A 41425-nucleotide genomic window follows, 5' to 3' on the forward strand; every position below is an offset into this window, starting at 1 on the left:
TTACTAAGTAATATCATAATGATACAATCGTAATTTAGTGCTCATATAAAAGCACTAAAAAAGAGCCATAGATTTTCTATTGCTCTTTTTTATATATAATTTATAAAGTTTTAATTTTCCTATAATTTATAATAGTTGTACAAAAATTAAAATTTATGGTAAAAAATAAAAAAGTTTCAAGCAGATGTATGGGAAAAAAATATAATATATACAATTAAATAAAAAGTATACACAAATATGAAAAAAATCAAAAAAATATATACAAAAATGTCGAATATTATGTTATAATACATAAGTGAAAAATAGGATAAAACATTTAAGGATGGAGAGGACAAATGAAAAAATTTTTAGCATTACTTTCAGTTTTAGTACTAAGTATGTCAATGTTAGTTGGATGCGGTTCAAAGTCAGCATCTAATGATGAGTTAGTTGTATACTTCGTACCATCAAGAGATCCAGCAGAGATCCAAGAAGCAACTAAGCCATTATCAGAAATGTTAAAGGCTGAATTATCAAAATTAGGATATGATTTTGAGAAGGTAAAAATTGAAGTTGGTACAAGCTTCGAAGCAGTTGGTGAAGCATTATCTTCAGGAACAGCTCAAGTTGGATTTATTCCAGGAGGAACTTATGTATTATATGATGATGGTGTAGATGTTGCATTAACAGCAACTAGATTTGGGTTAAACCATGATTCAGAAAATCCTGCAGATTGGAATACAGCTCCAACAGAAAATACAGATGATAAAGTTAAATACTACAGATCATTAGTAATTGCTGGTCCAAGTGAAAAAGGACAAGAATTAGCTGCAAAAGTTAACAATGGAGAAAAGTTAACTTTAGAAGATATTCAAAGTGCTACATGGGGAGTTTCATCAAACACAACTTCACCAGCAGGATATATTTATCCAAGTCTTTGGTTAAAAGAAAACTTTGGAATATCAATAACAGATCTTAAGAACAAAGTAGCTTTAGATAACTATGCTACATCATTATCTCAATTAGCAAGTGGTCAAATCGATGTAATGGTAACTTATGCTGATGCACGTTTAGACTATGCTGAACAATGGAATTCTAGTTTTGGAAGAACAGCTTCTATATGGGATGAAACAAATGTTATTGGTGTAACAGACGGTGTTTACAATGATACAATATCTGTTACTAAAGATTCATCAATGACTCCAGAATTAAAGGAAGCTATCCAACAAGCTTTCATTAACATAGGTAACACAGAAGAAGGTCAAGAAATTATTTCAATATATAGCCATAAGGGTTATGAGATTGGAAATAACTCTGACTATGATTCAGAGAGAAAAGCACAAGAATTAATTAAGTCTATGCAATAATTTTTAAATAAAATATCTTTTATTTTATTAATTATAAAAATGAGTTCATGTTAGACATGGACTCATTTTGTATATAAAGGCGAAATATACAAAATATTCATAAAAAAGATAAAGTTAGAATGTGAGGGAAACTCGTGATTAAGTTTGACAAGGTAAATAAGGTTTATCCAAATGGATTACATGCACTAAAAAATGTATCACTTGATATAAAGCAAGGTGAGTTCGTAGCAATAATAGGTTTATCAGGAGCTGGTAAGTCTACATTATTAAGAACTATTAATAGAATGCATGATATTAGCGAAGGATCATTAACTGTAAATGGACAAGAAGTAAATGATTTAGCAGGAAAAGATTTAAGAAAGTTTAGACGTAAAGTAGGAATGGTATTCCAATCTTTTAATCTAGTAACTAGAACTACAGTAATAAACAATGTATTAACTTCAAGAGTGCCAGATATGCCATTATGGAAATCTATAATAGGATTATATTCTAAAGAAGATAAAGTTATAGCCTTAGAAGCATTAGATAAGGTGGGCATATTAGATAAAGCTTATGTTAGAGCTGATCAACTTTCAGGAGGACAACAACAAAGAGTTGCTTTAGCAAGAACATTAGCACAAAAGCCAGAAATAATTCTTGCTGATGAGCCAGTTGCAGCACTTGACCCAATAACTGCAAAGCAAGTTATGGATGATTTCAAAAAGATTAATAAAGAATTAAATATGTCAGTATTAATTAATATTCACCATGTAGATTTAGCATTAAAATATGCTGATAGAGTTATTGGAATAAAGGCAGGAGAAATAGTATATGATGGACCATCTACAGAAGTAGATAGTGAAGTATTAAAGCAAATATATGGCCGTGAATTAGCTGCTGATGAAGTAATGGGGGCTTAATTATGTTAGGAAAAATAAAAAATATATTTAAGCCTGAAAAGATAGTTTTAAGTAATGGTAAAGAAATTCAACCTAAAGCTTCAATTGCACCTTTTGTAATAATTGGATTGCTTTTAGCTTTAATAGTTGCAGGAAATGTAACAGGATTTAATTTTGAAACAATAATGAAGAGAGGAAATCAGTTCTTTGTAATATTAAAGGATATGTTTCCACCTGATTTAAGCTATATGAAAACAGTTGTTGCACCACTTATAGAAACTATAAAAATATCTGTTTTAGGTTCTTTAATTGGAAGTTTTATAGCAATTCCTTTTGCTATGTTATGTTCTGTTAATATTAACAAATCTAAAATTGTTTTAAACTTAGTTAGAGTTGTAATGAGTATTACAAGAACATTACCAACGTTAATTATTGCCTTAATATCAACTTATATCTTCGGATTAGGTACTTTTGCAGGTACTGTTGCAATATCAATATTTACTTTTGGTATAGTAACTAAAATGTTATATGAAAAGATTGAAACTGTTGATATGGGACCTTTTGAAGCTATGGAAGCTGTTGGTGCTACAAGAGTAAAAGCCTTTGTTGGTTCAATAATGCCTCAAATAATGCCTTCATATTTATCAATCTGCCTTTATAGTTTAGAAATAAATGTAAGAGCAGCAGCAATACTTGGATACGTAGGAGCTGGTGGTATAGGTCTTATATTAAATGAAAAGATCGGTTGGAGAGAATATGATAGAGTTGGTATGATTCTTGTTATGTTATTCATCACAGTCTTAATTATAGAAAATGGAAGTAAATACATAAGAGAAAGGTTAGGGTAGTATGGAAATATCAGTAAAAAAACAATTAGAAAAACAACCAAATACATGGATAAGTAAAGCCCTAACTGTATTATTTGTAGTACTTGTAATAGTATGGGCTTCAAAGGGAATTAATTTTGGTGGAATTAAATCAAATGGAGTTGATATTGCAAAGAATGTATTATCAGGAATTATACATCCTGATGTAGAAATGCTATTAACTGAAGTGCCAGCATTATTATTAGAAACTATTTGTATAGCATTAATTGGTACTTTAATTGGAGCAATATTAGCAGTACCATTAGCTTTTATATCTTCTACTAACATAATGCCTAAATGGGTAAGTGCTATAGGATTATTTATTATAGCAGCACTTAGAACATTCCCAGCATTCGTTTATGGATTAATGTTTATTCGTGTAACTGGACCTGGTGCTTTTGCAGGGGTTCTTACAGTATCAGTAATATCTATAGGTATGATAGCTAAATTATTTATTGAATCAATAGAAGATTTAGATACTAGAATATTAGAATCTTTAGACGCTGCAGGATGTAATACTTTTGAAAAAATAAGATATGGAATATTACCACAATTATTTACAGATTTCGTTTCTACAGTTATATATAGATTTGAAATAAATATAAAGGATGCATCTGTATTAGGATTAGTTGGTGCAGGGGGAATAGGAGCACCATTAATATTTGCAATGAATGCATTTAATTGGGATGAAGTTGGTGCTATTCTTTGTGGATTAATAGTTCTAGTATTAGTAGTAGAAATAGTTTCAACTAAGATAAGAACTAAGCTTGCTAGAGGGTAAATAATACTTTAATATAATAAAAACTAAAAGAGCTCATCTTATAGATGAACTCTTTTAGTTTTTTTGTTTTTTATTATAGTAAAATACTATAATATCTAGATGTATCTACAACTACTTTTGGATTGTTTTTAAAATAGTTTATAATTAGTTCCGGCATCTCAATTAAAATTTCATTAACAACAGTACAGTTTTCATAACATTCATAACCACCGGCACCACTTGCTCTATAGTTATTCATAACTAAAGTTAAATTCTTATCTTCAGATAATTCTTCACCATTAAACTTAATAGAAGTAACTCTATTTCCAACTTCCTTAGTTAAATCAAAAGTATAGTTTATATTTGAGAAGTAATCATAATTATAATGTTCAACTTTAGGTTTTAAGAATCTTTCAGATATAGTTACATTCCCATTATTATTTTCAAAATAACTAGCAGCTCTTTCTAAAGCTAACTTTAATATTTCTCTATTAACTTCAAGAACAACTAAAGTATTTGGGTATGGATAAGTAGATAAAATATCTCTTACAGTAACATTTTTACCAAAACCTTTTATTACATTTGCAAAAGCAGTACATGATATATCAGCATTAGTACTTTCAAGTTGGATTTGATTTATAAAGTTAGCTAAATTTGATCCATTTAAAGCCATATCTAAATGAGTTGTAGGTTGAAGTTCAGTATCTAAAACACCAACTGGAGTATCTAACCATTCTTGAACCTTATTTTCTAATGGTAAGAATTTATCGTACATTTCTTTATTAGGATTTAATTCTATATTTTCTAATGATGAAGTAATTTCTATTGAACCATTATCATCTATAGTAAGTTTTAATTCTAAGAATTTACTACCATTATGCGGAGTTTGAGCTATATGAGTTCCATGAAGCTCTTTATCAGCAATAGGTAAATGTTGATGTCCAGTAAGAAGTATATCAAAATCAAATTCCTTACATATCTTATAAGCTATATTTTCTTTTGTAGTACTTAATTGTTTATGAGACTCTAAATCATATTCAAATCCACCATGATAAACACCTACAATTACATCACATTGTTCTTTTACAGTGTGGTAATGTTTTTTTATTGAATCAAAAGTATCAATAATATCGATATTTTCTATATTTTCAGGACGTTCCCATCTGTTAATAAAATCAGTAGTAAATCCAATTACTCCTACTTTTAATCCATTTTCCATTGTTTTTATTTTATATGGAAGGATTGGTAATTCATTAGTTTTATCTATAACATTAGTGCAAAGACAAGTAGCATTTAAGTTATCTAAATATTTCTTTAAATATTTTTTTCCATAATTAAAGTCATGATTACCAAGAGTAATAAAGTCATATCCACCAGCATTCATAACAGTTGATATTGGATGTATATCAAACTCTGAATTGCTTAAGTAGTTTGTAAAAGGTGAACCTTGAATAGTATCTCCACCATCAATTATTAATGTGTTTCCGTCTTTATTGAAATGATTAATTATATTAAGTAAACCAATATTTTTTTCATTTCTTTCTACGTAATCTGTTGGATAAACATATCCATGAAGGTCTGATGTAAAATAAATTTTTAGTTCTTTCATTAAATAATACCTCTTCGTTAGTTAAATTTATATAAATAATATTGATTATATCATATTTGCTTTTAAATAAGGTAAAATTTATTACAGAAACAAATATGTAAAAATATTACAATTATTGTTAAAATGTATTATAATATAATTAATATATAGTTAATTCACTAAAAGATTGCAGATTAGGGAACTATAATAAGAAAAATGGTATGAGAGTTAGGGGAGAAAGAGGATGAAGGTTATTAGTGTATGTAATCATAAAGGGGGATGTGCTAAAACTACAACAGTAGTAAATATAGCAGCAGAATTAGTTAATTCAGGTTACAGAGTTTTGATAATAGACAATGATTATCAAGCTAACTTAACAACTAGCATAGGGTTTAAGCCAGATAAAGAGTCACTAGTTAATTGTCTTAGAGGAAAAAAATCTTTAAGAAAAACAATAAAGAAATGTGCAACCTTAGATGGATTAGATATTATCCCAAATAATTCAGAAGTTAGTAATGCTGATTTAGCTTTAATAAAGATGAGAAATTGTAAAAGAATATTAAAGAAATTAATAGAAGAAGAAAACTTAAAAGATGATTATGATTTTATATTAATAGATTGTCCACCAAGTCAATCTATTACTACTATTAATGCATTAGTAGCAAGTGACAGTATAATAATACCAATGGAACCGTCTTTATTTAATATGCAAGGTCTTAAAAATTTATCAAAAACAATAAAATTAATTCAAAAAACTTTCAATAAGAAATTAAAGGTTGAGGGAATATTATTAACAAGAGTAGACTCTAGAACAAAGCTTAGTGAAAATTTTAGAAAAGAGATAAAAGAATCTTATTCATATAGAGTGTTTGAAACAGAAATACATCAAAGTAGTATAATAGTAAAAAGTCAAACAAATGGGCTACCAGTATCTATGTATGATCCAAGATGTAAAAGTGCACAGGAATATAGAAGTGTAACAGATGAAATTTTAAATACATCCTTTACTAAGAAAATTAGTACTGTATCAACTATAAAAAGTAAAAAGAATAGTGAAGTAGCTAAGATTTGCTAAAATAAGTTCTAGTATAGAGAGTAACAGAAATGTTGCTCTCTTACTTTTTATAAATTAAGTTTAATATTTATTTACACTTTGAATAGAATTAGTAATATAAATAAAATTTGGAGGGATTACATGGATTATGATGTTATTGTAATAGGTGCGGGAATATCAGGACTTACAGCAGCAGCGTTACTAGCAAAGAGAAATTTAAATGTATGCGTAATAGAAGCACAATATAAACCAGGTGGATCTTGTGGAATATTTAAGAGAAAAGATATAGTCTTTGAGCAAGGAGCTGCAATGATTTATGGTTTTAATGATAGAGGATTTAGTCCTCATAGATTTGTTTTTAATGCATTAGAAGAACCTATAGATATAATAAAGCACGATGAACTTTATGCCATTAACTTTGGAAAACATAGAATAATTTTTCATGAAGATATAGATAAGTTTATAGAAGAGTTAGCTAAGGTATTTCCTAATGAAAAAGAAAATTTTAAAAAGTTTTACAGAGACTTATCAAAAAGGTATATGAAAATAATAGCGGAAAATCCAGCCTTTATATCTCCAGATGCAATAAAAAAAGAAGATGGATTACAATCCTTATTAAAACATCCAATAGAATATATAAGATTTTTAGGATATATGAATAAAAATACTAAAAGTATATTAAAAAAATATTTTAAAGATAATAATGTATTTAATTTCTTTGACAAATTAACATCTACATATTGTTATACAAATGTTGAAGAAACTCCAGCAATATTATCTTCGGTAATGTTTGTAGATAATCATTTTGGTGGAAGTTATTATCCGGCAGGTTCAACATTAAATTTAGTTGGAAAGTTAGAAAAGGTTATAGAAGAAAATAATGGACAAATGATATATAACACAGAAGTAGAAAAAATAATAGTAGAAGATAATAAGGCAACAAAAGTTAGGTTAGATAACGGAAAAACTATAAGTGCTAATTATATTATTAACTCAGGTACAGTATGGAACTTATATAATAAGTTGTTAAAAGATAGCGCAAGTGAAGAAGCTAAAAATTGGGCAAATTCCTTAGAGCCATCATATCAGTCTATGGTATTATTTGCTCTTGTAAAGGAAGATGTAATTCCTAAAGGAACATTACCAATAGAAATGTTAGTTGGAGATGAAACTAAATTAGATGAAAATGAAATAACTGTTTATATCTTAAGTATAGATGATAAAACTTTATGTAAAAAGGGATACCATACAATCGTGGCAATAGGACCTACTTTTAAGGAGTGGCCAAGAGGATTTAAGAATAATTATAATACTGAAGTATATAGGCAAATGAAAGAAGTAGAGAAGAATAGAATGCTAGAAGTTTTAGAAAAGAGATTTCCAGGATTTAAGGAAAATATATGTCACCTAGAAATTAGTACTCCAACTACCTTAAATAGATATGTTTTAAAGGAAGGGGGAAGTGTAGCTGGTCCAAAGCAAAAGCTAGGGCAACATATGCTAAAAAGATTAAAAACTAAGAGTGAAATAAGCAACCTTTTTAATTGTGGGGAATCAACTGTTATGGGAACTGGAACACCAGCAGTCACTATATCAGGAATAAGTGCTGCAAATCTTATATTAAGAGAACTAGGAATAGAGGAATTTGAATATAAAGAAGAAATGAAAAATTATGTTAATATAGTTAGCAAGCCTTTTAAATATGAACAAATAAAAATAGGTAAAAGTGAAGAGGGAGATAAGTTAGCTAAGCTAGCTTTAAGATGCCAATTTTGTGAAAAACCATCATGTGAAAAAGCATGTAAAAATAATGTTTCTATTAGAGATATAAATAGAAGAATAGCTGTAGGTAATTTTTATGGAGCTAAAAAGATATTAAAAAAATGTGGTATCAACCCATGCTTAAGTTGTGAAGATAAAGAATGTGAAAATAATTGTATAAGAAAGAATTTTGCTGAAGAAGTAAGTATAAGAGAAATTAATATTAATCTTTAGGAGTTATATTATGTATATTCTTCAAATTGAAAATTTGCATAAAAAATATAATGATTTTGAAGTAATAAAGGGTATAAATCTGTCTATAAATAAGGGAGAAATATATGGATTATTAGGGCCAAATGGAGCTGGTAAAAGTACTTTAATAAAAATTATATGTGGCATTGAGAAAATTACATCAGGAAAAGTAATTTTTGAAGAAAAAGAAACAAATATAAATAAGTATAAAAAGAATATTGGTTTATTACCACAAGATATTTCTGTATATCATAATTTTACAGCAAGGGAAAATGTATCATTTTTCTGTTCCTTATATGGATATAAGGGAAAGGAACTTAAGAAAAGAGTTGATAAATCATTAGAATTTGTTGGTCTTTTAGATGTAGAGAATAAAAAAGCTTGTGAATTTTCAGGCGGAATGAAGAGAAGATTAAATATGGCATGTGCAATAGCTCACAGTCCAAGGTTAATAATAATGGACGAGCCAACTGTAGGTATAGATCCACAATCAAGAAATCATATATTAGAATCAGTAAAAAAGTTAAATGAAGAGGGAGCTACTATAATATATACATCTCATTACATGGAAGAAATAGAGGAACTATGCAATAATATCTCAATTATGGACAATGGAAAGATAATAGCAAGAGGAACTAAGGAGTATTTAAAATCAAGTATAGTCACTGATAATATTTGTACTATATATCTTAAAAAAGATATTTATAATATAAAAAAACATATAAGTAAAATTCAAGGTGTTAAAAATGTAGAAATACACCATAAAGAAATTAAATGTTTCTATTCTAAGGAGGCATATATACTTCAAAAAATTATAAACACAATTTCTAATAATAGTGGAATTATAGAAAATATAAAAAGCGAAGATCCAACATTAGAAACTGTGTTTTTAACATTAACAGGAAAACAATTAAGAGATTGATGTAACTGAGGTTAAATATGATATTAATTAAGTTAATAAATAAAGAAGTATTACAGTTTTTTAGAAATAAATCTAATGTAGCTACAATGTTTATATTTCCAATAGTTCTTATAGTTGTTATGGGATTTTCATTAAATGGTCTTATGAATGTTGATCATAATATTTTTGAAAATGAAAAGGTATATTTTAAAGTGAATACTTTAAATAAAGATAGTATATATTTAAAGGTTTTTAATAGTTTTAAGGAAAGCTGTAAAGAAAATATGAAAATAGAATTTCAAGAGGTATTTAATGAAAGTGAAGGAAAAGATAATGTTAATAATTATGAAGGGCTAGCTTTTATAGATATATATGAAGATAAATATGACTTTTATAGGAACGAGAATAAAGAAAGTACAGCTCAAAAGGTATTTAGAAGTGTGTTTAATCAATATTTAGAAAAATATGCAGTAATAAATAGTATAGTAGATGAATCTCCTGATTTTATTAATGAAATTAGGCACAATGAAAGTGCTATCGAAGTAAGAGAAGAGGGAATAAATAGCAATGGAATAAGTTCCTTTACTTATTATACTTTTGCAGAACTTGTATTAATTATACTATATATATCACAAATAACTAATGTATCAGCTTATAACGAAAGAGTTGAAAATACATTAGAAAGATTAAAGTTATCTAAGGCAAGTAATTCTAACATCATATTATCAAAAATTATTTTAGGAGTAATAGTAGGAGCAATTCAAGTAATTATAGTTTATTTTGTTAGTACTATATTTTTAAATATTAATTGGGGTAAAGATTTAAAATTAATGATAATAGTTTTAATTTCTTTAATAATTTTTAGCTCTATTTTAGGAGTTACCATTAGTTTTGTTTTTAAAGATAATAAGGTGGCATCAAGTATAATAAACACATTATTGATAGTTTTGGGATTTTTAGGTGGAGCATATGTTCCCATATCGTTAGTAAAATCAACTGCAATAACTAATATTTTGTGCCAAATGACTCCTACATATTGGGCAAATATAGCATTGTTAAGTTTAAGCTCTGGAATTAGAACCAATTATTCAATAATATCAATAATTATATCTTTAGAATTATCTTTAATATTGTTAGTTATATGTATTATTAGTATTAACTTGAGAGCAGGTGATAAGATTGTTTAGGGTAATGGTTAACACTGCAAAATTATTATTTAAGAAAAAGAGCTTTATTATTATGGGAATAGTATCGCCTGCAATTGTTATAGTTTTTTTTAGTTTTGCATTTGGAAGTAATATGAATTATAAAGTAGGCATAATTGATAAGGATAACAGCTATATTTCAAAAGATATAATAAATGTTATAAGTAATATAGAAGATATAGATATAGTTGATATAAAAAAAGATAATTATGAAATGTTACTTGCATCTCACCAAATACAAATAGCTATCATAATTGAAAAAAATTTTAGTAATAATTTATTAAATTTAGAAGAGGGGAAAATTACTATAAAATCAATTTCTAATAGTGATATTAAGGAAACTTTAGTATCGATGATAAAATCAAAAGTAAATAATTTAAGTTTAATAGCTAAAATAAGTGATAAGAATATTGAGAAATTTAAAGAAAAAAATGAAAGTTATAAGGAAAATTTATTTAAAGTTAACCTAAATGAAGCTAATAAGAGCAGACCTGCTATAGAAAATTCTATAGGTATAGTTATAATGATGATTTTGATAAGTGGTGCTACTATAGCAAATTTCTTAATTGAAGATGAAGAAAATAACACTAAATCAAGAGTTTTGGTAAGTGGAATAAAGCCATATAAATACTATATAGCTTTGTTTATAGTATTTTATTTAGTATCATCTATAACTAGTGTTATATATTATCTTCTTTGTAAATTGTTAAAACTAGACTTTGGAATGAATAATACTAATAACTTTTTATTGGTTATGTTATTACTTAATTTAGTAGCTATAGCTTTAAACTTGTGTATTGTTAGTTTCACTAGAAATAGATATATTGCTAGTACAGTTAATATATTAATAGTTATACCAACTTGTATGTTATCAGGTGTATTTTGGGATTTTGAAATTATGCCAAATTATTTACAAGATTTAGGAAGACTAATGCCGCAGAGATGGGTATATAGATGTATAGAACTTTTGCAAGTATATAATGATTTAAGTTATATATATCCATATATTTTTTGTATGATAGCAATATCTTTATTGTTATTTATACTAAGTTTATTTATGTTTAAAATAAGAAAATCATAGAAATTAAGAATAAAAATATTAAATATAGCTGAAATTAAAGTTATATAAAATTTATATAGTAAAGAGGAAACCTTAATTATGGCTAGATTTACATGGAAACAACTATTAAATAAAAATCGTATTAGAGATTATAAAAGTACTAAAAAAAATCTAGATTGTAGAGATGAATTTGAAAATGACTATGATAGAATTTTATTTAGTGCATCATTTAGAAGGCTTCAGGATAAAGCACAGGTATTTCCTTTAGAGAAATTAGACTTTGTTAGAACAAGATTAACACACTCCTTAGAGGTATCTTCAATTGCTAAATCTCTTGCTATAAGTATTGGCTATAAATTAATTGATATTACTGCAAATTCAGAAGAGCAAGTTAATGTTAAAATGGTTGAAGAAATGAGTAATATATTAGCTTGCGCAGGGCTTATACATGATTTAGGAAATCCTCCTTTTGGTCATTTTGGAGAAGTTGCTATTAGAGAATGGTTTGAAGAGAAGTTATCTAAAAATGATGATGGTAATTATACTTTTTATTATGATAAATATACCTTTAATTTAGATAAACAAGAAGCTTTAGATTTATTGAACTTTGAAGGAAATGCACAAGGATTAAGAATTCTGACAAAACTTCATTTTGTTATAGATAGATTTGGAATGAATTTAACAACAGGAGTATTAAGTTCAGTTATAAAATATCCAATTTCATCAGTAGAATTAGAAAAAAGTAAATTAAATAAAATGGGATATTTTAAATCAGAAAGTGCTGTCTTTAAGGAGATAGCAGATGATACTAATATATGGTGCGCTAGAAACCCATTAGTTTATATTTTAGAAGCTGCTGATGATATAGCATATCTTTTAGGGGATTTAGAGGATTCCTTTAATAAAAAAATAATATCTCATGATTTATTTAAAGCAAAGTATGAAGAGTTTATTAAAGAAGAGGGGTATGAAGAGAAAACTCTAGAAGAAAGTTTATCATTTTATTTATCAAAAAATTATGATATAGCAAAAGAGGAGTATGGATATGAGGATCCTGGAGAATATGCATTAAAATCTTTTATTATAAAACTAAATAGATATTTAAAAGACTCAGTAATAGAGGAATTTCTTTCTTCTTATGACGAGATTATGAATGGAGTCTATCAAGGAGATTTAATAGGAAATTCAAAGGCTAAAAATATTACTATGTTTTTAAGAAATATCTCTAAAGAATATGTTTATACTAATGAAAAAATAGTTACTAATGAAATAGTTGGGTATAATATAATTCATTCCTTATTAGATATTTTTATACCAGCTTCTTTAAATAAAAATGTTAAGCCTTATAAAGGGTACGATGGTAAATTATATTCTCTAATTTCTAAAAATTATAGATTTGTTTGCGAAAATAATATTGATCAAAGTGAATGTAGTGAGGATTATTCAAGATTATTATTAGTAACAGATTTTATATGTGGTATGACAGATTCTTATGCGGCTTATCTTTATCAAGAAATTAAAGGTATGAAGGTGTAAGGGAGCAATTAGTAAAAAATAATTATTGTAAAAAATTCATTAATATTACATTTTATTGTGATATAATTAACATATCATTAAAAATGGGGTAATACTAATGAAAATAAAAATAATTTGTTTAGAAGAAGAAAATAAAATTAAGTTTGATAATAATTTATCTAAATTTGAAATGTTAGATAATAAGAATTTTAAAATAAGGGCTAAATATTATAACGTTGAAAAAAGTATAGTTGAGGTTTACTATTTAATAGAAGAGTCAGAAATTGATAAATGTAATTTAAATAAGAATTCAGATAAGATTTTAGTGCTAGTAAAATCTTTAAATGAAAATAATATGAAATTAATAGCTAAGTTAAGAAGTAGCTATAATATAACAGTTGCAATTGGTGAAGTTAATATAACAAATAAAAATATAAAAGAAGAATTTAATAAATTAAATAATGTAATAATAATAAATAAATTAAAGAAAGAAAATAAAATAGATTTAAAATTATTATCACTAATGCTAAATAATAAGGAAATCATTTGTAACTTAAATTTAAATAAGAGAAATAATATTATTTTAATTGATAGTGGTGAGAGTATAGGTAAAATAGTCTTATCTGTATTAGAACAATTTAAATATATACAAAATAGTAAAGAATATAATTTATATTTATATTCTAAAGAAGAAGTTGGAATTCAAGAGTTAACATATTTAGAGGATCCTATAAGAGAATATATTTACAATGATGCTATATTAAAAGTTAATACAGCAGTTAATGATAATATTAATGATAAAAAATATTTTCTTATAGTTACAACTAAATAATATTAAATTATGTTAGAAACCTAGTTAAAATAAACTAACCCGCATAAATAAAGGGAAAGAGTATATTTTAACTAGGTTTTTCTTGTTAATAAAAAAACTATATTGTTAAATTAATAACTTAAATAACTTAAATAATTATTTAAAAATTTAAATAAGTTGTAGAAAAAAGTCGAAGCTTGTACAATTATTTTTGTCAGAGAGATTAAATATTCAAATGAGTGTTAAAAAATATACAAGGAGAAGATTATATGTTAGAAATTATTAAAAAGACATTAACGGACAATGCTATTTTAGGTGCAATATTTTCATCAGTAGCAATAATCCTTTTAGGATTTTATTTAAGAAAGAAAGAAATTTTAAATTCAAATGCTTCTAAAATGTTAACAAAAGTAGTTCTTACAATTTCATTACCAGCATTAGCTTTTACATCATTTATGAAGGATATAAATGGAGAACAATTAAAGCAAGGTATGAGCATCTTAGTTTGGGGATTTGCAATTTATATTGTATTAATACCAATAACTAAAATAATGTATTCAAAAGTAAAAGGCGATAAACAAGATGTTTATAGAGTTCTTACTATATTTGGTTCAACTACATTCTTTGGTACACCAATAGTTACTGCAGTATACGGAGCAGTAGGTACTATGTACTCAAATATATTTAACATAGCTTACAGAGTATTCTTATATTCTTATGCATTTGTAAAAATGTCAGGAACAAAAATGGACAAAGAAAACTTCAAAAAGAATATGAAAGAAATTTTCTTAAACCCAATTATAATAGCTACATTCTTAGGATTATTTATTTGGTTATTCCAAGAAAAACTTCCTCAAATAGCTGTAGCATCAGCAGATGGAGTTACAAACTATGCATTTTTAAGAATAGATCAAACTTTACCATGGATGTATAAACCACTTACTTATTTAAGTAATTTAGCATCACCACTTGCATGGATTTCAATTGGAGCTACATTAGCAGAAGTACCATTTAAAAAAGCAGTATCACAAAAGGATGCTTGGGGATATAGTTTAATTAAAGTATTCTGTGTACCAGCAATAAACTTTGTTTTATTATTAGCTGTTAGTAAATTAGGAATATTACCAGTTTCTTTTGAAGGTATGGCAACAACAGTAATAATGATGGCAGCTCCAACAGCTACAGTTGCAGCAGCTTATGCAATTAGTTATGACAGAGAATCATTATTTACATCAAACTGTTCTCTATTATCAACTGTTGTAGCAGTAGCAGCAATGCCAATTCTTATAGTTATATTAGAAGTTATAAGAAATATAGGATTATTTGCATAAAATAAATTAGTTAAGTTTCACAGCTTAGAATATACAACATAGAAAATAGGACAAGCCATTCCATAAAAGGAGTGGTTATTGTCCTAAATCATATTATTTATGTTTAGATAAAAGGAGATAAAAATTATGATAAAGTTAGTTTGTTATGGTGTTAGAGAAACAGAAGTTAAATACTTTGAAGAAATAAATAAAAAATTTGGTTATGATATTAAATTAGTAACTTTAGGTCTTAATCATGAAAATGTAAAAGAAGCAATTGGCGCAGAAGCTGTAATGGTTAGAGGTAACTGTAAAGCTGATAGACAAAATTTAGAATTATTAAAAGCTAATGGTTTAAAATATCTTTTAACTAGAACTGTAGGTTTTGACCATGTTGATTTAGAAGCAGTTAAAGATTTAGATTTAAAATGTGCTAGAGTTCCAGGATACTCTCCAAATGCAATATCTGAATTAGCAGTTTCTTTAGCAATGATGTTATTAAGACATACAGCTTATACTGTAAATAGAACAAGAGAGAAGAATTTTGTTGTTGACTCATTTATGTTTAGTAAAGAAGTTAGAAATTGTACAGTTGCTGTTTTAGGTGCTGGTAAGATTGGATTAACTACAGCTAAGTTATTTAAAGGATTAGGAGCTAGAGTAATAGCTTATGATGTATTCCAAAGTGATGCAGCTAAAGAAGTAGTTGAATTTATGGAATTAGATGAAGTATTAGCACAAGCAGATATAATATCAGTACATATGCCATATATTAAAGACGTAAATTACCACATGATAAATGATGAATTTATTTCAAAAATGAAAGATGGAGCTATATTAGTTAATACTGCTAGAGGTGAGGTTCAAGATATTGAAGCTATAATAAGAGGTATCGAAAGCGGAAAGTTAGGCGGTTTTGGAACTGACGTTTTAGAAGGTGAATCTGTAACATTCTTTAAGGATTTAAGAGAAAAAGAATTAGAAAATGATTTACATCAAAAATTAGTAGATCTTTACCCAAGAGTATTAGTAACTCCTCATATTGGTTCTTATACAGATGAAGCATTAACAAATATGATAGAGTTTTCTTATGAAAATTTAAGAGATTTCTTAAATGAAGGTACTTGTAAAAATAGTATAGCTTAATTATTATTATATTGGGGTGTTTTTAACACCCTTTTTTTTATGTATTTAAATAAAATATAAAGAGAAAATGATATTGGTGATATATATATGAAAATGAAGTTCAAAAGGGCCATAACTTTATGGGCTGTAATAATTACATTTATTCCATTAGTTTTATCTTATATTATTTTTATAAATTCAAAGATAGCTGATACAGATGAAAATATTAAAAATACTTTAAGAGAAGTAGGAAATGTTGTAAGCCAAAATAAATTAGTTGAGGAGAAACTTTATAATAGGGATAATGATAAAAGTATTCAAGAATATACAAAAATATTTATAGAGAATTTCAGTGATATTGATATTATTGTTGTTGGAGATATGACTGGAGAAAAATACTCTCATCTAGATGAATTACAGATAGGTAAAATATATGTAAATGAGGATAATAGGGATGTTATAGATAAGGGAATAAGTTATTACTCTATAATGGAAGGTTCTATGGGAACTACATTAAGATGGTTTGAACCTATATTTTATAATAATAAGCAAGTTGGATTTGTTATGGTAGGTAAATATGAAGACGAGATTATTAGAATTACATCTCAAACTAAATTTACCTATAGTTTGTTGTTTATTTTTTCTATTTTACTATCAATAATAGGAGCTACAATATTAGCAAATAAAACTAAAAAATCAATATTAAATATGGAGCCAGTAGAAATTGCTGCTTTATATAGAGAGAAAAATATAATTCTAGATAGTGTAAATGATGGAATTATATCTTTAAATAAAAATAAGGAAATTGTAGAGATAAATAAGAGTTGTTATAAGTTATTTGATGATTTTAAAGTAGATGATATTTTAGAAAAGATTAATTTTTATATAGATAATAGAGAAGAAATTGAAATGAAGGAATTTGTTATAAAGGGTAAAAAAATATTTATCACAATTAAAAATATTAGTTTAGGTGATAATTGCCTTAGAACAATAATTACCTTAGTTGATAAAAATCCTATTAATAAGATAGCAAAAGAAATAACTGGAGTAGATGAAATAATTAAAAACTTAAGGGCAAGTGTTCATGAGTTTAAGAATAGCCTTTATGTAATTTTAGGACTACTTGAAATAAAGGCTTATGATGATGCTAAAAAATATATTTTAAAAATACAAAAGATTCAAGAGAATACTATAAGTAAATTTGCTAGTATTGAAGATAAATATGTGAGGGGATTATTAATTAGTAGAGAATCTGTTGCTAAAGAAAGAAAAATAGATTTTGTATTAACAGAGGAATCTTTTTTAGAAGAGAATCATGGAATTATAGATTCAAATGATATAGTAACCATACTTGGAAATCTTATTGAAAATGCATTTGAAGCATGTTCTTTATGTGGAGATATTAAAAAGATAGTAGAAGTATCATTATATGAAGATGAATCTGCTATAGAAATTCAAGTGCGTGATAATGGAAAAAATATTGATAAAAAAATAAGAGATACATTATTTATTGAAGGTATATCATCAAAGGGAGAAGGAAGAGGAACAGGTCTATATTTAGTTAAGAATAGAGTTGAAATTTATAATGGAAGTATAGATATTGAAGAATTTGGTGATGAAAAAATATTTGTTATAACTATTTTAAAGGGGGTAGAAAAATAATGAACGTATTAATAGTAGAAGATGATCCAATGGTGGCTTTAATTAATAAGAGATATTTAGAGAAAATTACAGGAGTAAAAACTTTTGGGCCTGTAATGTATGAGAAGGAAATAATTTCGAGTTTAAAAAAGAATAATATAGATTTAATATTAATGGATGTATTTTTACCCGAAAAAAGTGGAATAGATATATTAAAATCACTTAGAGAAAAAAATATTTTTATTGATGCAATTATGATAACTGCAGCAAATAGTACTGATGAAATTAAAAAAGCATTTGCATATGGAGTAGTAGATTATTTAGTAAAACCTTTTGAATTTGAAAGATTTAAAGAAGCTATTAATAAATATAGGGTAAAAAATAAGTTGCTACTTAATGATGAAGTGTTAACTCAAAAAGATATAGATACTTTACTTATGAATAGTTCGTTAGAAAGTCAAGTTAAGCTTCCAAAGGGTTTAAATGAGAAAACATTAGATAGGGTAATTAAATTTTTAAATGAGAACTCTAATGAGGTTTGGACATTAAGAGAAATTGCATATGAAATAAAAATCAGTAATGTAACTATTAAAAAATATATGGATTATTTAGAGAGTATAGGGAAAGTTAATTCAGAAATGACTTTTGGAAATGTTGGAAGACCTGAATATAAGTACTTCGTAAAAAAATAATATTGAAAATATGGGTAATAAAGGTTAAATATGGTATAATATAAGTATATTTTGTGAGGGGGCTACATTATGAAGTATGAAAAATATAAATATTTAGGATTTCTAGGATTATTATCATTAATAGGACTTAAAGGGTTTGTAACACATAATTATTTATGGTTTATTTTATTTATAAATTACTTATGGTTTACTTTCTTTTATGACAATAGTATCGTATATAAATTACAATTTAAAAATAAGTAAAATTTTTATTGATATGTAGGTGAAATAAGTGGAGGAATATATTTGTGAATTATGTAAACGTCAAGGGATTATTAAAATTACTGAGCATCATTTAGTACCTAAGGAGGTTGGAGGAGCAAAATTACCTGTGGCACTATTATGTCAAGATTGTCATAAGCAAATTCATGCTTTATATACTAATAAGGAGCTTGCAATGAGGTTAAACACATTACAAGCTTTAGAGAGAGATGAAAGAATTGCAAGATATTTAAGATATATTAGGAAACAACCTCCAACTAAGCATATAACTATAAAGAAATCACGAGCTTTAAGGAAAAAAGGCTAAAGTAAAGATTAAATGTGATAAAATCACATTTGGTTAATTTTAAGGGAAACAATGAATAGTTAAACGAATATAATTTTATTAAAGGCAGAAAAATAATTCTTAAGAATTGTCTTTTTATAAATTATAGGAGAGAACTACTATGAAAGTTATTAAAGAATCAGAATTCATTAATGAAATAAATGAAGGATTAGTACTGGTAGATTTCTATGCAGATTGGTGCGGACCATGTAAAATGCTTTCACCAATATTAGAAGAGATAAATGATGAAGATGAAAATGTAAAAATTATTAAAGTTAATATTGATGATTCAAGATTTTTAGCAAAATATTATCAAATACAATCAATACCTACATTAATATTATTAAGGAATGGCCAATTTTTGAACAAAATGATTGGATTTAGACCTAAGAAAATCATAAAAGAGTTAATAGAAAAGGGAAAATAAATAAATGAAAAAATAAAGTGCATCATAATTATATTTTGATACACTTTATTTTTTATTTACCAACTTCCTGATGAGCCACCACCATTAGATGAACCACCACCGAATCCTCCAAATCCGCCACCGGAGCCAGAACTACCTCCAAATCCGCCACCACCACCTCTTCTGCCATTAAAGAAGTTATTCCAAAACAGTAAATTTAATAGTGTTGACATAATACGGCCTCTATTAAAAAAAAGATCTAAAAAGACTAAGACTAAAAATCCAATTCCGAAAAAACCTAAATCTTTATTCTTAGAGGAGTTTGATTGTGTTTGAGAAGGTAATTCAATATCTAATGATTTATCTAATGTAACTCCATATTCTTCAGCAATATAATCACAAAGTTTACTATAGCTATTTAAAAGGCCTTCTCCATAATTTCCTTGGGAGAAACTTGGCTTAGCTAAAGACTCCATAACTCTATTACTTAAGGCATCAGGAATAGTACCTTCAAGTCCACGTCCTACTTCAACTCTGTAGCGCCTATCATTAATTGCTAATAATATAAGAAGTCCATTATCCTTATCACTTTCACCTATTCCCCAAGCTCTAAAAAGCTTATTGCTATAATCTTCAATGGGAATATTATTGGTAGAATCAATTACCACAATTATAGATTGAGCACCTGTTTTATCTTCTAATTCTTTACCTATTGAAACTATTTTTTCCTTATAGTTATTATTAATGGTATTAGTATAATCATTAATATATTTTAGATTAGTAGGATTAGGATAATTACTGCTAGCATTAGTTATGTAATATACACTGCATAATAGTAATAATAAAAATAAAGTAACAACTTTAAGATTACTTTTAAAATTTTTCATAATCTTTAACTTGAGAAGTTAACTTCAGGTACTTGTTGTGAACCTTCAGTAGCTTTATACAAAGGTCTCTCATCAAAACCAAATAATGATGCAACTATTTTTGTAGGAAAGCTTTTAAGTTTTGTATTATAGGTGGTAACAGCAGTGTTATAATCTTGCCTTGCTATAGCTATTCTATTTTCAGTACCTTCTAGCTGTATAGAAAGGTCTTGAAAGTTTTGATTTGATTTTAAGTTAGGATAATTTTCAACAACTAATAATAATCTTGAAAGAGCACCACTTAACTCGCTATCTGCATTAGCTTGTTCAGTAATATTATTAGCACCAGCCAATTTACTTCTTGCATCGGCAATTTCTGTGAATATATCTTTTTCTTGAGATGCATATCCTTTTACTGTGTTAACTAAATTTGGAATTAAGTCAGAGCGCCTCTGAAGTTGTGTATCAATATTTGATTCAGCAATATTAACATTTTGCTCTAATTTAACTAAATTGTTATAACTTGATATCATAGGAATCGCAATTATTATTAGTATAACAATAACTGCAATTAAAGATTTAACCCATGTTTTCATAGTTTCATCTCCTTTCTATTATTTAGTATGTGTATAAATTTAAAGTAATATAGGTTATATATATTAGTTTGAATTTTTTAATTATAGAAAAATATTTTAAAAGCTATATTTATCAATGATTATAATTTATAGTTAATATATAGTTAGTGACAATTAGGAGTAAGGCGAAGAAAATGGAAAATAGTAGAGATATATTAAATAAATTAAAAGAGTTAACATATGAGAAAAATATATATTTAATAAAAGATACACTTAATTCTATCCATAAGCTTATAAAAGGAAAAATATTTGAAGAGTACTTAGGATTCTTATTTGAGGGAAATGGATATATAGCAACTATAAATGGTGGTTCCCATGATGGTGGGGCAGATATAATACTATCTAGACCAGATAATCCTAACAAGACAGTTTGGATAATACAAGCTAAAAATACAATAAGACCTTTAGGTAATCCTGATATTATTGAAGAATTGCTAAAATTTGAGGAGGAAAGTAGTAAAAAGTATAGCTGTAAATACTTTATGATAGTTTCTTTAAATGGATATGTAGAAAATGCAAATATGTTTAATAAAACAAGTATGTCTTTAGAAGATTTTGAGTTTGTAGAGGAACTTATAAATAACTATAGAGAAAAAAATAATGTTGGAATATTGCTACCTGATTTAAAACCACATAATAGATACACATATAAAGAAGTTAAAGCTATTTTAGAAAATAATAATAGAGTAGCAGTTCCTAATGCAACAGGAACAGGAAAAAGTTTTATTATACTTCAACTTTTATTTGATTATAGATATAAGAAATCTATGGTTTTAGCACCTACTAATGAAATATTAGATAGATTAAAAATAATAGCACCTTGGAGTATTACTAAGTGTAAATTTTATACTTATAGTAAATTTTTCTCTTTGTATTCAAAGGGAAAGTTAGACAATATAGATGTTGATTTAGTTATTTTAGATGAAATGCATAGAGCTGGAGCCTTGAGTTGGGGAAAAGCTGTTAAATATGTATTACATGAAAATAATACTGCTAAAGTTGTAGGACTTTCAGCAACTCCAATTAGATTTTTAGATAATAATAGAGATATGATTAATGAACTGCTTTATGGAAATTCAACTACTCCAATAAGTCTTTCTGAAGCAATAGTTAGAAAAATTTTACCTATGCCTATTTATGTTTCTGCAATGTATGATTTAGACAAAGAAATTGATAAAAAGCTTAAGTTAATGAAGAAATTAAATATATCATTAGAAGATAAGAAAAGGTATATAGAAGAACTTAATATATATAAGAGCAAATGGGAGAAAGAAAGTAGGGTAGAATCTATAATAAAAAAGCATTTGCCTGATAATAAAAAATTAAAGTTTATAGTTTTTTGCGAAAATAATAAACATTTAAGAGAAATGAAAGATGAAGTTGTTAAGTGGTTTAAAAGTGCATTAAATGAGAATTTTAAAGTAAGCTCTTTTGTTATAACCTCAACTAATACAAAAAGTAAGGAAAATTTAGCAGCTTTTGAAAGTGAAAATAATGAAAATGAAGTAAAGTTACTTTTTGCTATAAGCAAACTTAATGAGGGTATACACATTAGTAATATAACTGGAATAGTCATGCTTAGAAATACTAAATCACCAAGTGTATATTATCAACAGCTAGGGCGTTGTCTTACAGCTGATGCAATAGATGAAAAACCAATTGTGTTTGATTTTGTAGACAATATAGATAATTTAGAACTTATTAATTTTAGAAAAAAATTAGAAGAAGCAAAGGTAATAAATAATCTTTATAGAAGACAAATAGGATTATATGATGAAGAGATTCGTCTTTCACTTTATGAAGAACATGAAGATGTAATTTCAGAGCTAAAAAATATAGAAAGAAAAATTACTTATAATTGGGATGAATCTTTTGAAAGTTTATTGAAGTTTAAAGAGGTTAATGGACATTTAAATGTACCTAAAGATGATGAGTATTCAAGGTTATATAGTTGGGTTAGCCTTCAAAGAACTCTTTATAATAAAAATATATTAAATGAAGAGTTTATCAATAAGCTTGATTCTATAGGATTTATTTGGAACATTAATATGTATAAGTATAAAGAAAATTATAGAAAATATGAAAAGCTAATTATTGACTCTCATGAAAAAGAAATAAATTATTACAAAATTTTAAATGAAAAATACTATATTCCTATATATAAACAAGAATCATTAATATCAGAGTATGAAGATGGATGTATTTTACCGGAAAAAGAATTTATTATGAGATGGTGGGACAAGCAAATAAAAGATTTTCAGAACAATAATTTAGATGAGGAAAGAAAAGCAATAATAATTAATGAATTTAGAGAAATATCTAGATTTCAGGAAAATAAATGGATTGTTAGTGTATATAAAATAATTAAATTTTACAATAAATTAAAGGAAATTTATGAAATAGATTGTTATTTAAATAAGATTGCTCCAGATAAGAAAAGATTTATAAGCTTTGTAGCATCAAAATATCATAGTAAAAAAATAATAGAAAACACTATAGAGAAGAATTTACCTGATTCTAGGAAGGGTAGAGAATTTAGACTTAATAATGAAGAAGGTAGAGCTAGAGAACTTATACGATCATTATTATTAGAAAATAAATTTAGTTTTGATGTAAAAGAATATATAGATGATATAAATTATATTTATTTTGAAGATATGATTAATATTTAAAAGATAATTTCATTATTAAGGGAAATTCATAAATCTATTTATATAATGAGTATCTACCATTAACTAAATTAAAGTTTGCAATATCCATTGTGAAAAAAATGTTGCAGATAGAAAGGAAAAAAAGCATTAAATAATACTTTAATTAATAAGTATTATAGTAGTGATAGATTATTAGAGAATAATATCTTAAATATGAGGTAAATGGAGATAGGGGTTATGGATAGCTATAAAGTTTTATTAAATGGTATTAGTATACCAAGTATTGGATTTGGAACTTATAAATTAGAAGATGAAAGTGAAACTATAGATGCTATTAAATATGCATTAAAGTTAGGATATAGATTTATAGATACATCATCCGTATATGGTAATGAGGAGTGGATAGGAAAAGGAATTAAAGAGAGTGGAGTTAAAAGAGAAGATATATTTTTGTCTACAAAGGTTTGGAATGATAGTCATGGATATGATAAAGCTATACGGTCATTTGAAGAATCTATGAGAAATTTAGATATTGATTACTTAGATTTATTATTAGTAAATTGGCCAACAAAACTTAATAGCGAAACTTGGAGAGCCTTTGAAAATCTTTATGAATTGGGTAAGGTTAGGGCTATTGGAGTATGTAATTTTAAAATAGGACATTTAGAAGAGTTAAGAAAAGCTGCTAAAATAATGCCTATGGTTAATCAAATTGAAGTACATCCATGCTTTTCTCAAAAAGAATTAGTTAATTACTGTAATAATTATAAGATACAAGTTATAGGATGGAGTCCAATTATGAAAGGACAATTATTAGAAGTTCCTTTAATGATGGACTTGGCTGAAAAATATAACAAAAGTATTGCCCAAATAGCCTTAAGATGGCATATACAAAAAGGTATTATTCCTATTCCAAAGTCATCACACTATGGAAGAATGAGTGATAATATTGATATATTTAATTTTGAGTTGTCCAAAGAAGATATTATAAAAATTGATAAGTTAGATAGAAATGAGACTGTATCATCTATTCCTAAAGACACAACATACAATAATTTTAGATGGTAAATATAAGAGTTTTGAGTAGAAGGTGAGTATTAAATGGAAATAACTAACTTTGTAACTGAAAATTTTCTTTCATCATTTGCAGGGACATTAGTTACCGTTGAATTAATAGTATTTACAACTAAGGAATTTCCACTTATTAAAAAAATACCTACAAAATTGTATACTTTTATTTTAGCGGTTATACATCTTTTTATTGTACAAATTATAATTGGAAAATCTGATATAACAATAGGATGTGTATACCTATTATTTGTAAATTCATTAATAGTAGAATTAATTTTATGTGGTGGATATGACACTTTAATGAGTAAACTTAAAAGTGTAAGAAAGTCTGCAAATCAATCAAAAGAAGATATTGGTGAAAAAAATAGTAAAAAAACTACAACTAATAGTAAATTTGCTAATAATAATGCTTCTGATAATGTTGTAGGGGTTTCAAAAACAAATACAAATTATATAGATAAATAAATATTTAAGATAAGTAAAAAGGTGATTATTTTTAAGTAATCACCTTTTTTATCAAGAATTCTTTTTTGATAATTTTTTACTTTTTCCAAGATATGAGCCAATTCCTAGACCAATAAATAGTAATATTATAGGGGCTAATGCTATCCAAAACATATTATCAGTTAATAAAAATCCTATAATTCCAATAAGTAGTCCAGTAATTAGACCAATAAGTGTACCGTATGATAAGTATTTTTCAGCTTTCTCATCTGCAAAAGTTTTTTTCTTTTTCTTTTTGTTACTCATTTATTACCTCCTAATAGAAAGAATTAATGGTTATATATAGAAATTATATAACAAAAATTTACATAATGTAAAGTTATATTAATTGTTAGTTTCATAAACGGCTTTAGATATTTGAGTAATTTTTTTTTCAGAATCTTCTAAGTTATAAGTATAAATTATTATTTTTTGTTTATAATATTCAATTTAATAGGATCTCCTTAGTTAGTATAAATACAAAAGTATTTTAGTATATAAACCTTAAAATAAACTTAAGAAATCAGCTAGGGAGAATACTCTATTACTTTATATTTCAAAAAATGAATATAAGAAACTGAAGTTTAAATGAATTCAATATGCAAAAGTAACTATTATGGTAAAATCAAATATATATAACTTATTGGAGGAAAATATGAGTTGCAAAATTTTGGTAGTAGAAGATGATAATCAAATACAAGAATTAATAGTAGAGTTTCTATCTTCACAAGATTATATAGTAGATACAGCAAATGATGGAGTAGAAGGATATGAAAAATTTAAGTCAGGAGAATATGATTTAGTAATTTTAGATGTAATGATGCCAAGACTTGATGGTCATTCATTATGTAAAATGATAAGAAATATAGATAAAGAAGTTTCAATTATATTTTTAACAGCACTAGGTGATGAGGAAAATGAAATAAAGGGATTTGATTTAAATGCAGATGATTATATAAGCAAACCATTTTCATTTAATATATTAATTAAAAGAGTAGAGGCTGTCTTAAGAAGAAAGAATAAAGAAAAATCTGAAGATGAAGTATTAAAATTTGAAGGCTTAAAACTTGATTTACAAACTTTTAAATCTTATATTGATGAGGAAGAAATAGAGTTAACTTTAAAGGAATTTAATATATTAAAGTTAATGATAAGTAGTTATCCAACAGTAGTGTCTAGAGAGAAGTTAATCGAGAAAATATGGGGATATGATTATTTTGGAGATACTAGAGTTATAGATGCACATATGAAAAATATAAGAAAGAAAATAAAGAAGGACTATATAAAAACTATTAAAGGTGTAGGATATGTTCTTGAAAAATAAGTGGAAAAATCTAAGTATAAAGAAAAAATTATTTATATGGAGTAGTTTAATAATAATATTAGCATTCACACTTCTATATATATGTATATATTTCTTTATGCCAAGAGTCTATGAGTTTTATAAAGTAAATAGTGTTAAAGCTGGAATTGAAGAATTAAAGCGTGAGTTAGGGGTTGATGAACATATAAATATAGATGAGTTATTAGATATCTTTTCTTATAATAATAATATAGATATTATTTTAGTAAGTAAGGATAATAATAATTCAATTAACGATATAATATATTCATCATTTAGGGAAGGAGCAAATTCACCTAATAATATACCTTTTTTATATAATAATAAGCAGTATGAAAGATTTCAAATGTTTAAAGATTATGCTTTTACCATAGATGAAAATTTAAATACTACACAATTTGTATATAAACTGATTAATAAAACTGGAAGTTTAAATATAGATGAAGCTGTTTATATAAAAAGTTTAAATAAAGTGTATCATATGATAGTACATTTTCCTATAAGTCCAGAAAATGAAGCAGTAGATAGCATTACTTTATTTTTTCCATTTGCTATTATTGCAATTATAATTATTGCTTTTACTATGTCTAGTTTCTATGCAATCTTAATAAGCAGACCTTTAATTAAGATAAATAAGGTTGCTAAGAATATGGCAAATTTAGATTTTGATAATATTATTGAGATAAATGGTGAGGATGAAATAGGTGAATTATCAAATAGTTTAAATTTAATGAATAAAAATTTAAAAGAGTCATTCGATAAATTAGAAAGAATGAATTCACAGCTTACAGAAGAAATAGAAATGGAAAGAAAATTAGAAAAGGAAAGAAGAGAGTTTATTGCAACAATTTCTCATGAATTAAAATCTCCTATTACTATAATTAATGGTCAGCTAGAAGGTATGATTTATAATATTGGAAAGTATAAAGATAGAGATAAATATTTAAAAGAATCTTATGGTGTTATACAAAAAATGAGTGAATTAGTACAGGAGATATTACATTTAAGCGAAAGGGAAAATGGTGAGTTTAAATATAATTTTGTAAATGTAAATATAAGTAGAATTACTAATATTATAATTAGTGAATTAAAATATTTTATTGATGAAAAGAATTTAACCTTAAAAGTTAATATTAAGGAAGATGTTTTTATAACTGCAGATGAAAAGCTAATAAAAAAAGTAATTACTAATATAGTTAAAAATGCTATTACTCATTCACCTTTCAATGAGAAAATTATTATAAATTTAAGTAGCTATGAATTAACTGTTGAAAATACGGGTATAACAATTCCTAGTGATCAAATTGGTAATATATTTAATGCTTTCTATAGAGTTGATAAATCTAGAAATAGAAAAACTGGAGGAACTGGATTAGGACTTTATATAGTAAAAACTATATTAGATAAACATGAAAATATTAGTTATAAGATTCTTTGTAAAGAAAATTCGGTAGTATTTAAAATGATGTTTAAAAAATAGATAATACAAAGCGTATTATCTATTTTTTTGATATTTAAAATTTAACTGGTATTAAGTTTCCGCCATATAATTTCATTTCTGTAAATTTAATTTTAAAGGCTTTTTGGTATGATTTTATAGATTCTAAATCACGTTTTGTACCTATACAAATTGAAGAACCAGAAAGGTTTCCACGTGCTGTTCTTCCTGCTCTATGTAAGTATTCATCAGGATTTTCAGGAAAATCCATACTTATAATATGAGTTACTTCAGGAATATCTAACCCTCTAGCAGATACATCAGAAGAAACTAGTACATTAAATTTACCATTTCTAAAAGCTTCAATTGATCTTTGTCTTTGTTCCTTTGAAGCATTTCCGTATATAGCTGTAGATTTAACCTTATGATAATCTAATTTTTCATTAATATTTTGAAGCTCTGTACTATTATTAATAAAAACTATAGCTCTTTCAGGAGTTTCAGCTGCTAATAATTTTCTTAAAGTTTCAAATCTATCTCTAAATTCACAAGTAATATACATATGAGAAATATTTGGATTTAAAACAGATTTAGATTGTGATTTTACTATATGAACTTCTTTAACTAATGATTTAGAAATTTCTAAAGCTGTATTATTCATACTTGCAGAGAAGAACATAAGTTGTCTATCTCTCATAGTAGCTTTAATTATATCTTTTATTATTGTAGATTTATTTTTAGCTAATAAACTATCAGCTTCATCCATAACTATAGTTTTTATAGTATGAGCAGTTATTTTTTTCTTTTTTATTAAATCAAGAACTCTTCCAGATGAACCTACTATTATGTGAGGTTTTACTTCTTTAAGCTTTTTGATTTGTTTTTCAATATTAGATTCACCCATTATAGTAAGTGAAGTTACATTCATATTTGAATTTTTTGCAAGTAATTTTATTTGTGCATCTATTTGCATAACTAACTCGTGTGTTGGAGCAAGTATAATAGCCTGCATTTCTTTTTTTTCTGTATTTATTTTTTGAAAAATAGGACATATGTAAGCTAAGGTTTTTCCACTACCAGTATGTGCTTCAGCAATGATATCTAGGTTTTCTAATGCTTTTGGAATAGTTAGGCTTTGTACTTCAGTTGGAGAAGTGATTCCTTGAAGCTTTAAACCTTCTATTATATTTGAATTTAAATTAAGTTCAGTAAATGACATATTCATTATTTTCTCCTCAGTATTTTTTATTATCTATATTAGTATACACTAAAAATAATTTTAGTATAGAAATTTGTATATATAAATTTAAGATTATTATTAAACTAATAAATTTAAATAGTATATTAATTTAAAAAAAAGTAAAAAACAATACTGGAGTAAAGAAGAAAAAGTTAATAAAGTGTTAATATGATGTTTAAAAAATATTAAAAATTTTTTTGTAATGCATAGGGAAAACGTTGTGATTTGTAGAAAATTAATGATTAATAATGAAAAGGGCAAAAAAATAGCAGAAAACTAAAACTTGAATTTTAGTACCAAAGTGCTAAAATGGATTCTATTAGTAAGTAAAGGTCAAAGGAGTAAAAGGAAATGAAAGGCACATTTGAAATTTTTAGAAGAGATTTGAAGAATATCTTTAAAAATTATGGGGCAATTATTGTTGTTTTAGCATTATGTATTTTACCTTCATTATATGCTTGGTTTAATATCAAAGCATCTTGGGATCCATATGCACAATCAGCAACAAGCGGTATAAAAATAGGGGTTGTTAATAATGATAAAGGAGCTACTTTAAATGGGAAAGAGGTCAATTTAGGAAATGACGTTGTAGATGGGCTCAAAGATAATAAACAAATGGGATGGCAATTTGTTAGTGAAGAAGAAGCAACTGAAATGGTTGAAGAGGGAAAGTATTATGCAATGATTACTATTCCTGAAGATTTTTCAAAAAACTTAACATCAATTGTTACTCAAGATATTCAAAAAGCAAATATAATTTATACAGTAAATGAAAAAATAAATGCAATAGCACCTAAGCTTACTGATAAAGGGGCAAGTGCAATACAAGAAAATGTAAGCAAAGCAGTAGTTTCTAATGTAAGTGACACAATATTTAAATTAGGAAAAGAAATAGGAATAGAACTCGAAAATCAAATTCCTAAGATTGGTACAATTTACAATTCATTAGTAGAAATACAAAGTCATTTTGGAAATATAAATGATATAGTTAATTTAGCAGGTGATGGAGCAGGGCAACTTAAAACACTAGTAAATGAAGTTCAACAGGATATTCCTAAAATAAAAGAAACTATTGAAAATGCACAGAATTTAAGTGGCGAAGTTAAAGACTTTTTAAGTTCTTCAAAACAAAGCTTAAATAATATAGCACCTGTAATTAAAAATGATATTAAATTAGTAAATGAAATAGCTAATGATGTTTCTAAATATACAAGTGCAGTAATAGATGCAATAAATGCAGGTTCAGAATATGCTCCAGCAATGGTAGATAGTTTAATTGATAAGTTAAGCAGCATAAATAATAGTGCAGAATCATTAATAAGTATCCTTAAAACAATGAATAAATTTAATCCAGGAAAATTTGATGATATAATAAGTAATTTACAGGAAGTAAATACTAAGGTTAGTGCAGCTATAAATGCTTTAAATACAGTAAAGGATAGTTTAGCTAATGGCCAAAAACCAGATTTAACTTTATTAAATAATGTTTTATCATTTGCAAATGATATTAGCAGTATATCAGGAGATTTATATAACAACTTTGATTCTAATATAGCAGCAAAGATAAATGGTATTTTTGATCAGGCATATACAACAGCTGATAATGCAGCATCTGTATTAAGTGCAGCAGGCGAAAAGTTACCACAAGTTTCTAACTTATTAAATACTGTTTATGAAGGTGCAGATAAGGGCATTGAAGGAATTCAATTTGTTAAAGAAAAACTTCCAGAAGCTGAAAATATGGTTAATGAGTTAGTTAATAAGGTTGGAAGTATTAATAATAGTGAAGATTTACAAGAAATCGTTGATTTATTAAAGACTGATGTTCAAACAAGAAGTGATTTCTTAGCTGACCCAGTAAACATAACAGAGAATAGGTTATTCCCAATGGGTAACTATGGTACAGGAATGACACCATTCTATACAGTATTATCATTATGGGTAGGATTATTATTATTGTCTTCAATGTTAAGAGTAGAAGCTAAAGGTGAATATTCAGCTACATCACAATATTTTGGAAAAATGTTGTTATTTATGAGTATAGCTATAATTCAAGCTATAATAGTTGCTCTAGGAGATTTATATATATTAAAGATATATTGTGTAAATCCATTATTGTTTGTATTAGGTAGTGTATTTACAAGTATCATATTTACATTAATTTTATATTCTCTATGTTCTGTTTTTGGAAATATAGGTAAAGTTTTAGGAATTGTATTGTTAGTAATTCAAATTGGTGGTTCTGGAGGAACATTCCCTATTCAGTTAACACCTAAATTCTTCCAAGTAATTAATCCGTTTTTACCATTTACTTATGCTATTTCCTTTGCAAGGGAAGCAATTGGTGGTGTTGTTCAAAGTGTATTAATTAAGGATATAATAGTACTTTCAATATATGGAGTAATATTTATACTTATTTCATTATTCCTTAAGAAGCCAATAAATAAATTAACACATGGTTTCACAGAAAGTTTTGAAAAGAGTGGAATTGGAGAATAAGTTTAATAGTAATTAGATATTAATTTAAAGGAGTATTTAAAGTTTAAAAGGTATTTAAACTTTAAATACTCCTTATTATTTTATAAATAAGTTTTATTGTTATTTCTTTAGTTGAAGTTAGTATTATTAAATAATCAAATAAGGATGTTTTTAGATTTATTACAGTATATATTTAAGGAAAGTTTTTTTATAAAGTGAAAGTAATTATTAAAATATTTTAATATTCTTTAGGTTAAACTAAATTATAATATTTGTGGTCTTTGGAGGAAATAGATAATGAAGAAAGATGTATTTTTAGCAAATGTTAAAAATGGAAGTGAAATAAAAACATCATTAATGGTTATGAGAGTGATTTTTAGAGATACTACTAAGGTAGTATGTATTTTAGCTGATAAAACTGGAGAAATAAAAGCAACTATACAAAATAAAGCAGGAGATATTGTTGAGGGCAAGGTTATTGAAATAGAGGGTAAAAAGGATGTTAATCTAGAAGTTAAAAAATATGAATTTATAGATGAATATAATTCTATAGATTATCTACCTACAGTTAAAAGAGATATAGAAGACATTATGGCTGAAATAGAATTATATACAGAAGAATATATAATATCTAGAGAGGGAAAGGCACTAAATGATTACTTTTTTAAGAATAAAGATTTTTTAGAGAAGTTTAAAAGGGGAATCGGAGGCGTTTCTATGCATCATAATTACATAGGAGGATTAGCAGAGCATACATTAGGAGTTATGTATTTAACTATTATGCTTTGTGAAAGGTATGAGTGTAGAAATAAGGAGATTGCAATTCTTGCGGCAAAGCTTCATGATATAGGTAAAATATATGAACTATGTTATGATGGACCTTTTAAATATACACTTAGGGGAGAGATGGAAGGCCATATAGTAATTGGTACAGAAATGCTTGATAAAGCATTTAATGATAATCCAGGGTTTTATTCAGAGGATTTTATGATTAGAATGAAAGGGTGCATAGTACAACATCATGGAAAACTTGAATATGGTTCACCAAGAGAAATGAGGATGGAGGAGTCATTTATTCTTAATTCTGCAGATTCTATAGATGCAACTATGAACAAAATCTCTCAAATAAAGGAGAAAACAGAAGCTGGAAATTGGTCAGAATATGATAGAAGAATTGAAACAAGGTTATACTTATAAGTAGATTTTAATCTGGAGATGTAAATTTACAGGTTATACATAAGATGAATGTGTTTTAACTAATATAAGCAAGGGAGGAGAAGTCAATATGAATAAATTTAAGGATAAGTTAATTGAAGAGGATATATTTGTAGAAAGTGAAAGTAGTAACACTTCTATTGTAAATGTTGAAGATATAGTTAAATTTCATAATAGAAATAATTTTAATGATATGAAGAATAGTATAGATATAGAAAGAGATATTTTTACTAAAAATAATGAATAGTATTATTATTGAGCATAGGGTTAATAATAAATAACTTTTATTAAAAAATTTATAGACTTAAAATTTGTAATATATAATAAAAGTTTGTTCAATTTGTAAATTGACTAAAGCAATTAATCTGTATATAATTTTTTATAATAGTGAGGTGAAAAATATGAATATAAAAAATAATAAAAAATTGATTTTCGGCGCATTATCGGCAGTTGTAGCCTCGGTTGCAGCAGGGGTTTTAGTAAAAAATAATATGGATAAAAAGTCTAAAAGTGATAATGAAGAAGATAAAAAGAATAAAAAAGAAAAGAAGAGTAAGAATGTATATTATACAGTACATTTAAATGATATTTATAGTTCATATGATGATAAAACCTTATCAGAAGACGATATGATAAACGAAATAAAAAAAGAGACTTCTTTATAAAATAAAGCGGCATTTACATTAATAGTAAATGCTGTTTTGCTTTATTTAAAGATAAAATTTAATAATAAGTAATAATATAAATGTTTTTTTTATATATATTTTAATGTAAAGGTAACGCAGTAAGGTAATAGAAAATAAATACTTTATTACCATGGTAAACTGTGCTATAATTACGAATGTTATATTTGAAATAGGGAGGATTCGACATGAAACACATAAAAACGATCAACAAAACAAACATCAAAAACAGCTTATGCAAACCAGGATGTAAGGAATGTGCAAACTCATGCCAATCAGCTTGCAAAACTTCTTGCACAGTTGCTAACTTAGAGTGTGAAAACTAATTAAAGACAAGCAGTAACTTTAAGAAAAGTTGCTGCTTAACTTTATATTTAGTAGAAGTTGACTTATCAAATTGACATTAGAAATAAATAAGATATGTTTCAAGATATATGGGAAAATAATTCTAGGAGGAAAGTGAAATGGCTTTAATACACAAATTTAAACAGGGAGATAATTTCTTTGTTCTAGACGTTAATACAGGAGCTGTACATATTGTAGATGAATTAGTTTATGATTTAGTAGATGATAATAAACTAAGAGATAAAGAAGAACTTATAGAAGAGTTTGGAGCTAAATATGGTGAAGAAACTATATCAGAAGCTTATGAAGAGCTATTAGAGCTTATTGATGAAGATATTTTATATTCAAGAGATCAATACGAAGATATAGCACATTCATCAATGGATGATAGAGATTATATTAAGGCGGTATGTTTAAATATAATTCATGGATGTAATTTAAGATGTAAATATTGTTTTGCAGATGAGGGTGAATACAATGGACACAAGGGAGTAATGTCTGTTGAAACAGCTAAAAAAGCAATAGATTATGTAGTTAAGAGAAGTGGGCCAAGAAGAAACATTGAAATTGATTTATTTGGTGGAGAACCAACAATGATCATGGACAAGGTTAAAGAAATAATAGCTTATGCTAGAGAAAATGAAAAGGCTTGGAAAAAGAACATTAGATTTACTATGACTACTAATGCTACTCTTTTAACTGAAGAAATGATGGATTTCATGGATAAAGAGATGGGGAATATAATTCTTTCATTAGATGGTAGAAAAGAAGTTAATGATAATGTAAGAATTAAAGTAGATGGAAGTGGATCTTATGACGATATACTTCCAAATATTAAGAGAATGATTGAAAAGAGAGATAAGTCTAAGCATTACTATGTAAGAGGAACATTCACAGGAGCTAATACGGACTTCTATGAAGATGTTAAGGCTATGGTAAATGAAGGTTTTAGAGAAATTTCAATCGAACCAGTAGTTTTAGAAAAGGGACACTTCTTAGAACTTAAGGAAGAACATCTACCAGAGATATTTGAAAACTACGATAAGCTATATAATGAAATGGCTAGAAGAAAGAAAGAAGGCGATGAATTCAATTTCTATCACTTTAATATTGATTTAAATGGTGGACCTTGTGTTTATAAGAGAATTTCTGGATGTGGTGCAGGATTTGAGTATGTTGCAATAACTCCACAAGGAGAAGTTTACCCATGTCATCAATTTGTAGGTAAGGAAGAATTTAAGCTAGGAAGCATTTATGACGATACTTATGATGCTGAGTTAGGTAAGAAGTTTAAGAAGGCTCACATATATAACAAGCCAAAATGTAGAGAATGTTGGGCAAGATTCTACTGTAGTGGTGGATGTCAAGCAAATAACTTTGCATTTAATGGAGATATGAATATTCCTTATGAAATAGGATGCAAAATGCAAAAGAAGAGAATTGAATGTGCAATAGCACTTAAAGCTGAATAAATATAGATAAATAGCAAGAACAAGAGAGTATCTCTGTTCTCGCTATTTTTTTATAATTTTAAGTAAAATTTATATAAAATAAAACTTTAAATATAAATATTGTAAGTTAAGATTTTAGAAGAAGTTACAAAACGTAAATAAAATGGTTTATTACTATAGATGTAAGTTAAAAATTACAAATGGTGATGTAATTATGATTAATGTCTATAAAATTTTAATGAATAATAAATCTAATAATAGAGATATAAAAAAATCAAATAGTAGTTGTCAAAAGCATAATAAGAACAACAAAAATCTATGTCCATATTGTAATGAAGATAAAGTTATTAAGTATGGTTTTTATAATGGAATTCAAAGATATAAATGTAAGAATGAGGATTGTGGAAGAACATTTAATAATGATATAAATAATCCCTTTAGATATTCTAAAAAATTTAACCATATGTGGAAAAAATATTTTGAAGTTTTTCTTGAGGGGGTATCTTTAAGGGAATGTGCCATTAGGATGAATATTACATTAGTAACGGCATTTTTCTGGAGGCATAGATTTTTACATGATTTGTGTGAAAAAAGTTATATTGAAAAAATAGGTTCATACGTTGAATTAACAAAATTAGTTCTGAATGAGAATTTTAAGGGTGATAGAAAATATCATAAAGAAAAAAGAGATAAGATTATCATAGTGAATGCAATAAATGATTATATAGATATTCTTCCAATCTTTGCTGCTAGAAATTTTATTGGACTTTTTGATATAAGAGATAATATTATTCCTAGGTTAGATAGAAAGGCTTATGTTGTAGGGCATTTAGATGGTAGATTAAAAGTTTTTGCTAATGGCTTTAATGAAATTAATAAGATTAAACTAAAGGATAATAAAAGTTTGAATATAGATATAGCATATTCAAATAAAATCAAGATATGGCTTAGTAAATTTAATGGAGTAGCTAGTAAATATTTAGAACATTACTTGAGGTGGAGAGCTTTTGAGTATAAAAATAATATAGAATATAAAAAAGATAATCTGGTTCTAGAAAGAATAAATTTTAAAGTTAATTGTAAAGCTGAAATAAATACATATATATCTTGGAAGAAAATAAAGGAAAAGGTACTACCTATATAATTGTATAAGAGTGAATAAGCGTTTTATAGATGTTATAATATTATAAGGCGATTATCAGTTTTGATAATGGCTTATTTTTGTTTAATAAAATTTGAAATAATCGAATTTAAGGAAAGTAATTTAAATATATAAATGATGGACTTACCATTTAATATAGTAAGAGGTAATAATAAATAATTAATTATATTTAATAATGTTATATAAAATTGTTGGTAACAACATTTTTATATAACAAGATATTATATAAGGCTATAGATGATTATAACTTTGGATTAGATATAAAAGTATAATATAAAAAACAATCAAGAATAATAAAAAAACAAAAAATGATATAATAAAAAAGAGGTGATACATAAATGAAGAATTTTACTTTTGATAATGGATTAAAATTTATTTATAAAAAGAGTAATAGTGAGTTAAGTTCAATATGTATATCATTAGATGCAGGAGCAGCGCATGATGGTGACAGATTAGGAATAGCACATATAACTGAACACATGGTATATAAAGGAACAGAGACAAGAAGTGAAAAAGAAATAAACACAGAATTAAGTAGTATATTTGGTTTCCAAAATGCGATGACAAATTATCCTTATGTTGTTTTTTATGGCACTTTATTGAGTGAAGATTTAAAGAAAGGATTAGATTTATTTTCAGATATTCTTTTATCTCCAGTATTTACTGAAGAAGGATTTAATGAAGAGCTTGAAATAATAAAGCAAGAACTTAAGGAATGGGATGAAGACTTAGAGCAATTTACAGAAGATAAGCTTTATTATAATTGTATGGAGAATAGAAGAATTAAGTATCCCATTATAGGTACTAAGGAATCATTAAATAGTGTGACAATAGATGATGCAATAGACTTTTTTAATGACTATTATTGCGCTAATAATGCAACTATTACTATTATTTCAAATTTAGAGTTTGAAGAAGTAAAAGATATGGTAGAAGAGTATTTTATAGATTGGAGAAGTGAGAAACTACCTGAAATAGAAAAGTCTATTATTATTCCAAAGGGTGGAGTATTTATAGATAAAAAGGAAGAGATTAATAGTTCTAAAATTCAAATTATCTTCCCTATTGATGATTTAAATCAATGGGAAATAAAAGCATTAAGAATTTTTAATCAATATTTTGGAGAAGGAGTAAATTCTATTCTGTTTGATACATTAAGAACAAAAAATGCTTTGGTTTATGATGTATTAACAAGAGTAGCTAATGAAGAATATATAAAGGTTTATAAAATTACTTATAGTACTGCACATGAAAATGTAGAAAAGTCTATAGAAATAATAAAAGAATTGATAAAAAATATTAATAAATATAAATCTATATTACAGAAGAGTGATATTGAAGCTTTAATAAAGAGTTTTAGATTAAAAAGATTATTTGCAAATGAGCAAAGTGTAAGATTAGCAATGGGAATAGCTACATATGATACTATGTTTGGAGATGGAATGTTATATATTGATGAAACTGAAAATTTAGATAAGATACCTATAGATTATATTATTGATACAGCTAATAAGGTGTTGAAAAATATGACAGTTCAAGTAATAAGTAATAAATAGTTAAGTGATTTTAGGAAAGATTAAATGAATATATTAAGAAGAGGAATATATGAGTAAAAGAGTACCGTTACTAGAGGAAGTTTTAAAGTATAAGAAAGAAAATAACCTTATCTTTTCAATGCCGGGAAATAAAAGTGGAATTGGATTTTTAAGAGATAATATAGGTGAAGAATTTGTAAACAATATGGGATTCTTAGATATTACAGAAGTAGATCCGTTAGATAATCTTCACTGTCCAGAAGGTGTCATAAAAGAAGCACAAGAATTACTAGCAAAAACTTACGATGTTAAAAAAGCGTATTTTGTTGTTAATGGTAGTACCGCTGGAAATTTAGCTTCTATATTTGATGCTTTTAATGAGGGTGATGAAGTTTTAGTAGAGAGAAATTGCCATAAATCAGTTTATAATGGTCTTATTTTAAGAAAATTAAAGGTTAGGTATATTGAACCTGTAATTCATGAGGATAATGGTATATTTTTACCACCAACAGAAAAAGAAATATATAAAGCTATAGATAGCTGCAAAAATGCAAAGGGAATAATATTAACTTATCCTAATTACTTTGGAATTGGTTATGAGATATTTGAAACTTTAATAGAATTAAAGAAAAGAGGATTGAAAATAATTATAGATGGAGCTCATGGAGCACATTATGGAATAAGTGAAAAATTACCTAAATCTATAGTAAAATATGCAGATTATATAGTTTTAAGCGCACATAAGACATTACCAAGTCTAACTCAAGGTTCATATCTTTTAATAAATAATGATAATAATGTTGATTTTTATTTAAAAGCATTTATGACTACATCACCATCATACTTAATAATGTCATCATTAGATTATTCAAGATATTATTTAGATAATTATGGGAAAAAAGATTATGATAAATTAATAGATTTAGCAAATAAATGGAGTATAAAAATAAATAAGCTAAATAAAGTAAGTATTTTAAATGAGAGAGACTTACCTGATAGATATACTTTAGATTCAAGTAGATATATATTGATATTATCAAAGGGTTATAGTGGACATAAGTTATTAGATTATTTAAGAAGTATGAATATACAATGTGAAATGAGCTTTGCAAGTGGAGTAGTTTTAATTTTATCACCATTTAATTTAGAAAAGGATTTTGAAAAAATATATAATTCGCTAAAAAAATTAGATTTATCATCAATAGTAGATACTCAATATCAAAATTATTATAGTGTAATTCCTAAAAAGGTATTAGAGCCATATGAGGTATTTACTATGGAATTTGAATATGTAAATATTTATGAAAGTGTAGGGAGAATTTCAAAGGAGGCATTAATTCCATATCCACCTGGAATTCCATTAGTTTGTGCTGGTGAAGCTATATCAAAAGATGCAATTGATATTATAAGTGGATATATTAGAAATAATAAAACAGTAATGGGATTAGAAGGAGAATTAGTTAAAGTAATAAAAAAATAGAAATATAGTAGTGAGTTTAAATGAATACATATAGTTAAATCTTCAAAAACTATAATGTATCATTTAAAGGAGCTGAAAATATGGATTATAAAGTTGCAGATATAAATAAAGAGGAAATAAAGGCTATAAAGAAAGCTGAAGAGTTAGTCAAATCAGAGACAGGCAAAGAATTTGTAATGATTGCTTGGGAAAAAATTAAATAGTGTAAAGAATAAAAATCACAATATAGTTTTTTATATTGTGATTTTTATTCTTTATATTACTATATTTGCAGATTAAATAGTAAAAACAATGATTTTAATTTAAATTATGCCAAAGTTTTTATTAAAACTTGGTTTATTTTGCCGTAAAATTATGTATAATGTAATATAGAACGCTTATTTTTAAATAGATAATAAGTATAGCATGTATAAACTTAAGCTGATTAAGTTTTGAGTTTAAGTCAAGTTCCATTGAGAAAATTAAAAGTTAAAATCTCACTTATACGTAAATAGAAAGAAAGGTGATTAATATTAATAAGTTAAAGATATTAAGTTTATTGATACTTTCAGGGATGTTAATAACTCCTTCTAGCATAGTACAAGCAGAGGAAATTTATAATGTATCAGAAAGCGACTTAATTAAATTGCTAGAAAAATATAAAAATGAAGAAGTTGTATTGGAAGATGGTTTAGTTTTAACAGTTGGTGAAGCTATAAATTTACCAATAAATGAAGGCTGGACTAGTTATAATGAAAATGTAGTAGAAATAATCGATGGAGAATTAGTAGGAAAAGCTATTGGTAGTACATTTATATCTCAACAAACGGATGATACAGTATATATTTTAGAAGTATGTATAACAGATCAAGGAATATCAACAGCTAGTTATTCAAGAAGTATAATTAAAAATGTTGATAGAGATTATTATAAAGTATTTATAGATCCAGGACATGGTGGGTACGATAATGGTGCAGTACAAAATGGAGTGCTTGAAGATGAGATAAATCTACAAATATCACAAAAAATAGAGGCTAAGTTAAAAGCAAAAGGTGTACAAGTAAAAATGAGTAGATATGATGATACATATCTATCATTAACTCAGAGAAGTAGAATGGCAAACAATTGGGGATCGGACATATTTGTTTCTATACATCAAAATTCTGCAACAAGCTCTAGTGCTAATGGAATAGAAACTTATTATTACTCATCAAGACAAGATAGTAGGGAGTTAGCAACTGAAATACAAAATGACTTAATAAAAGCAACTAATGCTGTTAATAGAGGTGTTAAAACTGCTAATTATTCAGTAATTCAAACTGCAAGAATGTCTTCTAATTTAGTTGAGTGTGGATTTATATCAAATCCAACCGAAGCTAAGAATTTGAGCTCAAGTAGCTATCAAGATAAAGTTGCAGAAGGTATTGTTAATGGAATAATGGAATATTTACAAATGAATGTTATATTAAATAATAGCAATACTAATAGTGGAAGCTCAAGCAGCACTGGAAGCTCAAGTAGTAGCAGTACTACAACTCAAAGCGGAACAGTAAAAGTAAATGGTGGACTAAATGTAAGAAGTGGAGCAGGAACAGGCTATTCAGTAATAGGATC

General features: G+C 26.2%; 39 protein-coding genes. 34 read left to right on the forward strand and 5 right to left on the reverse strand.

Features of this window, described 5'->3' with window-relative positions:
- The first annotated feature begins 335 nt into the window (after window positions 1–335).
- The 4 genes from Q0G30_RS08480 to phnE (Q0G30_RS08495) all read left to right on the forward strand — a co-directional run bounded on the left by Q0G30_RS08480 (window position 336) and on the right by phnE (Q0G30_RS08495) (window position 3871).
- Window positions 336–1346, forward strand: a complete 1011-nt coding sequence (locus tag Q0G30_RS08480; RefSeq protein WP_294388867.1) for a PhnD/SsuA/transferrin family substrate-binding protein — start codon at window positions 336–338, stop codon at window positions 1344–1346.
- Window positions 1347–1480: 134 nt separating this feature from the next.
- Window positions 1481–2245 carry a phosphonate ABC transporter ATP-binding protein gene (gene phnC / locus Q0G30_RS08485; protein WP_294388869.1) on the forward strand — a complete coding sequence of 255 codons (765 nt, stop codon included), beginning with the start codon at window positions 1481–1483 and terminating at the stop codon, window positions 2243–2245.
- Between the two features lie 2 nt (window positions 2246–2247).
- On the forward strand, window positions 2248–3072 hold the full coding sequence (gene phnE, locus Q0G30_RS08490) for a phosphonate ABC transporter, permease protein PhnE (RefSeq protein WP_294388871.1): 825 nt from the start codon (window positions 2248–2250) through the stop codon (window positions 3070–3072).
- A 1-nt stretch (window position 3073) separates the two neighbouring features.
- Entirely contained in the window at window positions 3074–3871 is a 798-nt protein-coding gene (phnE, locus tag Q0G30_RS08495; protein ID WP_294388873.1) for a phosphonate ABC transporter, permease protein PhnE, read from the forward strand.
- Between the two features lie 73 nt (window positions 3872–3944).
- Here phnE (Q0G30_RS08495) and Q0G30_RS08500 read toward each other — a convergent pair whose 3' ends face one another.
- Window positions 3945–5459, reverse strand: coding sequence for a bifunctional UDP-sugar hydrolase/5'-nucleotidase (locus Q0G30_RS08500; protein ID WP_294388875.1), 1515 nt, complete (start codon window positions 5457–5459; stop codon window positions 3945–3947).
- 223 nt (window positions 5460–5682) lie between these two features.
- Between Q0G30_RS08500 and Q0G30_RS08505 the strand changes: the two genes are divergently transcribed.
- From Q0G30_RS08505 to trxA, 14 genes are all read left to right on the forward strand, one after another.
- The gene (locus tag Q0G30_RS08505; RefSeq protein ID WP_294388877.1) at window positions 5683–6513 is read left to right on the forward strand and encodes a ParA family protein; all 831 of its coding nucleotides are present in this window, start codon (window positions 5683–5685) and stop codon (window positions 6511–6513) included.
- A gap of 78 nt (window positions 6514–6591) precedes the next feature.
- Window positions 6592–8487 (forward strand): FAD-dependent oxidoreductase, encoded by a 1896-nt coding sequence (locus Q0G30_RS08510; RefSeq protein ID WP_294388879.1) that lies wholly within the window; start codon window positions 6592–6594, stop codon window positions 8485–8487.
- A 10-nt stretch (window positions 8488–8497) separates the two neighbouring features.
- A complete protein-coding gene (locus tag Q0G30_RS08515) occupies window positions 8498–9427 on the forward strand; it encodes an ABC transporter ATP-binding protein (protein WP_294388880.1) in 930 nt (309 codons plus the stop codon).
- Window positions 9428–9444: 17 nt separating this feature from the next.
- On the forward strand, window positions 9445–10593 hold the full coding sequence (locus Q0G30_RS08520; RefSeq protein ID WP_294388882.1) for an ABC transporter permease: 1149 nt from the start codon (window positions 9445–9447) through the stop codon (window positions 10591–10593).
- The gene (locus Q0G30_RS08525; RefSeq protein ID WP_294388884.1) at window positions 10577–11692 is read left to right on the forward strand and encodes an ABC transporter permease; all 1116 of its coding nucleotides are present in this window, start codon (window positions 10577–10579) and stop codon (window positions 11690–11692) included. Before Q0G30_RS08520 ends, Q0G30_RS08525 begins: the two co-directional genes overlap by 17 nt.
- Window positions 11693–11770: 78 nt before the next feature.
- Window positions 11771–13207, forward strand: a complete 1437-nt coding sequence (locus Q0G30_RS08530) for a deoxyguanosinetriphosphate triphosphohydrolase (RefSeq protein ID WP_294388887.1) — start codon at window positions 11771–11773, stop codon at window positions 13205–13207.
- 97 nt (window positions 13208–13304) lie between these two features.
- Window positions 13305–14018 (forward strand): hypothetical protein, encoded by a 714-nt coding sequence (locus Q0G30_RS08535; RefSeq protein WP_294388889.1) that lies wholly within the window; start codon window positions 13305–13307, stop codon window positions 14016–14018.
- 248 nt (window positions 14019–14266) lie between these two features.
- Window positions 14267–15328, forward strand: coding sequence for an AEC family transporter (locus Q0G30_RS08540; protein WP_294388891.1), 1062 nt, complete (start codon window positions 14267–14269; stop codon window positions 15326–15328).
- Between the two features lie 126 nt (window positions 15329–15454).
- A complete protein-coding gene (locus Q0G30_RS08545; RefSeq protein WP_195469005.1) occupies window positions 15455–16453 on the forward strand; it encodes a 2-hydroxyacid dehydrogenase in 999 nt (332 codons plus the stop codon).
- Window positions 16454–16540: 87 nt separating this feature from the next.
- A complete protein-coding gene (locus tag Q0G30_RS08550; protein ID WP_294388893.1) occupies window positions 16541–18094 on the forward strand; it encodes an ATP-binding protein in 1554 nt (517 codons plus the stop codon).
- Window positions 18094–18765: a response regulator gene (locus Q0G30_RS08555; RefSeq protein ID WP_195469003.1), complete on the forward strand. Its 672-nt coding sequence runs from the start codon at window positions 18094–18096 to the stop codon at window positions 18763–18765. The genes Q0G30_RS08550 and Q0G30_RS08555 overlap by 1 nt, the downstream gene beginning before the upstream one ends.
- A gap of 69 nt (window positions 18766–18834) precedes the next feature.
- Window positions 18835–19008: a hypothetical protein gene (locus Q0G30_RS08560; RefSeq protein ID WP_294388897.1), complete on the forward strand. Its 174-nt coding sequence runs from the start codon at window positions 18835–18837 to the stop codon at window positions 19006–19008.
- Window positions 19009–19036: 28 nt separating this feature from the next.
- Window positions 19037–19333 (forward strand): HNH endonuclease, encoded by a 297-nt coding sequence (locus Q0G30_RS08565; RefSeq protein ID WP_294388901.1) that lies wholly within the window; start codon window positions 19037–19039, stop codon window positions 19331–19333.
- A gap of 139 nt (window positions 19334–19472) precedes the next feature.
- Complete coding sequence (trxA, locus tag Q0G30_RS08570) at window positions 19473–19778, forward strand: thioredoxin (RefSeq protein ID WP_294388903.1); 306 nt, start codon at window positions 19473–19475, stop codon at window positions 19776–19778.
- A gap of 56 nt (window positions 19779–19834) precedes the next feature.
- Here the strand turns inward: trxA and Q0G30_RS08575 are convergent, their stop codons facing one another.
- On the reverse strand, window positions 19835–20644 hold the full coding sequence (locus Q0G30_RS08575; RefSeq protein WP_294388905.1) for a TPM domain-containing protein: 810 nt from the start codon (window positions 20642–20644) through the stop codon (window positions 19835–19837).
- 5 nt (window positions 20645–20649) lie between these two features.
- Entirely contained in the window at window positions 20650–21219 is a 570-nt protein-coding gene (locus Q0G30_RS08580; RefSeq protein WP_294388907.1) for a LemA family protein, read from the reverse strand.
- Between the two features lie 173 nt (window positions 21220–21392).
- On the opposite strand from Q0G30_RS08580, the gene Q0G30_RS08585 reads away from it, so the two are divergent.
- The 3 genes from Q0G30_RS08585 to Q0G30_RS08595 all read left to right on the forward strand — a co-directional run bounded on the left by Q0G30_RS08585 (window position 21393) and on the right by Q0G30_RS08595 (window position 25445).
- Window positions 21393–23930, forward strand: a complete 2538-nt coding sequence (locus Q0G30_RS08585) for a Helicase associated domain protein (protein ID WP_294388909.1) — start codon at window positions 21393–21395, stop codon at window positions 23928–23930.
- A gap of 216 nt (window positions 23931–24146) precedes the next feature.
- Window positions 24147–24977 (forward strand): aldo/keto reductase, encoded by an 831-nt coding sequence (locus tag Q0G30_RS08590; RefSeq protein WP_294388911.1) that lies wholly within the window; start codon window positions 24147–24149, stop codon window positions 24975–24977.
- Between the two features lie 33 nt (window positions 24978–25010).
- On the forward strand, window positions 25011–25445 hold the full coding sequence (locus Q0G30_RS08595; protein WP_294388913.1) for a hypothetical protein: 435 nt from the start codon (window positions 25011–25013) through the stop codon (window positions 25443–25445).
- Between the two features lie 51 nt (window positions 25446–25496).
- On the opposite strand, the gene Q0G30_RS08600 is transcribed toward Q0G30_RS08595, so the two are convergent.
- Window positions 25497–25730 (reverse strand): hypothetical protein, encoded by a 234-nt coding sequence (locus Q0G30_RS08600; RefSeq protein WP_294388915.1) that lies wholly within the window; start codon window positions 25728–25730, stop codon window positions 25497–25499.
- Between the two features lie 388 nt (window positions 25731–26118).
- On the opposite strand from Q0G30_RS08600, the gene Q0G30_RS08605 reads away from it, so the two are divergent.
- Together Q0G30_RS08605 and Q0G30_RS08610 are read left to right on the forward strand one after the other, a co-directional pair.
- Window positions 26119–26787: a response regulator transcription factor gene (locus tag Q0G30_RS08605; protein ID WP_294388918.1), complete on the forward strand. Its 669-nt coding sequence runs from the start codon at window positions 26119–26121 to the stop codon at window positions 26785–26787.
- Window positions 26771–28285 (forward strand): HAMP domain-containing sensor histidine kinase, encoded by a 1515-nt coding sequence (locus Q0G30_RS08610; protein WP_294388920.1) that lies wholly within the window; start codon window positions 26771–26773, stop codon window positions 28283–28285. Before Q0G30_RS08605 ends, Q0G30_RS08610 begins: the two co-directional genes overlap by 17 nt.
- 34 nt (window positions 28286–28319) lie before the next feature.
- Here the strand turns inward: Q0G30_RS08610 and Q0G30_RS08615 are convergent, their stop codons facing one another.
- Complete coding sequence (locus Q0G30_RS08615) at window positions 28320–29468, reverse strand: DEAD/DEAH box helicase (RefSeq protein ID WP_294388922.1); 1149 nt, start codon at window positions 29466–29468, stop codon at window positions 28320–28322.
- A gap of 366 nt (window positions 29469–29834) precedes the next feature.
- Between Q0G30_RS08615 and Q0G30_RS08620 the strand changes: the two genes are divergently transcribed.
- The 11 genes from Q0G30_RS08620 to Q0G30_RS08670 all read left to right on the forward strand — a co-directional run.
- On the forward strand, window positions 29835–31982 hold the full coding sequence (locus tag Q0G30_RS08620; protein ID WP_294388923.1) for a YhgE/Pip domain-containing protein: 2148 nt from the start codon (window positions 29835–29837) through the stop codon (window positions 31980–31982).
- Window positions 31983–32255: 273 nt separating this feature from the next.
- Window positions 32256–33158, forward strand: coding sequence for a 3'-5' exoribonuclease YhaM family protein (locus Q0G30_RS08625; protein ID WP_294388943.1), 903 nt, complete (start codon window positions 32256–32258; stop codon window positions 33156–33158).
- 88 nt (window positions 33159–33246) lie between these two features.
- Window positions 33247–33423 (forward strand): hypothetical protein, encoded by a 177-nt coding sequence (locus tag Q0G30_RS08630; RefSeq protein WP_294388926.1) that lies wholly within the window; start codon window positions 33247–33249, stop codon window positions 33421–33423.
- Between the two features lie 154 nt (window positions 33424–33577).
- Window positions 33578–33841 carry a hypothetical protein gene (locus tag Q0G30_RS08635; RefSeq protein WP_294388928.1) on the forward strand — a complete coding sequence of 88 codons (264 nt, stop codon included), beginning with the start codon at window positions 33578–33580 and terminating at the stop codon, window positions 33839–33841.
- A 206-nt stretch (window positions 33842–34047) separates the two neighbouring features.
- Window positions 34048–34185: a six-cysteine ranthipeptide SCIFF gene (scfA, locus tag Q0G30_RS08640; protein WP_003371542.1), complete on the forward strand. Its 138-nt coding sequence runs from the start codon at window positions 34048–34050 to the stop codon at window positions 34183–34185.
- A gap of 138 nt (window positions 34186–34323) precedes the next feature.
- On the forward strand, window positions 34324–35676 hold the full coding sequence (gene scfB, locus Q0G30_RS08645; protein ID WP_294388929.1) for a thioether cross-link-forming SCIFF peptide maturase: 1353 nt from the start codon (window positions 34324–34326) through the stop codon (window positions 35674–35676).
- A 193-nt stretch (window positions 35677–35869) separates the two neighbouring features.
- Entirely contained in the window at window positions 35870–36799 is a 930-nt protein-coding gene (locus tag Q0G30_RS08650) for a hypothetical protein (RefSeq protein WP_294388931.1), read from the forward strand.
- Between the two features lie 356 nt (window positions 36800–37155).
- The gene (locus Q0G30_RS08655) at window positions 37156–38373 is read left to right on the forward strand and encodes a pitrilysin family protein (protein WP_294388933.1); all 1218 of its coding nucleotides are present in this window, start codon (window positions 37156–37158) and stop codon (window positions 38371–38373) included.
- 49 nt (window positions 38374–38422) lie between these two features.
- Entirely contained in the window at window positions 38423–39832 is a 1410-nt protein-coding gene (locus tag Q0G30_RS08660; protein WP_294388935.1) for an aminotransferase class I/II-fold pyridoxal phosphate-dependent enzyme, read from the forward strand.
- 80 nt (window positions 39833–39912) lie between these two features.
- Window positions 39913–40035, forward strand: a complete 123-nt coding sequence (locus Q0G30_RS08665) for a hypothetical protein (RefSeq protein WP_294388938.1) — start codon at window positions 39913–39915, stop codon at window positions 40033–40035.
- Window positions 40036–40334: 299 nt separating this feature from the next.
- Window positions 40335–41425 (forward strand): N-acetylmuramoyl-L-alanine amidase (locus tag Q0G30_RS08670; protein ID WP_294388941.1); only part of this gene is annotated, 1091 nt, incomplete at its 3' end.

The organism is uncultured Clostridium sp. (genome assembly GCF_934754925.1).
GTDB lineage: Bacteria > Bacillota > Clostridia > Clostridiales > Clostridiaceae > Clostridium.

What these genes read in the sequence shown, in the direction of transcription:
- Q0G30_RS08480 (WP_294388867.1), top strand. Translation starts at nt 336, where the DNA reads ATGAAAAAATTTTTAGCATTACTTTCAGTTTTAGTACTAAGTATGTCA.
- phnE (WP_294388871.1), top strand. Translation starts at nt 2,248, where the DNA reads ATGTTAGGAAAAATAAAAAATATATTTAAGCCTGAAAAGATAGTTTTA.
- phnE (WP_294388873.1), top strand. Translation starts at nt 3,074, where the DNA reads ATGGAAATATCAGTAAAAAAACAATTAGAAAAACAACCAAATACATGG.
- Q0G30_RS08500 (WP_294388875.1), bottom strand. Translation starts at nt 5,459, where the DNA reads ATGAAAGAACTAAAAATTTATTTTACATCAGACCTTCATGGATATGTT.
- Q0G30_RS08505 (WP_294388877.1), top strand. Translation starts at nt 5,683, where the DNA reads ATGAAGGTTATTAGTGTATGTAATCATAAAGGGGGATGTGCTAAAACT.
- Q0G30_RS08515 (WP_294388880.1), top strand. Translation starts at nt 8,498, where the DNA reads ATGTATATTCTTCAAATTGAAAATTTGCATAAAAAATATAATGATTTT.
- Q0G30_RS08520 (WP_294388882.1), top strand. Translation starts at nt 9,445, where the DNA reads ATGATATTAATTAAGTTAATAAATAAAGAAGTATTACAGTTTTTTAGA.
- Q0G30_RS08530 (WP_294388887.1), top strand. Translation starts at nt 11,771, where the DNA reads ATGGCTAGATTTACATGGAAACAACTATTAAATAAAAATCGTATTAGA.
- Q0G30_RS08535 (WP_294388889.1), top strand. Translation starts at nt 13,305, where the DNA reads ATGAAAATAAAAATAATTTGTTTAGAAGAAGAAAATAAAATTAAGTTT.
- Q0G30_RS08540 (WP_294388891.1), top strand. Translation starts at nt 14,267, where the DNA reads ATGTTAGAAATTATTAAAAAGACATTAACGGACAATGCTATTTTAGGT.
- Q0G30_RS08545 (WP_195469005.1), top strand. Translation starts at nt 15,455, where the DNA reads ATGATAAAGTTAGTTTGTTATGGTGTTAGAGAAACAGAAGTTAAATAC.
- Q0G30_RS08550 (WP_294388893.1), top strand. Translation starts at nt 16,541, where the DNA reads ATGAAAATGAAGTTCAAAAGGGCCATAACTTTATGGGCTGTAATAATT.
- Q0G30_RS08555 (WP_195469003.1), top strand. Translation starts at nt 18,094, where the DNA reads ATGAACGTATTAATAGTAGAAGATGATCCAATGGTGGCTTTAATTAAT.
- Q0G30_RS08560 (WP_294388897.1), top strand. Translation starts at nt 18,835, where the DNA reads ATGAAGTATGAAAAATATAAATATTTAGGATTTCTAGGATTATTATCA.
- trxA (WP_294388903.1), top strand. Translation starts at nt 19,473, where the DNA reads ATGAAAGTTATTAAAGAATCAGAATTCATTAATGAAATAAATGAAGGA.
- Q0G30_RS08575 (WP_294388905.1), bottom strand. Translation starts at nt 20,644, where the DNA reads ATGAAAAATTTTAAAAGTAATCTTAAAGTTGTTACTTTATTTTTATTA.
- Q0G30_RS08580 (WP_294388907.1), bottom strand. Translation starts at nt 21,219, where the DNA reads ATGAAAACATGGGTTAAATCTTTAATTGCAGTTATTGTTATACTAATA.
- Q0G30_RS08585 (WP_294388909.1), top strand. Translation starts at nt 21,393, where the DNA reads ATGGAAAATAGTAGAGATATATTAAATAAATTAAAAGAGTTAACATAT.
- Q0G30_RS08590 (WP_294388911.1), top strand. Translation starts at nt 24,147, where the DNA reads ATGGATAGCTATAAAGTTTTATTAAATGGTATTAGTATACCAAGTATT.
- Q0G30_RS08595 (WP_294388913.1), top strand. Translation starts at nt 25,011, where the DNA reads ATGGAAATAACTAACTTTGTAACTGAAAATTTTCTTTCATCATTTGCA.
- Q0G30_RS08600 (WP_294388915.1), bottom strand. Translation starts at nt 25,730, where the DNA reads ATGAGTAACAAAAAGAAAAAGAAAAAAACTTTTGCAGATGAGAAAGCT.
- Q0G30_RS08605 (WP_294388918.1), top strand. Translation starts at nt 26,119, where the DNA reads ATGAGTTGCAAAATTTTGGTAGTAGAAGATGATAATCAAATACAAGAA.
- Q0G30_RS08610 (WP_294388920.1), top strand. Translation starts at nt 26,771, where the DNA reads ATGTTCTTGAAAAATAAGTGGAAAAATCTAAGTATAAAGAAAAAATTA.
- Q0G30_RS08615 (WP_294388922.1), bottom strand. Translation starts at nt 29,468, where the DNA reads ATGAATATGTCATTTACTGAACTTAATTTAAATTCAAATATAATAGAA.
- Q0G30_RS08620 (WP_294388923.1), top strand. Translation starts at nt 29,835, where the DNA reads ATGAAAGGCACATTTGAAATTTTTAGAAGAGATTTGAAGAATATCTTT.
- Q0G30_RS08630 (WP_294388926.1), top strand. Translation starts at nt 33,247, where the DNA reads ATGAATAAATTTAAGGATAAGTTAATTGAAGAGGATATATTTGTAGAA.
- Q0G30_RS08635 (WP_294388928.1), top strand. Translation starts at nt 33,578, where the DNA reads ATGAATATAAAAAATAATAAAAAATTGATTTTCGGCGCATTATCGGCA.
- scfA (WP_003371542.1), top strand. Translation starts at nt 34,048, where the DNA reads ATGAAACACATAAAAACGATCAACAAAACAAACATCAAAAACAGCTTA.
- scfB (WP_294388929.1), top strand. Translation starts at nt 34,324, where the DNA reads ATGGCTTTAATACACAAATTTAAACAGGGAGATAATTTCTTTGTTCTA.
- Q0G30_RS08650 (WP_294388931.1), top strand. Translation starts at nt 35,870, where the DNA reads ATGATTAATGTCTATAAAATTTTAATGAATAATAAATCTAATAATAGA.
- Q0G30_RS08655 (WP_294388933.1), top strand. Translation starts at nt 37,156, where the DNA reads ATGAAGAATTTTACTTTTGATAATGGATTAAAATTTATTTATAAAAAG.
- Q0G30_RS08660 (WP_294388935.1), top strand. Translation starts at nt 38,423, where the DNA reads ATGAGTAAAAGAGTACCGTTACTAGAGGAAGTTTTAAAGTATAAGAAA.
- Q0G30_RS08665 (WP_294388938.1), top strand. Translation starts at nt 39,913, where the DNA reads ATGGATTATAAAGTTGCAGATATAAATAAAGAGGAAATAAAGGCTATA.